The sequence below is a fragment of the Herbidospora mongoliensis genome (assembly GCF_001570545.1).
Taxonomy (GTDB): Bacteria; Actinomycetota; Actinomycetes; order Streptosporangiales; family Streptosporangiaceae; genus Herbidospora; species Herbidospora mongoliensis.
Genome location: NZ_BBXD01000011.1, coordinates 346,027 through 402,126, shown reverse-complemented (window position 1 = coordinate 402,126; position 56,100 = coordinate 346,027). Strand labels below are relative to the sequence as shown.

At 69.8% G+C, this 56,100-nt stretch carries 57 protein-coding genes (2 of these 57 cut by a window edge); 39 read left to right on the top strand and 18 right to left on the bottom strand.

The annotated features are described in order from the left end of the window. On the top strand, positions 1-346 hold the 3' portion of the coding sequence (locus tag AW272_RS13390; protein WP_066364216.1) for a GNAT family N-acetyltransferase. Its footprint begins 116 nt before the window's first position; 346 of the gene's 462 nt are visible here — the last part of the coding sequence; the start codon falls outside the window, past its left edge; it ends in the stop codon at positions 344-346. A 161-nt stretch (positions 347-507) separates the two neighbouring features. Further along, complete coding sequence (locus AW272_RS13385; protein WP_066364214.1) at positions 508-915, top strand: hypothetical protein; 408 nt, start codon at positions 508-510, stop codon at positions 913-915. Here AW272_RS13385 and AW272_RS13380 read toward each other — a convergent pair. Further along, the gene (locus AW272_RS13380; protein ID WP_066364212.1) at positions 902-1,456 is read right to left on the bottom strand and encodes a uridine kinase family protein; all 555 of its coding nucleotides are present in this window, start codon (positions 1,454-1,456) and stop codon (positions 902-904) included. The two genes, AW272_RS13385 and AW272_RS13380, sit on opposite strands and share 14 nt — an antisense overlap. A gap of 74 nt (positions 1,457-1,530) precedes the next feature. On the opposite strand from AW272_RS13380, the gene AW272_RS13375 reads away from it, so the two are divergent. Beyond that, positions 1,531-2,688, top strand: a complete 1,158-nt coding sequence (locus tag AW272_RS13375; protein ID WP_066364211.1) for a CaiB/BaiF CoA transferase family protein — start codon at positions 1,531-1,533, stop codon at positions 2,686-2,688. After that, on the top strand, positions 2,685-4,184 hold the full coding sequence (locus AW272_RS13370) for a carboxyl transferase domain-containing protein (RefSeq protein WP_066364210.1): 1,500 nt from the start codon (positions 2,685-2,687) through the stop codon (positions 4,182-4,184). Before AW272_RS13375 ends, AW272_RS13370 begins: the two co-directional genes overlap by 4 nt. 7 nt (positions 4,185-4,191) lie before the next feature. On the opposite strand, the gene AW272_RS13365 is transcribed toward AW272_RS13370, so the two are convergent. After that, positions 4,192-4,629 (bottom strand): carboxymuconolactone decarboxylase family protein, encoded by a 438-nt coding sequence (locus tag AW272_RS13365; protein ID WP_369408732.1) that lies wholly within the window; start codon positions 4,627-4,629, stop codon positions 4,192-4,194. Positions 4,630-4,726: 97 nt separating this feature from the next. On the opposite strand from AW272_RS13365, the gene AW272_RS13360 reads away from it, so the two are divergent. Further along, positions 4,727-5,578: a sigma-70 family RNA polymerase sigma factor gene (locus AW272_RS13360; RefSeq protein ID WP_066364208.1), complete on the top strand. Its 852-nt coding sequence runs from the start codon at positions 4,727-4,729 to the stop codon at positions 5,576-5,578. Here the strand turns inward: AW272_RS13360 and AW272_RS13355 are convergent. The 4 genes from AW272_RS13355 to AW272_RS13340 are packed head-to-tail and all read right to left on the bottom strand — an operon-like array spanning position 5,575 to position 8,105. Next, positions 5,575-5,991: a hypothetical protein gene (locus tag AW272_RS13355; RefSeq protein ID WP_066364715.1), complete on the bottom strand. Its 417-nt coding sequence runs from the start codon at positions 5,989-5,991 to the stop codon at positions 5,575-5,577. The two genes, AW272_RS13360 and AW272_RS13355, sit on opposite strands and share 4 nt — an antisense overlap. Beyond that, a complete protein-coding gene (locus tag AW272_RS13350) occupies positions 5,988-6,446 on the bottom strand; it encodes a hypothetical protein (RefSeq protein ID WP_066364206.1) in 459 nt (152 codons plus the stop codon). The genes AW272_RS13355 and AW272_RS13350 overlap by 4 nt, the downstream gene beginning before the upstream one ends. Before the next feature lie 50 nt (positions 6,447-6,496). Beyond that, a complete protein-coding gene (locus AW272_RS13345; protein WP_066364204.1) occupies positions 6,497-7,279 on the bottom strand; it encodes a carbon-nitrogen hydrolase family protein in 783 nt (260 codons plus the stop codon). Then, on the bottom strand, positions 7,209-8,105 hold the full coding sequence (locus AW272_RS13340) for a DUF418 domain-containing protein (protein WP_066364202.1): 897 nt from the start codon (positions 8,103-8,105) through the stop codon (positions 7,209-7,211). The genes AW272_RS13345 and AW272_RS13340 overlap by 71 nt, the downstream gene beginning before the upstream one ends. Positions 8,106-8,127: 22 nt before the next feature. Here AW272_RS13340 and AW272_RS13335 point away from each other — a divergent pair, with 22 nt between their 5' ends. After that, entirely contained in the window at positions 8,128-9,282 is a 1,155-nt protein-coding gene (locus AW272_RS13335) for a pyridoxal phosphate-dependent aminotransferase (protein ID WP_275527295.1), read from the top strand. An 81-nt stretch (positions 9,283-9,363) separates the two neighbouring features. Here the strand turns inward: AW272_RS13335 and AW272_RS13330 are convergent, their stop codons facing one another. Further along, positions 9,364-10,152 (bottom strand): SAM-dependent methyltransferase, encoded by a 789-nt coding sequence (locus AW272_RS13330; protein WP_066364198.1) that lies wholly within the window; start codon positions 10,150-10,152, stop codon positions 9,364-9,366. A 158-nt stretch (positions 10,153-10,310) separates the two neighbouring features. On the opposite strand from AW272_RS13330, the gene AW272_RS13325 reads away from it, so the two are divergent. The 15 genes from AW272_RS13325 to AW272_RS13245 all read left to right on the top strand — a co-directional run bounded on the left by AW272_RS13325 (position 10,311) and on the right by AW272_RS13245 (position 24,601). Next, a complete protein-coding gene (locus AW272_RS13325; RefSeq protein WP_066364196.1) occupies positions 10,311-11,369 on the top strand; it encodes a C45 family autoproteolytic acyltransferase/hydrolase in 1,059 nt (352 codons plus the stop codon). Between the two features lie 76 nt (positions 11,370-11,445). Continuing rightward, the gene (locus AW272_RS13320; RefSeq protein ID WP_245657504.1) at positions 11,446-12,366 is read left to right on the top strand and encodes a carbamate kinase; all 921 of its coding nucleotides are present in this window, start codon (positions 11,446-11,448) and stop codon (positions 12,364-12,366) included. Beyond that, positions 12,367-13,464, top strand: a complete 1,098-nt coding sequence (bar, locus tag AW272_RS13315; RefSeq protein WP_066364193.1) for a barbiturase — start codon at positions 12,367-12,369, stop codon at positions 13,462-13,464. 162 nt (positions 13,465-13,626) lie between these two features. Continuing rightward, a complete protein-coding gene (locus tag AW272_RS13310) occupies positions 13,627-14,172 on the top strand; it encodes an SseB family protein (protein ID WP_066364191.1) in 546 nt (181 codons plus the stop codon). 78 nt (positions 14,173-14,250) lie between these two features. Beyond that, positions 14,251-14,910: a prepilin peptidase gene (locus AW272_RS13305; RefSeq protein ID WP_066364190.1), complete on the top strand. Its 660-nt coding sequence runs from the start codon at positions 14,251-14,253 to the stop codon at positions 14,908-14,910. 25 nt (positions 14,911-14,935) lie between these two features. Beyond that, a complete protein-coding gene (aroC, locus tag AW272_RS13300) occupies positions 14,936-16,114 on the top strand; it encodes a chorismate synthase (RefSeq protein ID WP_066364187.1) in 1,179 nt (392 codons plus the stop codon). A gap of 10 nt (positions 16,115-16,124) precedes the next feature. Next, a complete protein-coding gene (locus AW272_RS13295; protein ID WP_066364186.1) occupies positions 16,125-16,664 on the top strand; it encodes a shikimate kinase in 540 nt (179 codons plus the stop codon). Between the two features lie 142 nt (positions 16,665-16,806). Next, positions 16,807-17,889 (top strand): 3-dehydroquinate synthase, encoded by a 1,083-nt coding sequence (gene aroB / locus AW272_RS13290; RefSeq protein ID WP_066364185.1) that lies wholly within the window; start codon positions 16,807-16,809, stop codon positions 17,887-17,889. After that, entirely contained in the window at positions 17,882-18,310 is a 429-nt protein-coding gene (gene aroQ, locus AW272_RS13285) for a type II 3-dehydroquinate dehydratase (RefSeq protein WP_066364183.1), read from the top strand. The genes aroB and aroQ overlap by 8 nt, the downstream gene beginning before the upstream one ends. A gap of 1 nt (position 18,311) precedes the next feature. After that, entirely contained in the window at positions 18,312-19,064 is a 753-nt protein-coding gene (locus tag AW272_RS13280; protein ID WP_066364181.1) for an SGNH/GDSL hydrolase family protein, read from the top strand. A 64-nt stretch (positions 19,065-19,128) separates the two neighbouring features. Beyond that, a complete protein-coding gene (locus AW272_RS13275; RefSeq protein WP_066364180.1) occupies positions 19,129-19,539 on the top strand; it encodes a hypothetical protein in 411 nt (136 codons plus the stop codon). Beyond that, positions 19,536-20,630 (top strand): SRPBCC family protein, encoded by a 1,095-nt coding sequence (locus tag AW272_RS42020; protein WP_066364178.1) that lies wholly within the window; start codon positions 19,536-19,538, stop codon positions 20,628-20,630. Before AW272_RS13275 ends, AW272_RS42020 begins: the two co-directional genes overlap by 4 nt. Continuing rightward, positions 20,623-23,037: a hypothetical protein gene (locus AW272_RS43775; protein WP_174551814.1), complete on the top strand. Its 2,415-nt coding sequence runs from the start codon at positions 20,623-20,625 to the stop codon at positions 23,035-23,037. The genes AW272_RS42020 and AW272_RS43775 overlap by 8 nt, the downstream gene beginning before the upstream one ends. Beyond that, on the top strand, positions 23,034-23,285 hold the full coding sequence (locus AW272_RS13250) for a hypothetical protein (RefSeq protein ID WP_066364173.1): 252 nt from the start codon (positions 23,034-23,036) through the stop codon (positions 23,283-23,285). Before AW272_RS43775 ends, AW272_RS13250 begins: the two co-directional genes overlap by 4 nt. Positions 23,286-23,773: 488 nt before the next feature. Then, positions 23,774-24,601 (top strand): MOSC domain-containing protein, encoded by an 828-nt coding sequence (locus tag AW272_RS13245; protein WP_066364172.1) that lies wholly within the window; start codon positions 23,774-23,776, stop codon positions 24,599-24,601. Here the strand turns inward: AW272_RS13245 and AW272_RS13240 are convergent. Further along, the gene (locus tag AW272_RS13240; RefSeq protein WP_066364170.1) at positions 24,591-26,555 is read right to left on the bottom strand and encodes an ATP-dependent DNA helicase; all 1,965 of its coding nucleotides are present in this window, start codon (positions 26,553-26,555) and stop codon (positions 24,591-24,593) included. The genes AW272_RS13245 and AW272_RS13240 overlap by 11 nt on opposite strands. Positions 26,556-26,967: 412 nt before the next feature. Between AW272_RS13240 and AW272_RS13235 the strand changes: the two genes are divergently transcribed. Further along, on the top strand, positions 26,968-28,086 hold the full coding sequence (locus tag AW272_RS13235; RefSeq protein ID WP_157518528.1) for a hypothetical protein: 1,119 nt from the start codon (positions 26,968-26,970) through the stop codon (positions 28,084-28,086). A 21-nt stretch (positions 28,087-28,107) separates the two neighbouring features. Beyond that, positions 28,108-29,694 (top strand): Na+/H+ antiporter, encoded by a 1,587-nt coding sequence (locus tag AW272_RS13230; RefSeq protein ID WP_066364167.1) that lies wholly within the window; start codon positions 28,108-28,110, stop codon positions 29,692-29,694. Here the strand turns inward: AW272_RS13230 and AW272_RS13225 are convergent. Then, positions 29,691-29,948, bottom strand: coding sequence for a ubiquitin carboxyl-terminal hydrolase 14 (locus AW272_RS13225; RefSeq protein WP_066364165.1), 258 nt, complete (start codon positions 29,946-29,948; stop codon positions 29,691-29,693). The genes AW272_RS13230 and AW272_RS13225 overlap by 4 nt on opposite strands. Positions 29,949-30,043: 95 nt before the next feature. Here AW272_RS13225 and AW272_RS13220 point away from each other — a divergent pair, with 95 nt between their 5' ends. Genes AW272_RS13220 through AW272_RS13205 form a run of 4 tightly spaced genes read left to right on the top strand, consistent with a single transcriptional unit; the run spans position 30,044 to position 32,160 of the window. Further along, a complete protein-coding gene (locus AW272_RS13220; protein ID WP_066364164.1) occupies positions 30,044-30,436 on the top strand; it encodes a DUF8711 family protein in 393 nt (130 codons plus the stop codon). Between the two features lie 49 nt (positions 30,437-30,485). Continuing rightward, the gene (locus AW272_RS13215) at positions 30,486-30,818 is read left to right on the top strand and encodes a YidH family protein (RefSeq protein WP_066364162.1); all 333 of its coding nucleotides are present in this window, start codon (positions 30,486-30,488) and stop codon (positions 30,816-30,818) included. Further along, the gene (locus AW272_RS13210) at positions 30,811-31,143 is read left to right on the top strand and encodes a DUF202 domain-containing protein (RefSeq protein WP_066364160.1); all 333 of its coding nucleotides are present in this window, start codon (positions 30,811-30,813) and stop codon (positions 31,141-31,143) included. The genes AW272_RS13215 and AW272_RS13210 overlap by 8 nt, the downstream gene beginning before the upstream one ends. Positions 31,144-31,188: 45 nt before the next feature. Continuing rightward, positions 31,189-32,160, top strand: a complete 972-nt coding sequence (locus AW272_RS13205) for a zinc-binding alcohol dehydrogenase family protein (RefSeq protein WP_066364158.1) — start codon at positions 31,189-31,191, stop codon at positions 32,158-32,160. Here the strand turns inward: AW272_RS13205 and AW272_RS13200 are convergent. Continuing rightward, on the bottom strand, positions 32,157-33,269 hold the full coding sequence (locus AW272_RS13200) for a ferritin-like domain-containing protein (protein WP_066364157.1): 1,113 nt from the start codon (positions 33,267-33,269) through the stop codon (positions 32,157-32,159). The two genes, AW272_RS13205 and AW272_RS13200, sit on opposite strands and share 4 nt — an antisense overlap. A gap of 73 nt (positions 33,270-33,342) precedes the next feature. Between AW272_RS13200 and AW272_RS13195 the strand changes: the two genes are divergently transcribed. Next, a complete protein-coding gene (locus AW272_RS13195) occupies positions 33,343-33,975 on the top strand; it encodes a TetR/AcrR family transcriptional regulator (protein ID WP_083958267.1) in 633 nt (210 codons plus the stop codon). A 1-nt stretch (position 33,976) separates the two neighbouring features. Here the strand turns inward: AW272_RS13195 and AW272_RS13190 are convergent, their stop codons facing one another. Next, a complete protein-coding gene (locus AW272_RS13190) occupies positions 33,977-36,298 on the bottom strand; it encodes an ABC transporter permease (RefSeq protein WP_066364154.1) in 2,322 nt (773 codons plus the stop codon). Between the two features lie 52 nt (positions 36,299-36,350). Beyond that, positions 36,351-36,785, bottom strand: coding sequence for an aggregation-promoting factor C-terminal-like domain-containing protein (locus AW272_RS44995; RefSeq protein WP_245657502.1), 435 nt, complete (start codon positions 36,783-36,785; stop codon positions 36,351-36,353). A gap of 362 nt (positions 36,786-37,147) precedes the next feature. On the opposite strand from AW272_RS44995, the gene AW272_RS13180 reads away from it, so the two are divergent. The 3 genes from AW272_RS13180 (at position 37,148) to AW272_RS13170 (ending at position 39,435) form a co-directional block, all read left to right on the top strand. Continuing rightward, positions 37,148-37,615: a glutathione peroxidase gene (locus tag AW272_RS13180; RefSeq protein ID WP_066364146.1), complete on the top strand. Its 468-nt coding sequence runs from the start codon at positions 37,148-37,150 to the stop codon at positions 37,613-37,615. Positions 37,616-37,738: 123 nt separating this feature from the next. Beyond that, positions 37,739-38,065 (top strand): hypothetical protein, encoded by a 327-nt coding sequence (locus AW272_RS43150; protein WP_066364144.1) that lies wholly within the window; start codon positions 37,739-37,741, stop codon positions 38,063-38,065. 26 nt (positions 38,066-38,091) lie between these two features. Beyond that, the gene (locus AW272_RS13170; protein ID WP_066364143.1) at positions 38,092-39,435 is read left to right on the top strand and encodes a DUF4012 domain-containing protein; all 1,344 of its coding nucleotides are present in this window, start codon (positions 38,092-38,094) and stop codon (positions 39,433-39,435) included. Here AW272_RS13170 and AW272_RS13165 read toward each other — a convergent pair. Continuing rightward, complete coding sequence (locus tag AW272_RS13165; protein WP_066364142.1) at positions 39,407-40,414, bottom strand: LacI family DNA-binding transcriptional regulator; 1,008 nt, start codon at positions 40,412-40,414, stop codon at positions 39,407-39,409. The two genes, AW272_RS13170 and AW272_RS13165, sit on opposite strands and share 29 nt — an antisense overlap. A 200-nt stretch (positions 40,415-40,614) precedes the next feature. Here AW272_RS13165 and AW272_RS13160 point away from each other — a divergent pair, with 200 nt between their 5' ends. The 3 genes from AW272_RS13160 to AW272_RS13150 all read left to right on the top strand — a co-directional run bounded on the left by AW272_RS13160 (position 40,615) and on the right by AW272_RS13150 (position 44,043). After that, complete coding sequence (locus AW272_RS13160; protein ID WP_066364140.1) at positions 40,615-41,838, top strand: ABC transporter ATP-binding protein; 1,224 nt, start codon at positions 40,615-40,617, stop codon at positions 41,836-41,838. 285 nt (positions 41,839-42,123) lie between these two features. Then, positions 42,124-43,491 carry a hypothetical protein gene (locus AW272_RS13155; RefSeq protein WP_066364139.1) on the top strand — a complete coding sequence of 456 codons (1,368 nt, stop codon included), beginning with the start codon at positions 42,124-42,126 and terminating at the stop codon, positions 43,489-43,491. A 159-nt stretch (positions 43,492-43,650) separates the two neighbouring features. Continuing rightward, complete coding sequence (locus AW272_RS13150; protein WP_066364138.1) at positions 43,651-44,043, top strand: hypothetical protein; 393 nt, start codon at positions 43,651-43,653, stop codon at positions 44,041-44,043. Between the two features lie 91 nt (positions 44,044-44,134). On the opposite strand, the gene AW272_RS42010 is transcribed toward AW272_RS13150, so the two are convergent. Beyond that, on the bottom strand, positions 44,135-44,317 hold the full coding sequence (locus AW272_RS42010; RefSeq protein ID WP_157518526.1) for a type II toxin-antitoxin system Phd/YefM family antitoxin: 183 nt from the start codon (positions 44,315-44,317) through the stop codon (positions 44,135-44,137). Between the two features lie 24 nt (positions 44,318-44,341). Here AW272_RS42010 and AW272_RS13145 point away from each other — a divergent pair, with 24 nt between their 5' ends. After that, complete coding sequence (locus AW272_RS13145) at positions 44,342-45,574, top strand: RNA-guided endonuclease InsQ/TnpB family protein (protein ID WP_245657500.1); 1,233 nt, start codon at positions 44,342-44,344, stop codon at positions 45,572-45,574. A 46-nt stretch (positions 45,575-45,620) separates the two neighbouring features. Here AW272_RS13145 and AW272_RS42005 read toward each other — a convergent pair whose 3' ends face one another. Genes AW272_RS42005 through AW272_RS42000 form a run of 3 tightly spaced genes read right to left on the bottom strand, consistent with a single transcriptional unit; the run spans position 45,621 to position 48,672 of the window. Next, on the bottom strand, positions 45,621-46,898 hold the full coding sequence (locus AW272_RS42005) for a tyrosine-protein kinase domain-containing protein (protein WP_066364137.1): 1,278 nt from the start codon (positions 46,896-46,898) through the stop codon (positions 45,621-45,623). Further along, complete coding sequence (locus AW272_RS13135; RefSeq protein WP_066364133.1) at positions 46,895-47,893, bottom strand: MraY family glycosyltransferase; 999 nt, start codon at positions 47,891-47,893, stop codon at positions 46,895-46,897. The genes AW272_RS42005 and AW272_RS13135 overlap by 4 nt, the downstream gene beginning before the upstream one ends. Beyond that, the gene (locus AW272_RS42000) at positions 47,890-48,672 is read right to left on the bottom strand and encodes an NAD-dependent epimerase/dehydratase family protein (RefSeq protein ID WP_066364132.1); all 783 of its coding nucleotides are present in this window, start codon (positions 48,670-48,672) and stop codon (positions 47,890-47,892) included. Before AW272_RS42000 ends, AW272_RS13135 begins: the two co-directional genes overlap by 4 nt. Positions 48,673-48,979: 307 nt before the next feature. Here AW272_RS42000 and AW272_RS13125 point away from each other — a divergent pair, with 307 nt between their 5' ends. Beyond that, positions 48,980-50,020, top strand: coding sequence for a glycosyltransferase (locus AW272_RS13125; protein WP_066364131.1), 1,041 nt, complete (start codon positions 48,980-48,982; stop codon positions 50,018-50,020). A gap of 42 nt (positions 50,021-50,062) precedes the next feature. Here AW272_RS13125 and AW272_RS13120 read toward each other — a convergent pair whose 3' ends face one another. Beyond that, positions 50,063-50,821: an SDR family NAD(P)-dependent oxidoreductase gene (locus AW272_RS13120; RefSeq protein WP_066364129.1), complete on the bottom strand. Its 759-nt coding sequence runs from the start codon at positions 50,819-50,821 to the stop codon at positions 50,063-50,065. 506 nt (positions 50,822-51,327) lie between these two features. Here AW272_RS13120 and AW272_RS13115 point away from each other — a divergent pair. The 3 genes from AW272_RS13115 to AW272_RS13105 form a co-directional block, all read left to right on the top strand. Next, the gene (locus tag AW272_RS13115) at positions 51,328-52,032 is read left to right on the top strand and encodes a hypothetical protein (RefSeq protein ID WP_157518523.1); all 705 of its coding nucleotides are present in this window, start codon (positions 51,328-51,330) and stop codon (positions 52,030-52,032) included. Positions 52,033-52,041: 9 nt separating this feature from the next. Continuing rightward, positions 52,042-54,969 carry an AAA family ATPase gene (locus AW272_RS13110; protein ID WP_066364123.1) on the top strand — a complete coding sequence of 976 codons (2,928 nt, stop codon included), beginning with the start codon at positions 52,042-52,044 and terminating at the stop codon, positions 54,967-54,969. Between the two features lie 114 nt (positions 54,970-55,083). Further along, positions 55,084-56,100: the 5' portion of a M14 family metallopeptidase gene (locus AW272_RS13105; RefSeq protein WP_066364121.1), read on the top strand. 798 nt of this gene lie beyond the right edge of the window; 1,017 of the gene's 1,815 nt are visible here — the first part of the coding sequence; its start codon is at positions 55,084-55,086; its stop codon lies off the right edge, out of view.

Below are 56,100 nucleotides of genomic sequence, written 5' to 3'. Positions count from 1 at the left end.
GGTACGGCAGCGTCTGCGCGATGGATTCGCGCCGGAGCACACCTGGATGATCGAGGTCGGCGGCGGCGTCGCGGGCTGCGTGGCACTGCGGCCGGAGCAGGGCGTCACCTGGCTGGAGCACTTCTACCTGGACCCGGACGTCCAGGGGATGGGCATCGGCTCGGCCGTGCTGGCCGGGCTGCTGGAGCTGTGCGACCGGGAGGGCGCCGTGGTCCGGCTCAACGTGCTGCGGGGCAGCCCGGCCCGCCGCCTGTACGAGCGCCACGGATTCACCCTCGACACCGAGGACGACGTGGACGTTTTCATGAGGCGCGCCCCCAGGGAGCGGCCGGCCTCGCGACGGTGATCGGCCTGGTGCCGGCGCTCTGGACCGCCATCGCGGCCGGTGAGCCCGCCTCGCGGGAGCCCAACGTGGAGCCGCGCGACACCCGCAAGACGGACCCCGACCAGGTGCCCTGACCAGGTGGCCCGCTGTTTCCCGCCGCGGCCCGGGGGCAGGCCGGAACCATGACCCCTGAGGCGAACGACACCTTCGGCTTCGAGTTCGACGGCCGCTACCGGCGGCTGCTGGACGTGCTGGGCATCCGTCCCGCCACCAGTGGGGTGGTGGTGAGCGGAGACGGCATCCGGGTGCGGTTCGGGCCCTGGGAGCTCATGACCGGTTTCTCCAACCTGGCGGGGGTCGAGATCACCGGGCCGTACACGGCGGCCAAGGCCATCGGTCCGCGTGTCTCGCTCGCCGACCGGGGGCTGACCTTCGGCACGAACACGCGGCGCGGGGTGTGCCTGCGGTTCCACCGGCCGGTTCCGGGTGGCGAACCGACGGGGCTGCTGCGTCATCCCGGTCTCACCGTCACCGTCGCCGATCCGCAGGCGCTGGTCGACCGGCTGCGGCCCTACGTCAAGACCAGGTGATCTCGAAGGTCGTGCCGTCCACCCTCGCGTCGGCCTCGACCGGCTCGCGGGCGAACCAGGCGTCCTCGGCCGCCGTCCACGCGAGCCAGTCGGCGGTGTGCCCGACGCCGTCGCGGGCGGCCACGCGGGCCCGCCGGATCTCCCTGGGCACCTCCACCCACATCCGGATCGCCGCCGGGCACGACGCCCGCGCCACGCTGACGCCTTCGACGATCACCACCTCGACCGGGGGCACCTCCACTCGATCGGCATAGGTGCCCCGGCGCCAGTCGTACCGGAGAAAAGAGGCTGGTGAGCCGCGCCTCAGCGGCTCCAGCACGGCACGTTCGAGATGGGTGAACCAGGATTCGGGGCCCTGGTCCCAGGGGATGGGGAAGTCGTCGCTGTGCACCACGGGCGCCCCGTTCAGCGCCTCGGAGAGCAGGCCGGCGAAGGTCGTCTTGCCCGAGCCTCCCGGTCCGTCGATCGCGACCAGGCGGCTGGGGCCGCACGACGGTTCCAGGCGGGCGATCCGGGCGGCCACGTCTGCGACAGTCGGCATGTCCTGATCGTGCCAGCCTCGGGCGATCCGGGTAGCCTGCGGGCTCCCCGTGAAAATTTTCGGAAGGACTGATCGTGCAGGGACCCCTCACCGGTGTCGTGGTGCTCGACCTGTCCCGGGCGCTGGCCGGCCCCCACGCGGCTCAGATGCTCGGCGACCTGGGCGCTCGTGTGATCAAGATCGAACATCCCCAGGGCGGGGACGAATCGCGCGGCTGGGGCCCGCCCTTCGTCGGCCCAGATGGCGATATTTCGACCTATTTCCTGGCGGCCAACCGCAACAAGCAGTCGATCACACTCGACCTCAAGGCCTCAGACGACCGCGACACGCTCACCCGGCTGATCCGGCACTCCGATGTCCTCATCGAGAACTTCCGCTCCGGTGTCCTGGCACGTCTCGGCTTCTCCACCGAGAGGATCGAGGAGCTCAACCCGCGCATGGTCCTCCTGTCGATCACCGGTTTCGGCCACGACGGCCCCGAGGGCGGCCGGCCCGGTTACGACCAGATCGCCCAGGGGGAGGCGGGCCTGATGTCGATCACCGGGCCGCCCGGACAACCCCACCGCGCCGGGCCGTCGATCGCCGACCTGCTGGCGGGCATCCACGGCGCCTACGGCGTCGCCGCCGCCCTCTACGAACGCGAGAAGACCGGTAAGGGCGGCGTCATCCGCACCTCCCTGCTGGCCTCGGTCGTCGGCGTGCACGCCTACCACGGCACCCAGTGGACGGTCGCGGGCCAGGTCCCGCAGGCCAACGGCAACCACCACGCCTCGATCGCGCCGTTCGGGGCCTTCCGCTGCGGCGACGGCATGATCCAGATCGCGGCCGGCAACGACGGCCACTGGCAGAAGGTCGCCACCCTCCTCGGCATCGACCCCGCCCGGCCCGAATACGCCACCAACCGCGACCGTTTCGCCCACCGCGACGAGCTCGTCAACGAGATGGAGAAGGTCCTCACCACGGAGACCCGCGACCACTGGCTCGGCGCGCTCGCAGAAGCCGGGGTTCCCGCCGGGTCGATCCGGACCATCGACGAGGTCTACACCTGGGACCAGACCCGCTCCCAGGGTCTCCTGGCCGAGGTCGACCACCCCGTTCTGGGCCCGATCGAACTCCCAGGACCGGTGCTCCGCTTCGACCACCACACCTCGCAGGATCACACCGCCCCGCCCGCCCTCGGCGCCGACAACGACGCCGTCCTCGACTGGCTCAAGGGGAAAGAGGCGCCGTGACCCCGGAGAGACCCGACGCGCGCACCCTGATCGAGGTCGTGCTCGACCCCGGCTCGTGGGTCTCCTGGGACCGTCCGCCCGTCGAGGCGGCCCCACCCGGTTCCGAATACGCCGGCGAACTGGTCGCGGCCCGCCTCAAGTCGGGCTACGACGAGTCGGTGATGACCGGCGAGGGCGGTCTCGGCGGACGCCGGGTCGCCGTGGTCGCAGGGGAGTTCTCCTTCCTGGCCGGGTCGATCGGCGTCGCGGCGGCCGAACGGCTGGTCAGCGCCGTCGAGCGGGCCACTCTTGAGCGGCTGCCGCTGCTGGCCGCGCCCGCCAGCGGGGGGACCCGCATGCAGGAGGGGGCGCTGGCGTTCGTCCAGATGATCAAGATCACCGCCGCGGTGACGGCGCACAAGGAGGCCGGGCTTCCCTACGTCGTCTACCTGCGCCATCCGACCACCGGAGGCGTCTTCGCGTCATGGGGTTCGCTGGGCCATGTCACCGCCGCCGAACCGGGCGCGATGATCGGCTTCCTGGGGCCGCGTGTCTTCGAGTCCCTGTACGGCTACCGCTTCCCCAAGGGCGTCCAGGATTCGGAGAACCTGTTCGCCCACGGCCTGGTCGACGCGGTGGTCCCGGCGGCCGAGGCGCGCGAGATCGCCATCAGGGCGCTGAGCGTGCTCTGCGCGTCCAAGGACCTGCCGGTGCTGCCGCCGACGACGGAACCCGAGGCCAGAACCGACGTCCCCGCCTGGGAGGCGATCATCAGCTCCCGCCGCGACGACCGCCCCGGCGTGCGGACCCTGCTGAAGCTCGCCGCCACCGACGTCACCCCGCTCAACGGCACCGGCGCGGGCGAGAGCGACCCGGGCCTCCTGCTGGCCCTGGCCCGCTTCGGCAGCGCGCCGGCCGTGGTCCTCGGCCAGGATCGGCGCGGCGCCCGAGCAGGCCTGAAGATCGGCCCGGCGGGCCTGCGGGTGGCCCGGCGCGGCATGAAGCTGGCCGAGGAACTCGGCCTCCCGCTGGTCACCATCATCGACACGGCAGGCGCGGAACTCTCGAAGGCGGCCGAAGAGGGCGGCCTGGCGGGGGAGATCGCCCGCTCGCTCGCCGACCTGGTCATGCTCGACGCCCCCACCGTCTGCCTGCTCCTCGGCCAGGGCTCCGGCGGCGCGGCTCTGGCGCTGCTCCCGGCCGACCGGGTTTTGGCCGCCCAGCACGCCTGGCTCTCGCCGCTCCCACCGGAGGGGGCGTCGGCGATCCTCTACCGCACCGTGGATTTCGCCCCGGAGATCGCCCAGGCCCAGGGGGTGAGGGCGGCGGACCTGAAACGCGACGGCATCGTCGACCGCATCATCGCCGAATGCCCCGACGCGGTCTACGAACAGCCCGCCTTCACCAAACGCGTGGCCAGGGCGTTGGAAGAGGAGATCGCCGCGCTGCTGGTCCAGCCCACTGAGGGCCGTGTCGACCGCCGGATCGCCCGCTATCGGGCCGTCGGTTCGGCGTGACCCGCGGTCACCAGGCCTTGCCCGCCTGCTCCCGGATCGTGCGGTTGATCCGGTTGAAGAAGTTGGTCAGCGCGATCTCCAGGTTGAGCGCGGACAACTGCCCGTCGTCGAAGTGAGCGGCCGCGGCGTCCCAGATCTCGTCGGTCACACCCGGAGCGCCGTCCTGGATCCGGGTGGCGGCCTCGGTCAGCGCGAGCGCCGCCCGCTCCGCCTCGGTGAAGAAAGGCGTCTCGCGCCAGGCGACCACATTGTGCAGTCGCTCGTCGGTCTCGCCGTGCCTCTTGGCCGTGGCGACCCCGGCGAAGACACACGGGCTGCAGCCGTTGATCTGGCTGGCGCGCACATGGACCAGCCCGAGCAGTCGCGGGTCGACGCCACTGGCGTGGATGGCCTTGTAGAGGTGCTGGATCGCCGTCGTCACGTCGGCGTCCGCCTTGCTCTTCATGCGTGCTTCCATCGGTCTTCCGCTCCCTGATCGGTTACCTGTGCCCGTTCGGGCACGTCATGACCTATGACGGAGCGGATCCAAGGAAGGTAACGGCATGTTCGACAGCGAGGCGTTCGAGGCCCAGCGCGACCGGCTGCACGCGGTCGCCCACCGCATGCTCGGCTCACACGCCGACGCCGAGGACGTGGTTCAGGAGGCCTGGCTGCGGCTCTCCCGTCAGGACCCGGCGACCATCCACAACCTCGCCGGCTGGCTGACCACGGTGGTCGGCCGGATCAGCCTCGACGTCCTGCGATCCCGCCGGACCCACCCCGAGGACCGGCTGCCCGACCTCGTGGTGGTGGCCGACGACGCTCCCGCGCCGGAGGACGACGTGGCGCTCGCCGACTCGGTCGGTCTCGCGCTCCTGGTCGTCCTGGAGTCGCTGGGACCCGGCGAGCGGCTCGCGTTCGTCCTGCACGACCTGTTCGCGGTGCCGTTCGACGAGATCGCCCAGATCCTCGGCAGGTCCACCGACGCCGCCAAGATGCTCGCCAGCCGCGCCCGCAAGAAGGTACGCGCGACCGAGCACCCGGCCACCGCCGGGCCGGAGCAGCGCGCGATCGTCCAGGCCTTCCTGTCGGCGGCCCGACACGGTGACTTCGAGGGGCTGCTGCGGGTGCTCGACCCGGAGGTGAAGCTGACCGTCGACGCCCCCGGCGACGTGGTCGTCGTCCTCGGCGCCACCAAGGTCGCCGCCGGCGCGACCGCGCGGGCCTCCGCCGGCACGGCCACCCGAGGGCGGGCGGTGCTGGTGAACGGCCTCCCCGGCTTCCTCGCCTGGCGCGCGGACGGGACTCCGCTCTCACTCATGGCGTTCACCGTCGTCGACGGCCGGATCGCCGCCATCACGACCGTGATCGACCCGGCCAGGCTCGCGGCGATCGACCTGCCGGATCCGGCCTAACTCGACGTCAGCGGGATGGCGATGCGCTCGACCCTGATCGAGTGCACCTCCTCCCGGGGCACGACGACCTCGTAGGCCCCGTGGTCGACGAGCCAGTAGCCGAGTGCCTCGGCCTTCAGGCCGCTGTGTCCCGTGTACGCGATGTGCAGCCCGCCGTCTTCACCGTCGTCCTCGTCGAGGACCAGGCAGGGCTCGCCGCCGAACTCGCCGACCGTCCGCAGCAGCACCAGACGGTCGAGGTCCTTGATCGTCACGGCCAGGCGGTGGTAGCCGCGCCCCCGCTCGAACCCCCGTTCGGCCGATTCGCTGAACAGCACCACGTCGTCGCCGCCGGGACCGATCGCCGCCGGGTAGTTGCGGCCCCGGTAGGTCGCCATGAACCCCAGTCCTACGGGTTCGATCTCGGCGCTCATGCCGCCGGCCGCCACGAGAGGCCGTCGAAGGCCGCGAACAGGCGTTCGCCCTGGCGGGTGAGGTTGATGATCTCGGCGCCCGCCGGGATCGGCATGGGCATGGTGTGGAACTGCGGCACGACGTGCTCCCGCGAGGCGGTGAAGCCGTTTCCGGCGAAGGGGGGCGAATCGCTCCAGTCGCCGCCCATGTGGGGGCCGTAGGGAACGACGTAGGTGTCGATCTCCCGCGCCAGCCAGCGCAGGATGTAGAGCTCCGGCACACCGTGGACCAGCTCGGACCCCTCGAAGGTGAGGTCGAGCGCGTCGACGATCGCCTGGGGGGTGGTCAGCCGCTCGCAGTCCTGCACCCGGTAGACGTAACCCGAAATAACGGTGCGCCGCCCGGCCAGGTATGGCACGAGCAGACGCGGTGGGATCACCTTCTGCATACGCGTGCTCTGCCCCGGCTCTGTCATGGGGGACAGTTTACGAGCGATTGACTTCCTCACCTCCCCTTAGGAGTGATTCACCCGCCAATGTCCGTGATTGTGAATCGGCGGTGCATCAGCGAGGGCACCGCGGCGCGGACCGCCTCCGCTCTGGCCATGTCGATCACGGCGGTGCCGACGCCAGGCGCGGGGCCCAGGTCCCTGGTCACCACGCCCATCGGGTCGACGAGCATGCTGTGGCCGACTCCGAAGCCGTCTTGGTGCGGCGGCTGGCCGACCGCGATGGTCCAGGTGGTGTTCTCGATCGCGCGGGCCCGGACCATGGTCGTCCAGTGATCCTCTTTCAACGGCCCGGACGCCCACGCCGCGATCACCGCGAACACCTCGGCCCCCTGGTCGACGAGCTTTCTGAACAGCTCGGGGAACCGCACGTCGTAACACGTGGCCAGGCCGACCCTCAGCCCGGCCAGCTCGACGACGACCGGTGCGGAGCCGGGGCTGACGAACTCCGACTCGCGAGAGCCGAACGAGTCGAAAAGATGGATCTTCCGGTACGCCCCCCTGAGCGCCCCGTCGGCGTCGACGGCCACCGCGGTGTTGACGACGCGTTCGCCGTCGGGTTCCCAGACCCCGGCGATCAGAGCGGTGCCGAATTCACTGGCGGCCTCCTGGAGACCGGTGACGAACGGCCCGTCGAGGGGTTCGGCCACGTCGCCGATGTGGCGGCCGAACCGGCTCAGCGTGGCTTCGGGGAAGACGACCAGGTCGGCTTCCGAGGAGGCCAGCGCGTCACGCACGGCCTCCAGGTTCTTCTTCGGCTCGTGGTCGATCGGGATCTGTCCCAGCGCTACGACGGTCACCCGCACCAGTCTGCCTGTTGGGCACCACCTTCATCCAGGTGAGGCACCGCCAAACCCATTCCAGGGGGCCGTAGCGGAACTTCGACAGCCACCACGTGGAGAACGCCCACTGCACGATGAGGGTCACCGCAGTGACCACGACGACGGAGAAGAACGTCTGCGCCCCGGCGGTGATGATGACGAACGAGCTGGTGACGTAGTTGGTCAACGCCATCCGCCCCAGCGGCTCGAACGCCCGGGGGCTCAGCAGCAGGAACCCCGAGGCGTAGACCGCCGCCCCGGCCAGCGCCGCCAGGAATCCGCCGACGCCCCAGAGCGTGAACGCCACCAGCACGACCACGCTGCCCAGGAAGACCGGCAGGCTCGGCTTCGGGCCGCCGTAGTCGACGCAGGCCAGGCCGAGCAGGAACAGGCCGCCGATGAGGGTCCACGGGTTCCCCTGCACCACCGACCAGACGACCACGACGGCGCCCAGCACCGGGTTCAGCCATTTGGGCAGGTAGCCGGCCGGGAGTAGGACGACCACGCCGAAGATGGCGTAGGGGAGCAGCACCTCGCCGGGCATCAGCCACCAGTGGCCGACGCCGAACAGCGCCAGCACGGCCAGCCGCCGCAGCATGATCAGCCGGTCGTCGTGGGCGCGCAGGAACAGGGCGAAGCTCACGCCGAACAGGAAGGCGAAGATCGGATAGAAGCGGCCCTCGACGTGGCTCATGAACGCGGCGCCCTCGATGGGGCGGGGGTCGACGTGCTGCCAGGTGTTGACGAGCATGATGCCGCAGACCGCGAATCCCCTGAGCGCGTCGAGCTCCCGGATCCTGGCCATGCGAACAGAGTAAGTTGTTCGGGTGCTAGTTGGACGTATGAGGGAATTCGGCCCGACGATTTTCGCCGAGATGACGCAGTTGGCCGTCAGGACGGGCGCGATCAACCTGGGCCAGGGGTTCCCCGACGAAGACGGCCCCGCCGCGATGCTCGACGTGGCGACCGAGGCCATCCTGAGCGGCCGCAACCAATACGCCCCCGGCCTGGGCGTTCCCGAGCTCCGGCAGGCGATCGCCGACCACGCCAAGGAGACCCAGGGCCTGTCCTACGATCCCGGCACCGAGATCCTGGTGACCGTCGGGGCGACCGAGGCGATCGCGGCGACGGTGCTGGCCCTGGTCGAACCGGGCGACGAGGTGATCGTCTTCGAGCCCTATTACGACTCCTATCCAGCCGCCGTCGCGCTGGCCGGAGGCACCCGCCGGGCGGTGCCGCTGCGTCCGGTCGACGGCCGCTTCACCTTCGACCCGGCCGACCTCAGGGCGACGTCCAGGACCAAGGCGATCATCGTCAATTCGCCGCACAACCCGACCGGCACCGTTTTCACGCCGGCCGAACTGGAGACGATCGCCGCGTTCTGCCGCGACAACGACGTGATCGCCATCACCGACGAGGTCTACGAACACCTGACCTTCGACGGCGTTCCGCACATCTCGCTGGCGACCTTCCCGGGTATGCGCGAGCGGACGGTGCGCATTTCCAGCGCCGGGAAATCCTTCTCGGTCACCGGCTGGAAAACGGGCTGGATCTGTTCGACGCCCGAACTCGTCACGGCCGTGACGGCGGTGAAACAGTTTCTCACCTTCACCTCGGCGGTGCCGTGGCAGCTCGCGATCGCGCATGCGCTGCGTCATGAACTCGGCTGGGTGAACGACCTTCGTGAACAGCTTCAGGCCAAGCGCGACCGATTGTCGGAAGGTCTTTCCCGGGCGGGATTCGAGGTGCTGAAAACCGCCGGGACCTATTTCGTGCAGACCGACATCCGGCCGCTCGGGCTGACCGACGGACTGGAACTGACCCGCCGGCTGCCTGAGCTGGCCGGGGTGGTGGCGATCCCGACGCAGGTCTTCTACGACCACGAGGAGACCGGCCGCCCTTACGTCAGGTTCGCGTTCTGCAAACGCGACGAGGTGATCGACGCGGCCGTCGAGCGGCTGACGTCGCGGCGCCTGGTCTGAGCGGCCGGGGAGCGACCGGCCGGCCGCCCGCCACCGGCGACGGCGGGTGGTGCCGGGGTGGGCGGAGCCGTAACGGAGAATTCAGATCTTCTTGCCCACGATCCCGTAGGCGCCCCTGACCGCGTCGGGCGGCAGCACGCCGAAGTGCTTCCAGTCGGCCGCCCACACCAGGCCGGGCTCGACCACCTGGAAGCCGTCGAAGAAGCGCATGACCTGCTCGGCGGTACGGTTGGTGACCAGCAGCGGGCCGGTGTTGTAGCTGTCGGCCAGCGCGCCCATCTTCTCCGGCTCGAAGTCGGCCGTCAGGTGGGTGAGCGCGAGGTAGGAGCCGGGGACGGTGGCGTCTGTGTACGCCTTGACGGCCGCCCACGGGTCGTCCTCGTCGCGGATGTGCATCAGCGTGCCGACGATGATCACCGCGATCGGGCGGGAGAAGTCGAGCGTCGCCCGCACCTCGGCGTGGTCCAGCACGGTCTGGGGCCGCCGCAGGTCGGCCTCGATGTAGGTGGTGCGCCCCTCGGGTGCGCTCTTCAGCAGGGTCCGCGCGTGCACCATCACGATGGGGTCGTTGTCCACGTAGGCCACCCGTGCCGCCGGGTTGAGCCCTTGGGCGACCTCATGGGTGTTGCCCGTCGCCGGGATGCCGGTGCCGATGTCGAGGAACTGGTCGATCCCCTGGTCGGAGAGCCATCGCACGGCCCGGCCGAGGAAGGCCCTGTTCTCCCTGGCGCCGGTGACCACGCCCGGAGTGGCGGCCATGACGGCCTCGGCGACGGCCCGGTCGGCGGCGTAGTTGTCCTTGCCGCCCAGCCAGTAGTCGTACACCCGCGCGGGATGCGGGACGTTCGTGTCGATGTGCGGAGCATTCATGGGTCAGGGCTCCACTTATAGGGACGAATTTGGGGCAGATACTAGCGAAGCAGCCCATGTCTTTAGTGGATTAACGGATCTTGCCCAGAGCTCCACGCGTGATGAGGATCACATTTCGGAAGCGGATGGAACGATCCCGGAATGAGATGCTCAAGAATATGACCCGCTCCTATACCTCTACCGTCAGTGATCCCTTCGACCGCGGCCATGAATTCGGGCAGGTACACGCCGCCGACATCGCCCGCACCGTCGCGATCTACACCGAGGTATTCCGGCGGAAAGCAGGGGGGCGGCAGCCAGATTTGGCCGAGCTGGGCAAGCTCGGAATGAAGGCGATCGAGGCCTGGGCGCCCGATCTCGCCGAAGAGATCAACGGAATGGCGGAAGGCGCCCGTCTTCCCGTGACCGACGTCGCCGCCATCAACGCCCGCACCGAAATCCTGTCCTATCTGGGTGGCACTCGTGAGAGTGAGTGCTCGGCCGTCGTGCTGCTCGGCGACGACGAGGACGCCCCGCCCGTGGCCGTGCAGACGTGGGACTGGATGCGCCAGATGGCGGCGAGCTGGCTCGTCTGGACCATCCCGTTCGCCGACGGACGCGTGACCACGACCCTCACCGAATACGGCGTCGTCGGCAAGATCGGCGTCAACAACGCGGGCCTCGGCCTGCTGTTCACCCGCCTCCACCACGACGACGACGGCGCCGAGGGCATCGGCCTGCCGGTCCACGTGGCCGCCCGCCGCGTCCTCGACGAGTGCGACACCGTCACCTCCGCCGCCTACACCCTGACCACGGCCCCCGTGTCGTCGTCCTCGTCGCTGAACCTGGTCTCCCACGGTCCTGAGGGGAACGCCGCCATCACCGCCGAACTCCACCCCGGAGGGCCAGGGTGGACCGTTCCCGAGGACGACGGCATGCTCGTCCACACCAACCACTTCCTCGACCCCCGCGTGATCCCCAACGACCCCTTTCCGCGCCAGCACCCCGGCACCCTCATCCGGCGCGACCAGCTCCGGCGGGGCCTGCGCAACCAGACGGCCAAGCCCGACGCGGCGGCGGTCCGCAAGGTGATGGCCCGGCACGCCGGCGGCGTCTGCCACCACACCGCGGCCGGCCACGACGACGACCACATCACCCTGGCGACGGTCGAACTCGACCTGAAGAAGGGAGAGGTCCACGCGAACGAGGGTGGACCGTGCGGTCGGCGCACTTGGTGAATGTTGCCCAGGGATATGACCCTCGACGGCGAGAGTCGCCAATGCCCGGGAAGGAGCAGGCGGATAGTTTCGCCCTGTGACGGGTGAGCGTGTGTTGATCGCCCTCGGCGGCAACGCGATGACCGCACCGGACGGCTCCGCCGCACCGGCCGACCAGAAGCGCGCGATCGAGCGCGCCATGATCCACGTAGCTCAATTGATCAACACAGGCCACCGGGTGGCGATCACCCATGGCAACGGCCCGCAGGTCGGCAACATCCTGCTGAAGAACCAGCTCACCGCCCACGTCGTCCCCCCGGTCCCCCTCGACTGGTGCGGCGCCCAGACCCAGGGCACCCTCGGCGCCCTGATCATGAACGCGCTCGACCCCATCCCGTGCGCGACCGTGGTGACCCGCACCCTCGTCGACCCCGACGACCCCGCCTTCCACGACCCCGTCAAGCCGATCGGCCAGTACTTCTCGGTCGTGGAGGCCAGGCGCTTCGAGGCGCTCGGCCAGTCGTGGCGGGAGTTCGAACGCGGCTGGCGCCGGGTGGTCGCCTCGCCGAGGCCCGTCGAGATCCTCGACGCGGCCCCGGCGGTCACGCTGATGGAGGCCGGCTACACGGTCATCGCCGCGGGTGGTGGTGGCGTGCCGGTCATCCGCGACGCCGAGGGGAAGTTGCACGGCGTGGAAGCGGTGATCGACAAGGACCACGCGGCGTGCACCCTCGCCCAGGCGGTGCGGGCGGACACCCTGGTCATCGCGACCGACGTCCCGAACGCCATCGCCGGTTACGGCACCCCCGACGCCCGTCCGATCGGCCAGGTGACCCTGGCGGAGATGCGGGTACTCCAGGCCGAAGGACATTTCGCCAGCGGCAGCATGGGCCCGAAGGTCGAGGCCGCGCTGCGCTTCGTCGAGGAGGGCGGCGCGAGGGCAGTGATCACGTCACTGGACAACATCGCCGCCGCCATTTCAGGAAATATCGGTACAACGGTTAACCGGGAGAGCTAGATGCCGGACCCCATCGAGGTACGCAAGGTCGCCATCGAGAGCGTGACCGACGCGTCAGGGCTCGCGAAGCTGATCGACGACGGCGTGATCGAGGCCGCCCGCGTGCTCGCCGTCATCGGCAAGACCGAAGGCAACGGCGGCGTCAACGACTACACCCGAATCCTGGCGGACAGAGCCTTCCGCGAGGTCCTGGCCGCCAAGGGCCACCCGTCCCCGGAGTCGGTCCCCTTGGTCTGGTCGGGCGGCACCGACGGCGTCCTGTCCCCCCACGCGACCATCTTCGCGACGGTCGACCCGGCGACGGCGGTGCAGACCGACGAACCCCGGCTGAGCGTCGGCATCGCGATGAGCGAGGTCATCCTCCCCGAGGACATCGGCCGCCCCGCGATGGTGGAGAAGGTCGCGGCGGGCGTCCGCGAGGCCATGAAGATCGCCGGCATCGACGACCCGCGCGACGTGCACTACGTGCAGACCAAGACCCCGCTCCTCACCCTGTCGACCATCAACGACGCGAAGTCCCGCGGCCACGAGGTGATCACCGAGGACACCGGCCCGTCGATGGACATCTCCAACTCCACGACCGCTCTGGGCATCGCCGTGGCGCTGGGCGAGATCGAGATGCCGACAGCGGACCAGATCCACCGCGATCTGTCCCTCTACTCGTCGGTCGCCTCGTGTTCGAGCGGCGTCGAACTCGACGTGGCCCAGATCGTCGTGGTCGGCAACGTCCGCGGCATCGGCGGCCGCTACCGCGCCGGTCACTCGGTCATGAAAGACGCCCTCGACACCGACGGCATCTGGGAGGCCATCCGCGACAGCGGCCTCGACCTCCCCGAGCGCCCCCACACCAGCGACCTGCGGGGCCGCCTGGTGAACCTGTTCATGAAGTGCGAGGCCGACCCGACGGGCAGCGTCCGCGGCCGCCGCAACATCATGCTCGACGACAGCGACGTCCACTGGCACCGCCAGATCAAGGCGACCGTGGGCGGCGTCGCGGCCGCCGTCACCGGCGACCCGGCGGTCTTCGTCAGCGTCGCGGCCGTCCACCAGGGCCCCAGCGGCGGCGGCCCCGTCATCGCCATCGCCGACCTGGGATAACTACTTTCCTCCGTTACGGCTCCGCCTACATCGGCACCGCCCGCCGCCTTGAGCGGGGGGCGGCCACCCGGCGCTCCTCACCCGCTCAGGGCGGAGCGCCGTGACGATCAGCCGGCGGGCTCGCCGGCCGGTCCCGGGACGTGCCGGGTATCCTCGGCGCTCGTGCCTTCGATTCCGCAGCCCATGGTGCCCGACGACGACGGGCGGGCCGATGCCGCGCTCGCGGGGGTGCTGGCCGCCTTCCAGACCGGTGAGGTCACCGTCGCCGAGGTGCTGACCGCGCTGGGGCCCGCCCGGTTGCTCGTGCCCGTCGTGGCGTTGCTGACCGAGGCCGAGGTCGGGCCCGACGGGCTCAAGCGGGAGAAGGAGAGCGAGATGGCGCTCCCCAAGCTCGTCGGGCAGGACGGACGCATGGCCGTGCTCGCCTTCACCAGCGTCGAGGCGCTGACCCGGTGGCGGGCCGACGCCCGGCCGATCCAGGCGTCCGCGTCGCAGGTCTGCAAGGCCGCCCTGCACGAGCGGGCGGCGGCGGTCGTCATCGACGTCGCGGGACCGGCGCCGTTCGCGGTCGAAGGGTCGATGCTGCACGCCATGGCCGCCATCGAGGACGCCGCCGCGCTCAAGAACCTCGACGTCGACGTCCCCGGGGTGACCGTGGCCCGGTTCGAGCCCCCGGCGCCGAAGAAGAAGAGCTGGTGGCGCCGATGATGGCCGTACGGGAACAGTTTCTAGGCCTGTAACACACATCAGGTCGGCGCGTGCCGACGAAGGGTTAGGGTCGGCCGCGTGCTGACTTGGGGGCTGCTCGCGCTGCTGGGCGTGATCGCGGGGCGCTACGCGCGCGAACTCGCCGGCGGGTTCGGGCCCGATCCCGCCGACACGCGAAAAGAGGCTCGCGCCGCGTTGTCTCACATGGTCAGGACGGTGCCGGTGCCCCTGCGGCCGTTCGTGGTCGAGGGGGTCACCGGGGTCGCTTTCGGGGTCCTCGCGTGGCGTCACGCCGCGACGCCGGAGCTGGTTCCGGCGCTGCTGCTCGCGGCCTGGGCGGGGGTCGTGCTCACGCTGACCGATCTGCGGTGCTGGCGGTTGCCCGACATCGTGACGCTGCCGGCCTATCCGATCCTGCTGATCGCGCTGGCGCCGACCGGGCGGCTGATGATCGCGACCGCGTGCGGGCTGGCGCTGGCCGGGATCTATCTCATCCTGTGGTTCGGACGGCCTTCGGGGATCGGGTTCGGCGACGTGAAACTGGCCGGGCTCGTCGGGCTCGTCAGCGGAGCGGTCAGCATCGACGCCGCGATCGTCGCCGGGGTCGGCGGACAGCTGCTCGGCGGGCTATGGGCATTAGGACTGCTTATCACCCGGAAAGGCACCCGGAACAGCGAGTTCCCCTTCGGGCCAGCTATGATCGCGGGCGCGCTGGTGGCACTGCTGGCGGGAGCTTAACCGCATATCTGAAAGACTTGGTCGCATGCTGCGCTGGTTGACCGCCGGGGAGTCCCACGGCCCCGAACTCATCGCGATCCTCGAGGGCCTGCCCGCCGGGGTGGGGATCACCACACCCGAACTCGAAGAGGCCCTGCGCCGCCGCCGTCTCGGCTACGGGCGCGGCGCCCGCATGAAGTTCGAGCAGGACGAACTGACCATCTCGGGCGGTGTCCGCCACGGCCGCACGCTCGGCGCGCCGATCGCGATCCGCATCGGCAACACCGAGTGGCCCAAGTGGGAACAGGTCATGGCGGCCGACCCGGTCGACCCGGCCATCCTCGAAGGCATGGCGCGCAACGCGCCCCGGTCGCGCCCCCGCCCCGGTCACGCCGACCTCGCCGGGATGCAGAAATACGGCTTCGACGACGCCCGGCCCGTCCTCGACCGGGCCAGCGCCCGCGAGACGGCCGCCCGGGTGGCGCTCGGCCAGGTCGCCAAGAACTTCCTCAAGCAGGCCCTCGGCGTCGAGATCGTCAGCCACGTCGTCTCGATCGGGTCCGCGCTGACCCCGTCGGCCGAGCTGCCGACCCCGGCCGACCTGGCCCGCATCGACGACGACCCGGTCCGCTGCTTCGATCCCGAGGGCAGCGCCGCGATGGTCGCCGAGATCGACAAGGCCCACAAAGAGGGTGACACCCTCGGCGGCGTCGTCGAGGTCGTCGCCTACGGCCTCCCGCCGGGCCTGGGCAGCTACACCCACTGGGACCGCCGCCTCGACTCCCGTCTCGCCGCCGCCCTCATGGGCATCCAGGCGATCAAGGGCGTCGGCGTCGGCGACGGCTTCGAGACCGCCCGCCGGCCCGGCTCCCGCGCCCACGACGAGATCGAGAACACCGAGGGCGGCGTCCGGCGCATGACCAACCGGGCCGGTGGCGTCGAGGGCGGCATGACCAACGGCGAGCCGCTGCGGGTCAGCGCCGCCATGAAGCCGATCTCGACCGTGCCCCGCGCGCTGGCCACGATCGACGTGATCACCGGCGAGGCCGCCAAGGCCCACCACGAGCGGTCCGACGTGTGCGCGGTCCCGGCCGCCGCGATCGTCGCCGAGGCGATGGTCGCGCTGGTGCTGGCCGACGCCGCCGCCGAGAAGTTCGGCGGCGACTCCGTCGAGGAAGTGGCCCGCAACGTCGCGGGCTACCTGTCCTCGTTGATCATCAAGTAGGGGAGCGACCATGCCTGTCGTGGTGCTGATCGGCCCGCCCGGGTCGGGCAAGTCGACCGTCGGCGAACTGCTGGCCGAACGCCTCGGCGTCGGCTTCCGCGACACCGACCTCGACGCGGAGCAGGTCGCGGGCAAGCCCATCAGCGACATCTTCGTCGAAGACGGCGAAGAGGCGTTCCGCGCCCTGGAGGCCGCGGCCGTCCGGACCGCGCTCGCCGAGCACGCGGGGGTGCTGGCCCTCGGCGGCGGCTCGATCCTCGACGCCGCGACCCGCGAACTCCTGGCCGGGCACACCGTGGTCTACCTGAAGGTCGGCCTCGACCACGCGATCAAGCGCGTCGGCCTGGCTTCGGCCCGCCCGCTGCTGGTCCTCAACCCCCGCAGCCAGATGCGCAAACTGATGGAAGAACGCCGCCCTCTGTACGAAGGGCTGGCCGTCCTCACCGTCGTCACCGACGACCTGGAGGCCCCCGAGGTCGTCGACCAGATCCAGGCCGACCTCACCGGAGGCCCTGAGGCGCACACCGACCCGAAGCGGGCGGCCGAGTGACCGGCAGGCTCTCACGGCGTCGGCGACCGCAGTCTGGCCGAGTCGCGACGCGCATTCGCGTCAGCCCGAAGCCCGGCCGCGTGGCCATCAGCTCTTACGGCGTCATCGGCCGCTGTTTCACTGAATTCACCGCGGAGGCCGAGTGACCGCGACCCGCATTCCCGTCTTCGGCGACGCTCCCTACGACGTCGTCGTCGGCACCGGGATCCTCGGTGAGCTGCCCGGCCTGGTCGGGGAGAAGGCTCGCACGGTCGCCGTGATTCATCCGGTGACGCTGCCGGAGCTGGCGGGGCCTGTTGTGGGCGTACTGGAGAAAGCCGGTTTCGACGTGCTGGCCCTGCCGGTGCCCGACGCCGAGGCGGCCAAGGACGTCCGTGTGCTGTCGTCGCTGTGGTCGGCGTTCGGCCGCCACGGCATGACCCGGACCGACGCTGTCGTCGGCGTCGGCGGCGGCGCGACCACCGATCTGGCCGGGTTCGCGGCCGCCACCTGGCTGCGCGGGGTCAGGGTCGTCCAGGTCCCGACGACGCTGCTGGCCATGGTCGACGCGGCCGTGGGCGGCAAGACCGGTCTCAACACCCCCGAGGGCAAGAACCTCGTCGGGTCGTTCCACCCGCCGGCCGGGGTGCTGTGTGACCTCGCGACGCTGGTGAACGTGCCGCGCGACGACTACGTCGCCGGGCTGGCCGAGACGATCAAGGGCGGGTTCATCGCCGACCCCGAGATCCTCCGGCTCGTCGAGGCCGACCCCGAGGCGGCCCGCCGTCCCGAGGGTGACCACACCCGCGAGCTGATCGAGCGCAAGATCCAGGTCAAGGCCGACGTCGTCGGCGCCGACCTGAAGGAGAGCGGTCTGCGCGAGATCCTCAACTACGGCCACACCCTGGCCCACGCGATCGAACGGGTCGAGAACTACACGATCCGCCACGGTGAGGCGGTGGCGATCGGCCTCGTCTACGCCGCCGAGCTGGGCCGCCTCGCGGGCCGGGCCGACCTGGTGGAGCGGACTCGTTCGATTCTGACCTCGGTCGGTCTGCCCACGGTTTACCGTGAGGACGCCTGGCCCGAGTTGCGTGACCACATGAAGCTCGACAAGAAGGCCCGCGGGGCCAAGCTCCGGTTCGTCGTGCTCGACGCGCTGGCCGAGCCGGCCCGGCTGGAAGACCCGTCCGAGGAGTTGCTGGAGGCCGCCTACCGGGCGGTGAGCGGAGGCACCCGTGCGTGACGTTCTGGTATTGAACGGGCCGAACCTGGGTCGCCTCGGCACCCGCGAGCCCGACGTCTACGGCGCCACCACGTTCAAGGACCTGGTGCTGATCTGCGAGACCGCAGGCCGTGAGCTGGGGCTGGCGGTCGAGGTCAGGCAGACCGACGACGAGTCCGAGATGCTGAAATGGGTGCACGGGGCGGCCGACACCCGCACACCCGTGATCCTGAACCCGGCGGCGTTCACCCACTACAGCTACGCGCTGCGCGACGCCCTCGCCCAGCGCACCGCGCCGCTGATCGAGGTGCACATCTCCAACCCGGCCGCCCGGGAGGAGTTCCGTCACACCTCGGTCGTGGCGGCCGTCGCCAACGGCACGATCGCCGGTTTCGGCGTCCAGTCCTATGTCCTGGCCTTGCGAGCCATCGCGGAGATGTGAGATGTACGGGTCGTTCGTCGCCCTCGGCGACAGTTTCACCGAGGGCCTCAGCGACCCGGGCGTGAACGGTGCCTATCGTGGCTGGGCCGACCGTGTGGCCGAGGTCCTGGCTGCCCAGAACCCTTCGTTCGGGTACGCCAACCTCGCGATCCGCGGCCGCATGCTCGACCAGGTGGTGGCCGAGCAGGTGCCGAGGGCGATCGAGATGCGTCCCGACCTGATCAGTTTCTGCGCCGGCGGCAACGACCTGCTGCGTCCCGGCAGCGACCCCGACGCGATGGCCAAGACCTTCGCCGCAGCGGTGAAGGCCCTGCGCGGCACCGGCGCCGACGTGATCGTCTTCACCGGCGTCGACCCCCGTGACACCCCGATCATGCGCCGGGCGCGCGGCACTTTCGCGACCTTCTACCTGCATGTCCGCTCGATCTCTGATCTGTACGGCTGCCATCTGGTCGACCAGTGGTCGATGCAGGGCCTGCGCGACTGGCGCGCCTGGAGCGCCGACCGCCTCCACATGAACGAGCACGGTCACCGTCTGGTCGCCGCCAAGGTTTTGGACGTCTTGGGCGTACCCGGACAAGACTGGCGTTTCAGCTGGCCACCTCGCGACAAGATCGATCCCCGGGTCAAACGCCGGGAAGACGCCGAGTGGCTGCGGGAACACCTGGCCCCATGGGTTCTGCGGCGTCTGCGCGGCACGTCGTCGGGAGACAACGTCGCGCCTAAACGCCCAAATTTGTCGCCTTTCGACTAATTTGGTGCGCCCTTGAGGTGCACTGTCCGCTTTCCGGGGAGGGGGATTCCGGAAGGGGGACAGCATGAAGGGAACTCAGGTCAAGGTCGCTCTGGCGATCGCCATGGGCTACTACTTCGGCCGCCACCGCAAGCTGGCGCTCGCCACCGCCGTGGCCGTCGGAGGTCTGGCAGGAGGGCTCCGGCCCAAGGGCCTGCTGGGCAAGGGTCTCAAGAGCCTCGGCTCGCCGGAACTGGAAGAACTCGCCGGCAAGCTGCAGACCGACATCATGGCGGCCGGCCGCGCCGCCGCCACCGCGGCGACCAACGGTCCGATCAACTCGCTCAGCGACCGCATCCACGACACGACGGAGCGGCTGCGCATGCCCGCCGACGCGGCGGACCCGGTGAAGGACGCCGTGAAGGACACCGCGACGGACTCCGTGAAGACGTCCACGAAGACCGCCACGAAGGCCTCCCCGAAGGGGGACTCATGACGGACACCAAGACCGCGACACCCGTGGCCAGACTCGGCAAGGAACTCGGCGGCATGATCGGCGCCGCCGGCAAGCGCGGTGTCCACAAGCTGACCGGCAAGGTGGCCGGCAAGGTCACCGGAAAACTCAAGGGCAAGGTCGGCGACCTCACCGACCGCCTGACGAACTACGCCACCGGGGAGACGGGCGGCCTGGCCGGCCTCGGCCTGGGAGGCTCGAAGGGTTCGAAGGGCTCCGACGACTCCGACTCGGGCGAGAAGGAAGGCATCTTCAAGCGCATCGGGCACGGCATCAAGGGCGTCTCCGAGATCATGAAGGCCGTCACGGGCAAGGGCGGCAAGGGCAAGGGCAACCGGAAGATCGTCAACATCGTCGAGTCGATCGACGTCGGCGCGCCCCTCCAGGTCGTCTACGACCAGTGGACCCAGTTCGAGGAGTTCCCGTCCTTCATGAAGAAGGTCGAGACCGTCCGCCAGGACGAAGACCAGAAATTGACGTGGAAGGCCCAGGTCTTCTGGTCGCACCGCACGTGGCAGGCCGACATCATCGACCAGGTCCCCGACGACCACGTGATCTGGCGCTCCCACGGCGCGAAGGGTCACGTCGACGGCGCCGTGACCTTCCACGGCCTGGCCCCCAACCTGACCCGGGTGCTGGTCGTGCTGGAGTATCACCCACAGGGCCTGTTCGAGAAGATCGGCAACATCTGGCGAGCCCAAGGCCGCCGTGCGCGGCTGGAACTCAAGCACTTCCGCCGCCAGGTCATGACCCAGACCCTCCTCCACCCCGACGACCTGCAGGGTTGGCGCGGCGAGATCCACGACGGCGAGGTGACTTCCGAGAAGCCGGACGACTCCCAGCAGCCTGAGGACTCCCAGCAGCCTGAGGACTCCGAGAAGGACCAGGACTCCCAGAAGCCGGAGGACGAGGAGCAGACGCCGGATGAGCAGGCGACCGAGTCGCCCGAGGCGCCCCCGCCCGGTTCGGGAGAGGAACCCGAGGCGCCCAAGGAGGGAGAAGAGAGCGCGGAGCCGGAGGAGACCGAGGACCGGGAGAGAGTCCCCGAAGGCCGGGTGAGCGCACGTGGCTAGCGAGGAGCCCGATGTCTACCTCGATGTACCCAACCTCAGCGTCGACGAGATCACCCTCCGCGTCGCCGACCTCAAGGCCCGGGTCAGCGTGAGCGCCGAGGTCCTGGACCTGCTGAAACTCAACGTCGGAGCGGACGTCTCCCTCGGCGAGGTCGACCTGAGCATCAAGGGAGTCCAGGCCCAGGCACTGCTGAAGGTGCGGCTCGACAACGTCGCCCGAATCGTCAGCGACGTCCTGGAGACCCTGGACCACAACCCGCAGATCCTCGAAAACCTGACCCGAGGCCTCGGCAACGCGACCGAACACATCGGCGCCGGCGCAGGTCAAGCCGTCGGCGAGATCGGCAAGGGTGCGAGCAGCGCGGTCAGCGACGTCGGCGCCGGCGCGGGCGACGCCGTCCGCGACGTGGGTTCAGGAGCCGGTCACGCCGTCGGCGAGGTCGGCGAAGGCGCCGGCCAGGCCGTCAGCGACGTCGGCGCGGGCGCGGGTCACTTGGTCGGCGAAGTCGGCGAAGGCGCAGGTCAGGCCGTCGGCGACGTCGGCAGGGGAGCGGGCCACGCGGTCGGCGAGGTCGGTGAAGCTGTCGGCGAGGCGGTTGGTGATGTCGGCCAGGGCGCCGGCCATGCCGTCAGCGGCGTGGGCGAAGGCGTCGGAAAGGCGGCCGAAGAGGTTGGCGAGGGTGCTGGTCAGGCGACCGGCCAGGTTGGCGAGGGTGCCGGTCATACGGTCGGCGAAGTCGGCGAAGGCGCAGGTCAGGCGGTCGGTGCTGTAGCCCAAGGCGCCGGACAGGCGGCCGGAGCAGTTGGCGAGGGTGCCGGTCACGCAGTCGGTCAGGTCGGTGAAGGTGCTGGGAAGGCGGCCGAAGAGGTCGGCGAGGGCGCTGGTGACGCGGCCGGTGAGGTGGGTGAAGGTGCCGGTCGGGCATCCGAGCAGGTTGGTTCAGGTGCTGGTCCGGTCGGCGAAAGCTCGGTGACCGGCCAGACCGGGGGTCCCGTTCCGGAGCAAGCCGGAAAACGTACCGATCAACCAGGCCAGGCTGACACTGGGCGAACTTCCGCCGACGGTGGCGATCGGGAACAGGTGCTCACCGGCACGGTGGTTGAAGACCACCGGCAATCGGACGGTCCCGGCGCCGACCGGAAGCAGGACATCAAGGGGGAGAGCGCTCCCCAGGCAGCTGAACCTCGCACCCCTTCTGGAGATCATGACGGTCCCGCCCGGGATGAGTCTTCTCAGACCCAGTCCGATCGGATCGACGACGTCGGCACGGCCGGCGAGGCTCCTCGAAAAGGCGACGACTCCAAGGCCGGAGACGGCAGGCAGCCCGCGGCAGACGCGAACCGCTCTCGCCCAGGCGAGGCCGAAGACGCGGCGGATCGAACGCCTGACGAAGGCGGCCGGACCGATGAGCACGAACGGCAAGACCAAGACCAGGGCCGGGCTGGTGACCTGAGGGCTGAGGAGCCGGAGGAGGAGACAGGGTTCAAGCCAAAAGACGAGGACCAGGCCAAAGAGCCGAAGGGCGAGGACCACCCCGAGCCAAAGGGCGAAGCCGAGTCCGAGAAGCCAACGGTTGAGGAATCCTCCGAGAAGGCGGCCGGCGAGGAGCAGCCCGAGGGGCCGAAGGAGGCGGATCAGCCCGAGAAGTCGAAGGACGAGAGCCGGACCAAGCGGCCGGAGGACGAGGACCAGGTCGCAAGGTCGAAGGGCGAGGGTCAACCCGAGAGGCCAGAGGGCGAAAGCGATTCTGAGAAGCCACAGGACGAGGAGAAGTCCGACAAGGCAGGGAGCGAAGATCAGTCTGACAAGTTGAAGGGTGAGGAGCAGCCCGAGGGACCGAGGGACGAGGGCCGGCCTGAGAACCAGGACGAGGAGCAGCCTGAGAGCCAGGACGAGGACCAGCCTGAGAGCCAGGGCGAGGACCGGCCCGAGAGCCAGGGCGAGGACCGGCCCGAGAGCCAGGAAGAGGAGCAGCCTGAAGAGTTCAGGAACGAGAACCAACCTGAGAAGTCGAAGGATGGGGAGCCCTCCGAGAGGGCGAAGGACGAGGACCGACCTGATAGGTCGAAGGGCGAAGAGGTTGCCGAAAGGCCGGAAGGCGAACATGAGCCTGAGGCGTCGAAAAGTGAGGAGCAGCCGAGCGATCCAAAAGGAGAGAGCCGGGCTGGTGAGAAGTCAGAAGGCGATGGGCAGGCTGCGAAGCCAGGAGGACAAGGCGAGGCTGAGAAGCCGGAAAATGAGGTCCCAACCGAGAAGGTGACGGGCGAGGGGCAGGGCGACAAGAAGGCCAGTCCTTCGCGGCCGAAGCGGCCGGACCGGGCCGGGCAGTCGCTCGGGTCCGTGTTGCTGGATCTCGGCCGGGCGGTGCACCGAGCCGGTAGGCATCGGCTGGGGAGGTCCCCATGAGCGGGCGCCCCAGAGAGGAACTGATCGCGCAGGCCGACATCGTGATGTCCGCAGAGATTGAGGCCGACGAGATGGAGGTGCGTGTCGCGCCCGATCATGCGGTCGAGTTCCGCGGTGAGGAGGAGGCAGGAGCCGGGACCGTCCGGGAGAATCTGCCCGATCACGTGACGGAGGGTAAGCGATATCGTGCGGCCCACATCCGCTACACGCTGGCGGCTCGCGCTGCTCGCTTCTTCCGGTTCCGGTGATTTCTGCAACCGTGCTGCACCAACGCCACGACCAAATGACCAACGTCCGCAACTGAGTTCTCCGACGTTGCGTCGAGTTCACAACGCCTGCACCGAGTCCACTCACGTCCGCACGCGGGTTCGCCGTCCGTACTGGAGTTCGCCGACGTGGTCTGCCACCGAGCGATCAGCGTCCGGGACCAAGCTCACCAACCGTGTGCAACCTAGTTCGCTCACGTCCGCGAGCGATCTGGCGAGCGTCCGCTTCGGGGCGCGCCAGCGTTTATGACCGAGCTCATCAGCGTCCGAGGCTGAGCCCGCCAACGTCTGCGACCGAGTTCGCCAACGACCGCGATCACGCTCCCCAGCGCCGCGCTGCACATCGGTCGGCGCGTAACAACCCCGTCCTCGGTGAGGGTCGCTGTCGTCATGCGAACCGCATCCGGCGAAATGGGAAGCATCCGGCGCAAGCCAGATGACCGAGAGAGCGCTTTCTCGTAAAATGAGGCATGGAGCTCTCCGACATCCGGATATATCCCGTCAAGTCGGTGGCGGGCATCCGCCTCGATCGGGCCCAGGTTCTCCCGTGGGGTCTCGAAGGCGACCGTCGCTGGGGCGTGGTCGATCCGCAGGGGGATATCTACTGGTCAGGCGAGCATCCCCAGTATCTCGCCGTCCACGCCACCATCACCCCGGAAGGCGGGCTCATCCTCGCCGCCCCAGGGCTGGGCGAGCTCAAGGTCCCCCCGGCCGACGGCCCGTTGGTCCCCGTCGCCTTCCACGGGCTGGACAAGGCCATGCTCGCCCACGACGACGCCCATGAATGGTTCACCCGGCTCCTCGGCAAACCGGCCAGGTTCGTGTGGCTCGACGACCCCAACCGGCGCCGCATCGTCGAGGAGCACGGCGGGCTCCCGGGCGAGGTGACCAGTCTGGCGTGGGACGCACCCTTGCACCTGGTCACCCGCGAGTCACTGCGCCGCCTCGACGACTGGATCATGGAGGGCGCGCTCCAGCGTCAGGAGGCGCCGCCCGAACCGCTCGACGTCGCCCGGTTCCGGCCCAACGTCGTCGTCGACGGGTTCGAGCCGTTCGAGGAGGACACCTGGTCGTGGGTCCGCATCGGTGACGTCGATTTCCGGGTGTCCGAACTCGTCGACCGCTGCTTCGTCACCACCTGGGCACCCGACACCCGGGAACGCGGCAAGGAGCCTCTGCGCACCCTGGCCAAACACCGTCGGTGGGACGGCAATACCTGGTTCGGCATCCGGCTGGTCCCCAAGAATCCCGGTGAACTGAAGATCGGCGACCGCGTCGTCCCGACGGTCAGGAAGTGAGCCGCTTCAGCGCCGACCGCACCACCTCGGGGTCGGTCGTCCGCCAGTAGGGCGGCAGTGAGTTCAGCAGGAATCCGCTGTAGCGGGCCGTCGCCAGGCGGGGGTCGAGCACCGCGATCACGCCACGGTCGTCCATCGAGCGCAGCAGCCGCCCGGCGCCCTGCGCCAGCAGCAGCGCGGCGTGGGTGGCCGCCACCGACATGAAACCGTTGCCGCCCTTGGCCGCCACATGGCGCTGACGCGATGAGGTCAGTGGGTCGTCGGGGCGGGGGAACGGGATGCGGTCGATGATGACGCAGGTCAGGGACGGGCCGGGCACGTCGACGCCCTGCCACAGCGACAGAGTTCCGAACAGGCAGGTCTCGGGGTCGGCGGCGAACTGCTTCACCAGCAGCGACGTCGAGTCGTCGCCCTGGCAGAGCAGCGGGACCGACAGGCTGTCGCGCAGGGCCTCGGTGGCCGCCTTTGCGGCGCGCATCGAGGAGAACAGGCCGAGTGTGCGGCCGCCGGCGGCCTCGATGAGCTCGACCATCTCCTGGATGTACGCGTCGGGCAGGCCGTCGCGGCCGGGCTGGGGCAGGTGTTTGGCGACGTAGAGGATGCCGGATCGGGCGTGGTCGAAGGGTGAGCCGACGTCGAGGCCGCTCCAGTCGTCGTCCTTGCCCAGGCCCCACTGGGCGGCCATGCCGTCGAACGTGCCGCCGAGGGCCAGGGTCGCCGAGGTCAGCACCACGGTCCGGTCGCCGAAGAGCTTGTCGCGGAGCATGCCGCCGACCGACAGCGGGGCGACCCGCAGGGTCGGGGGGATCCGGCCGTTGGCCTCGTCGAGCCAGACCACCTCGGCCCGGTCGACCTCGGATTCCGCGCCGAAGGCGTCGAGCATCCGCTGCGCGGTGTCGTGGACGTCGTCGAGGACCGTGAACGCCGCCTTCTTCGCGCCGGCGCCCTCAGGGTCGTCTTTGTCGGCGTTGCGCGATCCGAGGGCGGTGATGCAGGTGAAGGCCGCATCACGTACGAGGGCGAGGGTCAACCCCAGCGACTGGGGGAGGTCGTCGACGCGCCCGGCCGGCGCGGCGAGGAGGAGGGAACCGAGGTCTTCGGCCGCCTCCTGGAGGCGGTCGGCGAGGTGCTGTTCGATGAGGCGGCCGGCGCGGCGGGCGGCCAGGCCGACGGTGGCCTCGGAGAGTTCGTCGGTCACCACCGAGGTGACCCGGTCGACCAGCTCGTGGGCCTCGTCGACGACCACGACGTCGTGTTCGGGGAGGACCTGGAAGTCTTCCATCGCGTCGATGGCCAGCAGCGCGTGGTTGGTCACCACCACGTCGGACATCGCGGCCCGTTCGCGGGCCAGTTCGGCGAAGCACTCGGCGCCGCTGGGGCAGCGCTGGGCGCCCAGGCACTCGCGCGCCGACACGGAGAACTGGCGCCAGGCGATCTCGCTCACGCCCGGGACGAGCTCGTCGCGGTCGCCGGTCTCGGTCTCCTCGGCCCACTCCTGGATGCGCTGGACCATCCGGCCCGCCGCGCTCACTTCGCGGGGGTCGAAAAGCTGATCCTGTTCGTCTTCCGGCATGCCGACAGTTGACTTATATCTACACAGATAGTTGCGACGGCCCTTAAGAATGGCGAAATCGGGGCGATGCGGGAGTTCTTTTTCGAGGGCGTCGGCGAGTCTGGGAAGATCACGATCGACGAGCTGGCGCTGCAGCGCGATGGTGGCGGTGGAGATGACGACGGCGCTGTCGGAGATGGCGGCGTGCCGGATCGCGGGGACCAGATAGGCCAGCGACTTCCCGGTGCCGGTGCCCGCCTGAACTGCGAGATGGTCGCCCTTGTCGAGTGACTTCTGCACCGCCTTCGCCATCGTGACCTGCCCCGGTCTCTCGGCGCCGCCGAGCTCCGTGACGGCGATCGTGAGCAGCTCTTCTACAGTTGGCAGGTCGGATTTCGGCACCCCCGAAGGCTAGCGCCCGCCACCGACAGGACGCTGCCGTTATCGGACCGTGACAGGTGAACCGCAGCGGAACCACATCCGAGGGTTCGGGGGTGCGAAGGGGAGTTCCCATGGCACACTGGCCCCACGGGGCGCTAGGTCAAAGACGATCTACCTCGGGCAAACAGGGGAGACCCGACAAGCGAGACGCAGACGGCCTCCGGCCGTGGCTCTCGCCGGGGATCCGCCGCCGTTAATGCCGAGACGTGCGTTTCAGTAGGGTTTCTTGAGGTCGAGTGGACGGATAAGGGCAGGTAAAGGCACTATGTCTGTCATGTCGGAAGTCGTCCCGCTGCCATCCTTTGGCGAGGTTTTCTTTGACGCCCGAGGTCAAGACCGCGTTCTGCGGGTGACCTGGCACGAGGGAACCCTCGTGCTGAGCTTGTGGCGGGGCGAGATGTGCACCGCCAGTTTCCGCATGCCCATGGACGACGTCGGCCGCATCCTGGAGACTCTCCAGGTCGGTTACGCCGAGGCCACCGGGCAGGCGGCCAACCCCGAATCTCCCGGCACGGGCCCGTTCCAGGCGCCCGATCTGGCCGACTACCCGGGTGAATATCCCGGCACGGGGCAGTATTCGCGCCCCCCCGAGCAGCCCATGGCACCCGTGGCCCAGATGCCGCCGATGCCGCAGCAGCAATACCCGCCGTTCCCGCAGGAGCAGCCCATGCCGCCCGGCGGCTGGGACTCGAACGGCTACCCCGAATATCCCGAGGCGACCCCCGCCTACGGCCAGCCCGCCCCGGTGGCGCCGGCCGCGCTGGGCCCCAACGACGTGCTGGTCGCCCGGGGCAACCCGGCCCGCGACCGCCTGGTCGCCGTCGACCAGCAGGCCCCGCCGCGTGAGCGGCCGCGCCGTGCGGCACCGCCGCCCCCGGACTTCCCGCCCTTCGAGGGACCGGTGCCGGCCGAGCCGGTCTACCAGTTCCCGTCGCCGATCCCCGGCCGCCCGGCCTACCAGTTCGAGCCGGAGCCCGAGCTCGAGTCGCCGCAGCAGCCTTTCGCGGCCGACCCCTACCTGCCCGACGCGAACCTCTACCAGACCGGCAGCTACCAGCCGCCGATGCAGCAGCAGATGCCTCCGCAGATGCAGCAGCACGTGCCGCCGATGCCGCCCGCGCCGCAGTATCCGGAGTATCCGGTCTTCCCGCCGGAGCCGCAGCGGCCCCACCTCGTCGAGGCCCCGCAGCCCTACGCGCCGGGCGAGCCGCCCGCGTTCCCCCAGGGCTACACCCAGGGCGCGGTCTACTCGACCGACCCGTCGTTCCAGGTGCCGCCGGGACAGCAGCAGCAGTATCCGCCGCAGCAATACCAGGACCCCCGCTACGGCCAGCAGCAGATGCCGCCGCAGCAACCGGGCGTCGACCCCAACGACCCGCTGGGCCTCGGCCCGGTCTCGCGTCCCTATGTCGAGGGTCAGCAGCCGCCGATGTACAACACCGGCGAGCGGACCCGTCCCGACGGGGTCGACGAGAGGCGCGACTGGAGCTAAGGGACGTACGATGACCGCTTGATGGAAGCGATCACCGTACTCCAGTTGCTGGCCCTCCCCGCCGGGGCTCTCGCCGTATCGGCGTTGGCCCGGCGGATGGACTGGAATGTTCCGCTACTTCTCGTGTTGGCCGGGTTGATCGCGTCGATCCTCCCGTTCGTGCCCGAATACGAACTGAGCCCGGAGATCGTGCTCTTCGTATTCCTGCCGCCACTTCTCTATTCGGCCGCCCTCGACAGCTCCTACCTGCGGCTTCGCGATGTGAAGCGGCCCGTGATGCTGTTGTCGATCGGGCTCGTGCTGTTCACGACCGCCGTGGTCGGGACGGTCACCTACCTGCTGGTGCCCGAGCTGACCATCCCGGCGGCCATCGCGTTCGGGGCGATCATCGCGCCGCCCGACGCGGTCGCGGCCGTGGCCGTCGGCCGCAAGCTCGGGCTGCCGCGCCGGGTCATGACCGTGCTGATCGGCGAGAGCCTCTTCAACGACGCGACCGCGCTGACCGCCTACCGGGTCGCGATCGGGGTGATCGCGGGCGGCGGGGTGACGTTCCTCACAGCGGGCGGGCAGTTCCTGTTCGCGGCGGGCGTCGGGCTGGCGATCGGCATGGCCATCGCCTACGTCGCGGGCTACATCCTGACCCGGATCAAAGATGCCCTGGTGGCCAACTCGATCTCGCTGCTGGTGCCCTGGGGCGCCTACCTGGCGGCCGAGGTCGTGCACGCCTCGGGCGTGATCTCCGTGGTCGTGGTGGGCATCTATCTCGGCCACCAGATGAGCCGCACCTCGTACGGGACCCGGCTTCTGTCGGAGGCCGTGTGGCGGATCATGGACTTCCTGCTCGAGGGCATCGTCTTCGCCCTGATCGGCCTGCAGTTGCTGCCGCTGATCGCCGGGCTCGAAGGCTACGAGCCCACCACGGTCGGCATGTACGCCCTGGTGCTGTTCCTGGTGACGGTGCTGAGCCGGGCGGTCTGGATGATCCCCGGCATCCTGCTGCCGAGGATCCTGTCCAAGAAGATCCGCGCCAGGGAGAAGAAGGTGCCCTGGCAGAACGTCGTCACGCTGAGCTGGGCCGGGATGCGGGGCGTGGTGTCACTGGCGGCGGCCTTCGCGCTGCCGGCCGATGTGCCGCAGCGCGATCTGCTGCTGTTCCTGACCTTCGCGGTGGTGATCGGCACCCTGGTCGTCCAGGGACTGTCGTTCCCCTGGCTGATCCGCAGGCTCGGCATCTCCAACGAGCGCGAGCGGTTCGAAGACGACCTGTCGGAGGCCGCCGCGCAGCAGGCCGCCGCGGCGGCGGCGACGGCCCGGCTCGACGAACTGGTGGCCGAAGGCGTGCTCGACGTCCACGAGGAGGTCGTGCAGGGACTGCGCGACCGGTCCGAGCGGGTGGCCCGGATGGCCTGGGAGCGGCTCGGCGGCGGCACCGGGCCCGAGGGCGAGGAGACGCCCGCGACCGTCTACCGGCGACTGCGCCGGGAGATGCTCGCCGCCGAGCGGGCGGTCTTCATCCGGCTCCGTGACCAGCGCAGGATCGACGACGAGGTGCTGCGCCGGATCATGTCGGAGCTCGACTTCGAAGAGGCCACCCTGGAACGCGACTAACCCATCACGTTGTCGATGAAGCACCACTTCCATGCCTCGCCCGGTTCGAACGACTGCATCACCGGGTGATCGGTCTCCTTGTAGTGAGCGGTGGCATGCCGGCGGGGCGAGGAGTCGCAGCAGCCGATATGCCCGCAATTAAGACACTTGCGCAGGTGGACCCAGCGGGTACCCTCGCGCAGGCACTCCTCGCACCCCTGCGGGGAGGTCGGCGCGGGGTCCCCGGCAACCTGCAGATGTTCGCACATTCCCATGCTTTTGATCGTACGACGCCCCACCCGGCACATTCCGACCTGCCCCTTTCCGATGGGGCGCTTAGGTCACGTTCGCGTGCATTAGGGTTCAGGCCATGCGACTCCTCCCCCTTGCCGTACTCCCGCTGTCGCTCGTGCTGCTCACCGGATGTGGTGAGATCAACGAGATCACTGGTGCGATCGACAAGACGCAGCAGTGCATTCAGGCCGTCGGCATCGTGACCGAGACGGTGGAGAAGGTGACCGGTCTCGCGAGTGACCCGCAGGCCGTCGAGACCGCCCTCGCCGACGGTGCGAACAAGCTGGAGGCCCTGGCCAACGACGCCGCCAACACGACTCTGGCGGAGGCGGCCAACGAGGTCGCCGGGAAGCTGAACGCGTTCGAGATCCAAGACGCCAACGACGCCGTGGACGCCCTCCAGAAGCTCGCCACAGACTCCCTGGCATGGGGTGAGACCCTCACCGCCGCCTGCGCCTCCGGCGAATAGGCCTTTCCGGCAAGACATGCCGGAATTGTGGTGAAATATCCTTTTAATTATGGACGGAGACGAACCGGACCCCCGGTTCACCCTGGCAAACGAACGAACCTTTCTGACCTGGCTGAGTACCTCCCTGGCTCTGTGCGCCGGAGGTGTGGCCATGGCGGCGGTCCCGCCTCATCTCTTCGTCCCGTGGGTCCGCACCACGCTCGCCGTCGTCCTCGTGCTGCTCTCGGCCGTGGCGGCGGCGTTCGCGTACCCGCGCTGGCGCAAGGTCCAGACGGCCCTGCGCCGCGCCCAGCCCCTCCCGCCGCCGAGGCTCGCGCCCCTGTTCGGATACGGGGTCGCGGGGGTCGCGGTGCTGGCCCTGGTGCTGATCCTCGTTGGATAGAGGATCGGGCCAGAGCTGGGACCCGGGCCTGCAGAGTGAGCGGACCCGGCTGGCGTGGGTCCGCACGGCCACCGCGCTGGCGACCTTCGGGCTCGGCGGGGCGGGTGTGGTGGCCCGCGCCTCCGGGCACGCCGTGTCGATCGCGTGCTTCGGGGTCGCGGCGCTGGTGGGGGCGATGATGCTCGCCCGTACGGGGATCCGGTTCCGGCGGGTGCAGGAGGCGTTGCACGGGGAACGCCCGATCGAGGCCGGCGGCGACGCCCTGATCCTCTGGATCGGGGTGCTGGCGGCGGTGGCCGGGGCCGTGGTCTACGTGATCCTCTAAGCTGCTTTGCCCTGGTCTGACCGTCGAGAACCTAGCGTGCTGTGTATGACGCGAATGGCTGCGATCGCCACCAGCGGTGCCGGGCTCGTCGACGTGGACGTGCCCCTGCCGTCCCTCCGCCCACACGACATCCTCGTCCAGGTCGAGGCCGTCTCGGTCAATCCGGTTGACGTGAAGGTCGCCGCGAGCGCCGGTGACGCCCAGCGGATCCTCGGGTACGACGCCGCCGGGACCGTCGTCGGGACCGGGCCCGAGGTGCGCAGGTTCGCGGCCGGCGACAAGGTCTACTACGCCGGTGACATCACCCGGCAGGGCGCGAACGCCGATTTCCATGCCGTCGACTCGCGGATCGCCGGGCACAAGCCCGAGAACCTGACGATGGCCGAGGCCGCCGCGGCGCCGCTGACCACGATCACGGCCTGGGAGTCGCTCTTCACCCATCTCGGCGCACACGCCGGCACGACGGACACGCTCCTCGTCGTCGGCGCGCCCGGTGGGGTCGGCTCGATGCTGGTCCAGCTGGCCAGTCGGCTCACGTCGATGCGGGTGATCGGTACGGCCTCCCAGCAGGCCAGCCGTGAGCGGGTGCTGGCCCTGGGCGCCGACGAGACCGTCGACCACCACACGCTCGTCGAGTCGGTGAAGGCCGTGGCGCCCGACGGGGTCGAGGCCGTGTTCTCCTCGTTCTCCGAGGGCAACATCGAGGCCTACGCCGAGATCGTCAAGCCGTTCGGGCACGTCGTGGCCATCGACGACCACCACCCCGACCTGTTCCCGCTCAAGTCGAAGAGCATCGCCTGGCACTGGGAGCTCATGTTCACCCACGCGATCTACCAGACCCCGGACATGGCCTCTCAGGGGCGGCTGCTCGACGAGGCCGCCGCCCTGTTCGACGCGGGCCGCCTGCGCACCACGCTCGGCGTCGAGATCGGCGACTTCACCGCCGCCGGGCTCCGCCGGGCCCACGAACTCGTCGCCGCCGGATCGTCGGTCGGCAAGGTCGTCGTGCGGCGTTAGTCGGCCGACGCGGCGATCGTCTCGGCGACCTCCACGGCGCGCTCGGCCTCTTCCTTGATGAAGCGCTCCTCGTCGATCTTCTCGGCGATCTCCTCGTCCTGGCGCATCAGGTCGTCGAGGTTCTGCCCGGCCATGTCGAGGACGCCCATGTCCATGTAGGCCTGCTGGAGCCGTGGGCTCCACAGGCCGATGTCCTTCACGCAGGGGACGATGCGGCTGAACAGCAGCGACCGGAACAGCCGCAGGTAGCGCGACTCGTCGACGAGCGTGTTCGCCTCGTCCCTGTCGGCCTTCGACAGGCCCAGGGCCTCCCACTGCTCCGAGCCGCGCAGGCGGTCGCGCATCAGCCAGCAGCCCTCGATCACGAAGTCCTCGCGCTCGCGGCGTTCGGCGTCGGACAGGCCGGCGTAGAAGTCGCGCAGCGCCATGCGGCCGAAGGCGACGTGGCGGGCCTCGTCCTGCATGACGTACGCGAGGATCTGTTTGGGGAGGGGCTTGGTGGTGATGTCGCGCATGACGCCGAAGGCGGCCAGGGCCAGGCCCTCGATGAGGACCTGCATGCCCAGATAGGGCATGTCCCAGCGGGAGTCGCTCAGGGTCGAGTCGAGCAGCGACTTCAGGTAGGGGTTGATCGGGTAGGCCAGACCGACCTTCTCCTGGAGGAACCGGGCGTAGGTCTCGGCGTGGCGGGCCTCGTCCATGGTCTGGGTGGCCGCGTAGAACTTCGAATCCAGGTCCGGTACGGACTCCACGATGCGCGCCGAGCAGATCATCGCGCCCTGTTCGCCGTGGAGGAACTGGGAGAACTGCCAGGCGGCGCCGTGGCGGCGGACCTCCTGGCGGGTCGGCTCGTCCATGCGGTGCCACAGCGGCGAGTCGTAGATCGCGATGGTCTGGTCGGGGGTGCCCAGGACGTTGTAGGGGTCGACCTCCAGGTCCCACTCGATGCGCTTCACCGAGTCCCACTGCTTGTCCTTGCCCTTTTGGTAGAGGGACAGCATGCGGTCGCGGTTGTCGTCGTATTCCCAGGTGAACCGGGCCGAGCCGGCCATCTGGACGTCCCAGGTGCGCAGTTCCGCGGGGATGGTGTAGAGCTCGTGCGTCGACACGTGTTGGCCTCCCGTACGTACGCTGTACGTCTCGACAGTGACACGCAGCTTACCGCCGGTCAATACTGGTCACGTGCCACCGTTGAACCGCCCCCGGATCGTCGCCGCCGCCATCGACCTGATCGAGCGCGAGGGGGCCGACGCCGTCTCCATGCGCCGGATCGCCGCCGACCTCGGGGTCGGCGTGATGTCGCTCTACAACCACGTGCCGAACAAGTCGGCCCTGCTCGACGGCGTGTCCGAGAGCATCCTGTCCGAGATCGAGTTCACCGACGACCCGGCCGCGCCCTGGACCGAACGGGTCCGCATGCAGGCCCGCGCGTTCCGGCAGATCGCCCACTCCCATCCCCGCTCGACCATGGTCGTGGTGAGCCGCCAGCTCAAGTCGGCCGCCGGGATGCTGCCGGTCGAACGCGCCCTGTCCACCCTGCGCGGGGCGGGGTTCGGCGAGCAAGAGGCGGTGCAGATCTTCCGGGTCTTCATCGCCTACGTCATCGGGTCACTCCTGCGCGAGGTCGGGGTGACCCCGACGTTCGCCCCCGTCCACGGGACGATCCGGGCGGGCGACGTCGATCCGGAGCTGTTCCCCGAGATCGGGGCCCTCGCGCCGCACCTGTCCACCTGCGATCACGAGGCCGAGTTCGACTTCGGGCTCGATCTGCTGATCGCGGCCATCGCGGGGCGGCTCGCCGGACGTACCGGCTGATTCACTCGGCCCGCAGCGCCGCCCCGAGAGGGAGCCGGGCGGCGCGGCGGCCGGGGAGGAGCGCGAGCCCGAGCGCCGCGAGCAGGGCGACCGGGGCGAGCCAGATCAGCGCGGCCGACGGCGGGACGTACTGCAGCGGCATGATCCCGGCGGCGATCCGCCACAGCGCCCGGCCCAGCGCCAGCCCGAGCGGCAGCCCGACGACCAGGCCGATCGTCACGGTGACCACACCCTGGACCACCACGACGACGCGCGTCTGGCCCGGCGTCATGCCCAGCGCCCGCAGCACCGCCAGGTCCCTGGCCCGGCGGCGGACGGCGGTGAACAGGGCGTGCGCGGTCGCGCCCAGCGCCAGGACGGTGAGGAACACGCCGAGCGCGACCGGCAGCACCGCGACGTCGCGGATCTCGGCGCGCTGCGGCGGCTCGAACGGCGGCAGCACCAGCAACCGGCCGCCGGACCTGCCGGTGATCAGCGCGGCCATCTTCAGCGGGTCCTGACCTGGATCGAGGAAGACCAGGCCGCCGTGTTCCTTGAATCCGGTGAAGATCGCGTCATACGCCCCCGGGGTGATCCACGCGCCGGTGTCGTAGTCGCTCGTGCTGCTCTCGACCGCGAAACCCAGACCGGTGACGCGCATCGTGCGCGTCGCGGCGTCGCCGGTCAGCGGGATGCGGTCGCCGAGGTGGACGCCCAGGTCGCGGGCGGTCGTGACGCCCAGCACGATGTCGCCGTCCAGCCTCGGAGGACCGCCTTCCGTCAGGATGAGCGGCACCGGCGCCCCCACCGGGTCATAGGTGTGGGCCACCACGCTGACCTGGCCGGACCGGCCCGACGCCACCCTGAGGTCGAGCGCCCCGGCCACTCCCGGCACGGCCGCGATCGACGTCAGCGCCGGCCGGGCCGGCGTGAAATCGCGGCCGCCGTGGCCGAACACCACCATGAGGGCGTAGTGCCGGCCGAACCGTTCCGGCCGGGCCACCGCGTCGGCCACCCCGGCCGCGAAGACGGCCGCCGCGACCACGCCGAGCACTCCGGTCACCGCGCCCAGGAGGGCGACCCCGTTTCCCGGTTCGAGCGCGAATCGAAGGCCGGTCGTCACCGGCACGGGCAGGGCGAGCCGGGTCAGCCCCGACCGGCGGGCCGCCGCCGGGGCGGGGAGCAGGGTGACGACCGCCGCGCCCGCCGTGACCAGCGCGGTCGCGGCCAGCCAGCCCAGGCCCAGAACCGGCCAGTCGGCGTCGGCGCCGGGGGAGGGCTCGTAGAGGGCGGCGGTCCCGTAGGGCAGCCATCGGGACGCGATGATCGCCATGGCGGTCCCGGCTCCGGCGCCCAGGAACGCGGCCGGGCAGACGACCGTGGCCGTCGTCGTGGCCGCCTGACGCCGGGTCATCCCGACCGAGGCCAGCACGCGGAGGTCGGCGGCGGACGTGGTGGCGTACCGGAAGACGGCCTGTCCGACCAGGACCACAGCGGTGAGGAAGGCCGCGACGGCGAAGACCAGCAGGCTGCCGCTCTCGAACCCGATCACCCGGCGCACGTGGGCCAGCGTCTCGGCGCGCTCGATGACCTCGACGTCGCCCTGCCCGGCCAGCCATGCCCGCAGCGCGGGCAACCCGCCGTCGGCCACCCGGACCAGCCCGTTCAGGGGCGCCTGGCGCTCGGGCCCCAGGATCTCGTCCGGGTAGGCCGCCACCAGGCCGGGAGAGAGGATGAGATGGCCACGACCGGCGGGTTCGTCGACGTACCAGGTCGATCTGATCACCCCGACGATCGTGACCGGCACGCGCGGACCCGCCGGTGGACCGGTGCGGGCGCCCGCGATCGCGCCCGCCGCGTCCTGAGGCCTCGGCAGCAGCACGGTGACCTGACGGCCCACCCCGAAGCCCCGGACCGCGAAGGCCGGGGTCACCACCGCCTCGTGCGCGCTCGACGGATCGGGCAGCCGCCCGGCCAGCACGACCGGGCGCTCTATCGCGCTCATCGCCTCGGCGTCGGCCGCGACGAACGGCGAGGGCGGGTCGTCGCCCGGGTCCTCGGCCAAGGGCGCCGAGCTGTAACCGGGAAACGTCGTCACGGCCTCGACCTGCGGTAACGCCCGCAGCCCCGCCCAGTCGAAACCGGCCCGGTTGGGCACCACGACGGCGGTCGCCGGAGTGGTGACCGCCAGCAGGCGGTCGACCGCGCCGTCACCCCGCCGGGCGCCGGCCACCGCGGTCAGCACGGTGGCCGTCCCGAAGGCCACGAGGAGAGCCAGGACGAGCAGCGACCGGCCGCGCCGCCGCACTTCGAGGGGCAGCCAGACCGTGATGATCCCGTCCATGCCGGGCAGTCTGCGCGTTCGTCCCGCGCCCCGGCCAGGGGGCTGGCCCTCCTCAGTACCAGTTGTGGCTGCGGAAGTGGCCCCACGCGCCGCACGGCGAGCCGTAGCGGCCCTTGATGTAGCCGATGCCCCAGCGGATCTGGGTCCTCGGGTTGACCCGCCAGTCCCAGCCCGCCCGGCCCATCTTGTCGCCGGGGAGCGCCTGTGGGATGCCGTACGCGCCCGACCAGCGGTTGCGTGCCTTGTGGTTCCAGTTGCTCTCGCGCGTCCACAGGCTGTCGAGGCAGCGGAACTCGCGGCGGGCCCAGTCGCGGCGGGTGATGAGCCGGTGGGCGTACATCTTGCTGGTCACCTTGGTCGACGTCCGCTTCTTCCAGGTGTGACCGTCCTGCTCACCCACACAGGCGGAGGCGGGGGTGGCCCCGGCGAGCGCGGCGAAGGCGAGCATGGCCGCGACGGTGCCGCGACGTGCGCTGATGCTGTCCAAATCGGTCCTTGTCGTCGGGTCGCGTGCGGTCTTCAGGGGAGAACCCCTGTTCCGGTACGCCCATGGCGTGCGCGCACCGGTCCGCGCGGCCGAACCGGATAACAGCCCAACCCCCGGCAGGCACCGCGACGTGTCCTAGCGCGGATTGAAGTACGCCGGAGGACCGCGCCGCCGCCTCTTCGACCCCCCGAGGACGGTTGTTTGCCGACCCCGTGCCAAGCCCGGGTGATCAGACGGCCCGGCGCAGGCCTGGTGGGGCGGGTGGCAGAGGTCCCGATGGTGGGGAAATACCCCCGGCCTGGGGTTTCAGGTCGGGGTCGCGGGGTGAGCGGGACGAAAGTGACGCTGGGTAGAGTCGGGCCATGACGAATCTCGACATCCCCGTGACCACCCTCGACGGCCGGGCGACGACACTCGGCGACCTCCTCCAGGGGCGTTCGGCACTGGTCGTGAACGTGGCGTCCAAGTGCGGCCTGACCCCGCAGTACACCGGCCTGGTCCGTCTCCAGGACACCTTCGCGCCGCGTGGCTTCACCGTCGTCGGCGTGCCGTGCAACCAGTTCATGGGCCAGGAGCCGGGCACCGCCGACGAGATCCAGGAGTTCTGCTCCGTCACCTACGGCGTCGACTTCCCGCTGCTCGACAAGGTCGACGTGAACGGCGACGACCGTCACGCCCTCTACCGCGCGCTGATCGGCGACGGAGAGGACATCAAGTGGAACTTCGAGAAGTTCACGATCAACGCCGACGGCGAGGTGACTGCCCGGTTCGCCCCCCAGATCGAGCCCGAGTCGGCCGAGGTCGTGGCGGCGATCGAGAAGAACCTGTAGCGCGATCGGCAAGTTTCGGTCATGCGGGCGCGCCACTCGGCGGGCCCGCGCGGCCGTCCTCGTAGGAAGAGAGCACCGGCCCGATTCCGGCCGGAATCCGCCTGCTCTTTCCGGGGGAGGGCCATGGTCGCACCGCGCGCCCTCGCCTGCGTGGGGCTGATGTGGACGTGTCTGGCGGCCGCCGTGCCCGCCTCACACGATGTGGCGGACACTGTGGCGGACACGTTCGTCACCGGAGAGCAGGCCACCGTCGAGTTCCTCCAAGGGTGGCGGATCGGCGGCGATTCGCCCATCGTCGACCCGCACCGCCCGGTCGCCGAGGACCTGCCGTTCACCGGCGCCCCCCTGGAAGCCGTGGGCGTCGCCGCGTCCGGGCTGGCGCTGACCGCCGTGCTGCTGGCCGTCGGGGCGCGCCGCCGCAGGCGAGCCGCAGTCAGGCGGCTGCCGTGAGGTGGCCGGGAGTGAGGTGGGCGCGCGTGGGTTGGGCCCGCATCGGCTGGAAGCGCAAGGGCTGGCTGCGGACCGCCGTCGCGGCGACCGCGTTGACCGCCACCACGATCTGCCTGGCCTGGCCCGTCTACCTGGGCGTTTCGGCCGGACACCATCTTTCCGACGCCAGGGCGGCGTTTCGGCAGCTCGCCGACTCGACCCGGCTGATCCCGCCCGGCCCCGAGGTCGCGGCCCGGGTTCGCGAGGCCAGGAGCAGCGCCGAGGCGGCGACCCGATACACCTCCGGCCGTGACTGGGCGCTGCTGGCCCATCTTCCGTTCGCCGGCGGACCGGCCAGGCTGGCCCGTGACTACGCGCGGGCCGCGCTCGACCTGGCCAAGGGCCTCGAACTGCTGTTGCAGCAGGACCAGACCCGGATCCCGCAGGCCGTCACCCACCTCCAGGCCGCCCGCGCCACGCTGCCCAAGGTCGCCGCGCTGCAGCGGGTCGACACGCTGGCCGCGCTGGCGGGTCTGCGCGGGCGCTTCCTGGTCGCCGTGCAGAGCCCGGACCGGGCCCGCGCGACCGGGGGAGTGGTGCGCGGGTTCGGGGTGGTCACGATCGCGCCGACCGGGTGGACCGTCGAACCGGTCCGCGAGGTCCCGGACGCGCCCGGCACGGTTTTCGACCTCGGCGCCGGTTACGCGGCCCGCTACGGCCGCGACGCCACGCGGGAACTGGCCGCGTCGAACCGGTCACCGCATTTCCCGTACGCCGCCCGCATCTGGGTCGCCCACCACGGTCAGCCGGTCGACGGCGTGATCGGCGCCGACGCGGCGACGCTCGCGCGGCTGTCGGGCCTGGCCGGGCTGCCCGACCTGATGAAGGTCATCGACCAGGGGCACATCCGGATCTGGTCGGCCGACCCCGAGCAGCAGCGGCTGCTGGAGCGCACCCCGCTCGCCGGGACGCTGACCCCCGCCCCGGGGCCGTTCGCCTATGTGGTCGTCAACGACGCCGGCGGCGATGGGATCGGGCGCAACCTTGACCGTACCGTCGAATATCGGGTGTCCCCAGAGTGCGGCAGCACGATTTCCGCGACGCTGCGTAACGGCGACCGTGACGGGAAGGTCTGGGTGTCGGTGTTCACCTCGACGGGGTCGCGGCTGGAGAAGGCCTACCTCGACGGGAAGGTGACGGAGCCGGAAGTGGAGATGGAGCACGGCCACCCGGTGTTCTCCACCACGCTCGACCTGGTGGCGGGGGCGACCAGGACCCTTGAGCTCCAGTTCGTGGAGCCCGTGTCGGCGGTGGCTCCGGTCGTGCCGGAGCAGCCGATGGCCAAGCCCCAGCGGACCGTCATCACCGCCGGGGACCGCAACTGCTCCTGACGATCAGCTCGGTCGGCAGCGACACCGTCCGCGGGCGCCGTCCGTGCCGCAGGACCAGTTCGGCGGCGCGGTAGCCCACGTCGGACGCCGGTTGCGCGATCACCGTCAGCGGGGGCGAGCAGAGCTCCGCCCAGGGGACGTCGTCGAACATGATGAGCGACAGGTCGCGCGGAATGCGTACATAGAGCTCGCGGGCCGCCAGCACGGCCGCCTCGCCGAGCATGTTCCCCCCGGCGATCACCGCCGTCAGGTCGGCCCGCCGCTGGAACAGCCCGGCCGCGGCGGCGTAGGCCGAGTCGCGGCTCGCCCGCGCGAACACCACCAGGTCTTCGTCGAGCAGGTCGCCCATCACCTCGCGGAAGGCGGCGACCCGCTGGTTCATGCCCTGGCGGGCCAGGAAACCGATTTTGCGGTGGCCGAGCCCGGTCAGGTATTCGATCGCGGTACGCAGTCCGGACCGGTCGTCGGACAGCACCGCCGGCACCTCGTCGAGCGTGCGCGCGTGCTGGCCGGCCGACCACACGCGGCGGTCGGCGAACACGACGTTCAGCCCGGCGCGCACCACGCTGGCCCACATCTCCCCGTCGCCGCTCGGCACCGCGATGATCCGGTCCATGCTCTGCTCCAGCAGCCCGCCGACCAGGTCGGCCTCCTGCTCGGCGTCGTCACCGGTGACCCCGATCGTGACCGGCTCCCGATAGGACCGCGCGCACGACAGCACCCCGTCGCACAGCCGCGCGTAGAACCCGTCGGTGATGTCGGGCACGAGCAGCGCGACCCCGCCGCTCCGCTGCTGACGTAGGTTGCGGCCCAGGGCGCTGGGGCGGTAGTCGAGCTTGGTCGCCGCGTCGAGCACCCGCTCCCGGGTCTCCGCGCTCGCCGACCCGCCCGACAACACACGTGACACGGTCGCCACCCCGACTCCCGCCAGTTCGGCGACGTCTTTGATGGTGATCCGGCGCGGTCCAGGAGTGCTCATGGAAACGATTCCATCATCATTCCATCGTTACGGCCAGTCTCGGAACGATAACGCAACACACGATGACAAGGCGAAACCGGGCGAGTCGCTTGACACAGATGTCCGGTTCGGGTGAGATGCATGAAAACGTATCCACTTTTCCCTCACTGGGAAGGCGGCGCCGGGGTCCGCGCGTGCCTTCCGGAGCACGAAGGACGGGCATGGCATCTATCGTTCTGAAAGACGTCGACAAGATCTACGCGGGTGGGGTCAAGGCCGTGAACGGCCTCAACCTGGAGATCAAAGACGGCGAGTTCATGGTCCTCGTCGGCCCCTCGGGATGTGGCAAGTCAACCGCCCTCCGTATGATCGCCGGGCTTGAGGACATCAGCGGCGGCGAGATCGTCATCGGTGACCGGGTGGTGAACCACCTCCCGCCGAAGGACCGCGACATCGCGATGGTGTTCCAGAACTACGCCCTCTACCCGCACATGACGGTCGAGGAGAACCTCGCGTTCGGCCTCAAGCTCCGCAAGATGAGCAAGCCCGAGATCGCCAAGCGCGTGGGCGAGGCCGCCAAGATGCTGGGCCTGGAGCAGTACCTCAAGCGCAAGCCGGCCGCCCTCTCCGGCGGTCAGCGCCAGCGTGTCGCGATGGGCCGCGCCATCGTGCGTGAGCCGCAGGCCTTCCTCATGGACGAGCCGCTGTCCAACCTCGACGCCAAGCTCCGCGTGTCGATGCGCGCCTCGCTCAACCAGCTCCACGAGCGCCTCGGCGTCACCACCGTCTACGTCACCCACGACCAGGTCGAGGCGATGACCCTCGGAGACCGCGTCTGCGTGCTCCGCGACGGCATCCTCCAGCAGGTCGACACCCCGCAGAACCTGTTCGACAAGCCGGTCAACCTGTTCGTCGCCGGCTTCATGGGTTCCCCGTCGATGAACTTCGCCTACGCCGAGCTCGTCCGCGACGGCGCCGGTGCGGCCGTCTCCTTCGCCGGCTACAAGCTCCCCGTGCCCGAGTCGGCGTTCTCCGAGAAGGTCGGCCTCGAGCGCTACATCGGCAAGACCATCATTCTCGGCATCCGCCCCTCCGACTTCGACGACTCGGTCGCCGCCAACGGCAGCACCACCGGCTGGGTGCGCATCCCGGTCAAGGCCAACGTGACCGAGGAGCTCGGCTCCGAGATCAACGTCCTGTTCACCATCGACGCCCCGCCGGTGGAGCACAAGGACACCGTCGCCGCCGCCAACGACGGTGACGAGGAAGAGGCCGCCGCGCTTCCGCTGTCCGGCGACAAGTCGCTGTGGACCGCGCGGGTGAACGCCCGTAGCCACGTGCGCCCCGGCCAGAACATCGAACTGGTCGTGGACACCCACAACCTGCACTTCTTCGACGTCGAAAGCGGCCTCTCGATCGGCCACCCCGCCAACGTGGGCCGCTGACGACATACCCTTCAACGGCAGAGCCCGCCCCGCCAACTTCCCCCTCCGTTTGGCCGGGCGGGCTCTGTCTTTTTCTCTCGGCCGCCGGGGCGACACGCCCCGGCGGCCTCGCCATTTCGCGGGCCGCAAGTTTCGTTATTTCTCCTTAACGAATTCGGCTGAGGCGGGAATTCGACGAATGTAACAAGCGGGATGATCGTCGCGACATGTGGCCGAAATCGAGTCTGCTATGTTTGCCGGGCCTGATGATTTCGAGGCGCTTCGATTCCCGTTTGGAGAAATCCCTTGCCGACACGGTTCAAACGATTAACGTCCGCGCTGGTCGCGGCGGTGTTCGTTGTTCTGATGGCGAATCCGGCGCACGCAGATTTCAACCCGATCGGTTCCGAGCCCGATGTCCCTCACGCCCAGCCGGCCGACCCGGACGTTCCCGAGCGAGGCTGTGCCACGACGCTCTCCGATCCCACGAACGCGGGCGGCGGCATCCCGGCGGCCCAGATCGTCTACGCCTGGAGCGAAGAGAACGGAAACCGCTACGAGCAGTTCGTCGAGCGGATCGCCAAGATCGTCGACCGGCTCGACTGGTCGCTGGACGAGTCCAGCGACTACGACCAGCACGTCAAGCTGAGCTGCCGGACCGGCCCCGCCGGTTACGCCCGCGCCCTCGTGGTCCCCGAGAAGATCGAGGACGCCGAGATCGGCGGCGAGACCGCCGCCCACGTCATCGAGGACGACCTCGTGGCGGCGGGCTACGACCCCGTCAACCGCGTCTACATGGTGTTCGACGACTTCGACGGGACGGCGCAGGCCTTCTGCGAGCTGCTCTGCGTGGCGACGACCGACGAGTGGGACAGCGGCACCATGCTGCACGAGTTCATCCACCTGTTCGACGTCGACCACGCCAAGGTCACCGAGACGGTCCTCCATGAGGACGCCGACGTCATGTCGACCCAATGGCACACCTGGCAGGTGGACCAGGAGTTCAACAACTACTACGACCCGAGCGAGCTCACGGCGACGTTCTACACGAGCGCCTATCCCCACCCTCGTAAGGCCAACCTCGCGACCTGGTCGATGCTGACCGCGCCGGTGTGCTGCGACGTGGGCTACAGCAACGACCTGCTGACCGCGCAGGAACGCACGATCGAGGCCGACGCGCCCTACGGCTATCCCACGGGCTTCACCGTCGCCGGTGGGGGATGGATGCAGGTGACCCCGCCCGGACCTGAGAGCCTGGTGTCCTCCCGCTACTACGACGGCCGCCGGTCGCTGACCATGAACGTCCAGTCATGGGCCGAGGGCAGCCTGTCGGTGACCCGAAAGCCCGCGGTGACGCCGGGGCGGCGGTACAAGTTCTTCGCCCGCCTGACGACCGGCACCTCCGGGACCGTCAAGTTGCGCCTGACCTGGTACAACGCGTCGAACGTGCCGATCTCGACAAGCGACGGCCCGCTCGGTGGCCTGACTTCCGACTGGGCCGAGTACAACTCCACGGGGGTCGCGCCGACCGGGGCGGCGACCGTGCAGCTCTCGGTGGTCAGTCCGGCGGGCCAGACCTTCGTGTACGTGCTGGACAGCCTCCAGCTCAACCGCTGCGACAACACGCGGACCACTGACGGCTGCAGGCTGAACAGCGGCCTCCCCACCTCCTGACGACCGCGCCCGCCCCGGAAACTCACGTTCCCGGGGCGGGCTTTTTTCGGCCGGAATTATTCGGTGAAATCGATGTGAATTACCTCACGCGTAATTGCGGCGCCTGTTCGCCGGCTGACATCTTTCAGGTGTCGATATAAAGCCATCGGAGGAGCCGAAATGACCGCTGTGATCGCCGGCCGGGTGAAATTCCTGCGCCTCACGCTCATCGCCGACGCCGTCGTCACCGGGGGCAACGGGATTGTTTATCTCGTTTTCGCCGATCCCGTCAGCACGCTGCTCGGCCCCGATGCCGGCCTGCTGCGCGGCATCGGCGCCTTCCTGCTCGTGTACGGCGTCGCGGTCGGCCTGCTGGCCCGCCGCCCCGCGATCAGCCCGGCCGCCACCACGGCCGTGATCGCCCTGAACGTCGTCTGGCCCCTGGCCAGTGTCGTGGCCGTCGTCGCGGGCGCCCTCGGCCTCACCACGGCCGGCGCGATCTGGGCCGTCGCCCAGGCTCTGGTGGTCGCCGGGTTCGCCGGGGCGCAGATCGCCGGCCTGCGCAGGCTCTGACCTCCTGTCCGCACCGGGCCCGTGGCTACCGGAATGCGGGCCAGTGCTCCGGCCTTCAGGCCGGGGGTGAAGGCCCGCGCGGGAGTGCCCGCTAGGGCGCGAGCGTGCCTTGACCCGCTTGGTTTTGCTGCTCGGCCCACCAGGCGTAGGGCACCAGGACGGCGAACGGCGTGCCGTTGCGTTCAATGACGGTGTGCTCGCCGAGGTAGTGCGCGGCATTTACGCGGTCGCCCAGCTTCTCGCGTGCTTCTCGTACACCCATGCGAATCTTCACAGATTGGATGGTACACTGTGTACCGTGCGGCTTCGTTATAACTTCCGCCTCTCCCCGACCGCCGGTCAGCGTCAAGCGCTGGCTCAGGCGTTCGGGTGCGCGCGGGTGGTGTTCAACGATGGGCTGCGCTTACGGCAGGACGCCCACGCGGCCGGGCTGCCGTACATCTCGGACGGGGACCTGCCCAAGCGGGTCATCACCGAGGCGAAGAAGACACCCGAACGCTCCTGGCTGGACGAGGTGTCGGCCGTGGTGTTGCAGCAGGCGCTCGCCGACCTGAACACCGCCTACCGCAATTTCTTCGCCTCGGTGTCGGGGAAGCGGAAGGGGCCGAAGCTCGCCGCGCCCCGGTTCCGGTCGAAGAAGGACAACCGGCAGGCGATCCGCTTCACCAAGAACGCCCGGTTCTCCATCACAGCGGGCGGGAAGCTGCGCCTGCCGAAGATCGGGGACGTGCCGGTCCGCTGGTCGCGCGACCTACCCTCTGAGCCGTCATCGGTCACGGTGGTCAAGGACGCGGCCGGGCGGTACTTCGCCTCGTTCGTGGTCGAAGTCGTCAAACAATCCCTTCCCCCGGTCGAAGCCGAGACCGGCATCGACCTCGGCTTGGGCCACTTCGCTGTCCTGTCGAACGGCTGGAAGATCGACTCGCCGCGTGTCCTGCGGCGGGCCGAGAAGAAGCTCAAGCGGCTCCAGCGGGCGTTGTCCCGTAAGGCGAAGGGATCGAACAACCGGGCCAAGGCCCGTAAGGCTGTGGCCCGCCAGCACGCGAAGGTCGCCGACGCGCGCCGCGAGTTCCACCACCAGGAATCCACAAAGATCATCCGTGACAGCCAAACGGTGATCATGGAAGACCTGGCGGTCAACGGGCTCGCGCGTACCCGGCTGGCCAAGAGCGTGCATGACGCGGGCTGGTCGGCATTCGTTGACATGCTGGAGTACAAGGCCGCCCTGTACGGGCGGACCTTCCACCGCATCGACCGGTGGTTCCCCTCCTCGAAGCTGTGCTCCGCATGCGGGGCACGCGCCGAGTCCATGCCGCTCAATGTCCGGGAGTGGACCTGCCCTTGCGGGGCGGTCCACGACCGGGACATCAACGCGGCGATCAACATCCTCGCCGCCGGATGGGCGGAGAGACTAAACACCTCCCACACCAGTGGGCGGGACGGCACACGCCGTCCCGGTGGAGGGCCGGTAAGACCACCGCTCGCTGTGGCACAGCCCCGTGAAGCAGGAAGCCGCAGATGTGCCGCGTGAACGCGCGGCACGGGCTGAATCCCCGGCCTTCAGGCCGGGGAGCGCGTCAATGGAAGGTCATGCGGCTCTCGGGGTAGGGCGAGCGTGGCCGTACCGGGGCGAAGTTCAGCACTCCGCCCACCACCCGGGCCCTGATCCGCTCCAGCTGTCCCGCCGCCTGGGCGAGCGCGTCCCGTCGCGTCCGCCCGGCGCGGGCCACCAGCAGGACCCCGTCGCAGGCCAGGGCCAGCACCGACGCGTCGGTGACGGGCAGCAGCGGGGGCGCGTCCACGATCACCAGGTCGTGGTCGGCCGTCAGGTCCGACATCACGCGGTGCATCCCCGGCGAGCCCGCCAGTTCGCTCGGGTTCGAGGGGACGCGCCCGCTCGGCAGGACGTCGATGTCTCGCCACCGCTGCAACGCTTCGGGCAGCCGGGCGGAGCCGATCAGCACGTCGGTGAGCCCCATCGAGCCGTCCACGCCCAGGTAGCCCGCGATCGACGGACGCCGCAGGTCGGCGTCCACCAGCGCGACCCGCCACCCCGTCTGCGCCACGGCCAGCGCCAGGTTGATCGCCAGGGTCGACTTGCCCTCGCCGGTGCCGCAACTGGTCACCAGCAGCGAGCGCGGACGGCCGTCCACCCCCACGAACTGCAGGTTCGTCCGCAGCGCGCGGATCGCCTCGGCCCGCGGCGACGAGCCGGAGACGATCAGGGGAGGGCGGCGGTCCCGGCCGATGATCCCCAATGTGGGCGCGCCGATCGCCGCGGCGAGGTCGTCGCTGTCGGCGACCGTGGTGTCCAGCCGGGAGCGCAGCATCAGGAAGCCGTACGCGAACACCAGGCCCAGCAGGATCCCGGCCGCCGCGTTGAGCCGTGGACGCGGGGACACCGGCAGCATCGGGGGCGTCGCCGGGTCGATCACCGTCACCCTGATCGCCGACCGCTTCTCCAGGGTGTGGATCAGCCCGCTGAGCTCGCCGCCGATCCGGTTCGCCACCCGTGCGGCCCGCACCGGATCGGAGTCGGTCACGATCGCCCGCAGCAGCACCGTCCCGGGCACGGCCTCCGCCCGGACGTTCCCCGCCAGCGCCCCCGGGTCGAGGTACTCGGCCACGGCGACGTCGAGGAGCACGCGGCGGCTGGTGACCAGGCGCGCGTAGGACTTCACCCGCTGCTGGGACAGCGGGTCGGCGGAGCCCTTCTGGTCGATCATCATCGAGACCGTCGCGGCGTACCGGACCGGCATGGAGGCGGTCACCAGCAGCGCGCAGCCCGCGCCGCCGACGGCGGCCAGGACGAGGATCCACCAGCCCCGGCGCACCAGCCGGAGATATTCGGTCACGCGACCACCGCCACCCGATAGACGTCGACCTGCTGGAACGCGAGCACCCCGACGACCGCAGCACCGGCCGCGCCGGACAGGGCGACCAGGGGCGACACCATGCCCAACGTCATGGCGACACCCATGACGCCACTCACTCCCGCGCTCGCGGAGAGCACCGAGACGATCACCGGGACGGGCAGCCCGATCCGGCGCAGCCGGTGCGCCACGTGATCGGTTCCGCCGCAGGTCAGCGGCCTGTGGTGCAGAGCGCGGGCCAGCAGCACGACGCCCGTGTCGACGGTCGCGGTGAACGTCGCCAGCAGCGCCCCCGCCGGCGCCTGGGCGGGTCCTTCGAAGATCAGCAATGAGGTGCCGGCGACGGTGAAGCCGATGAACAGCGAGCCGCAGTCGCCCATGAAGATGCGGGCCGGTGTCCAGTTGTGGACGAGGAACCCGGTCGCCGCCCCGGCCAGCGCGAACGCCACCAGAGCGGCCCGCCCGGTCCCGGCGGCCAGCGCGGCGGCGCCCAGGGTCAGACCGGTCACCATCGTCACCGTGCCGAGGGCGCCGTCCATGTTGTCGAGGAGGTTGAACGCGTTCGCCGCGACCACCAGCCACGCCGCTGTCAGCGCCACGTCGAGCCAGAGCACGCCCGTCAGGTCGGCCCGCACGCCGTTGACGGCGACCAGGAGAGCGGTGGGGGTCTCCACGGCCAGCCGGGGCAGCCGCCCCAGTGGGCGGGCGTCGTCGATCAGGCCGACCAGGGCGAACACCAGCCCGCCGAAGAGCAGGGCGCGGATGCGGGGGTCGTCGGCGACGCCGAGGACGGGCAGGGCCGTGCCGAGGATGATGGCCGGGCCGCCCAGGCACGGGGTCGGGGCGAGGTGCGCCTTGTGGCCGCCGGGGTGGTCGACCAGCCGGAGCCGCAGGGCCAGCCGCCGCAGCGGCACGACGGCCAGCGCGCCCACGGCGGTCGCCGAGACGGCCGTGCCGAGCATGATCGCGGGGTTCACCGGACGCGGGCCTCGCTGATCGTGTCGAGCAGGATCTCGTCGAGGTTGCGGCGGGGCCGCCAGCCGGTCAGGGCCCGCAGCCTTGAGGAGTCGGCCACCCGGGCGGCCGGTTCGGCGACGCTTCCGTGGAAGGTGATGCCGGATGCGCTCCCGGCCAGCTCGACCACGGCCTTGGCCAGTTCCAGCACGGTGACCTCGTCGTCCGCGCCGACGTCGAAGATGCCGCCGAGGGCGAACGGCTCGTCGAGCAGCAGGGTCAGCGCCTCGACCACGTCACGCACGTGGGTGAAACATCGCACCTGCGACCCGTCGCCCAGCACGACCAGGTCCATCCCGGACAGCGCCTGCCGGATCAGCCTCGGCACGATGTGCTCGTCGCCCTGCCGGGGCCCGGCCACGTCGAACAGCCGCGCGACCACGACGAGCAGGTCCTTCTCCGTCCGCGACGTCGCCCCCGCCGGGGTGTCGCGAGGGGTGTGGTCCGCGGTGCCCACCAGCACTTTGCGGCTGTGGTGGCGGGCCGCGTCCAGCACCGCCCCGCCTTCGGCCAGATGGACGACGGCGTCGCACCCGCTGACCAGCTCGTCGAGCAGCGGCCCGTCATGAACGGACCCCTGGACGAGGCGCAGCGACGGATGCCCGCGCAGATGCCGGAGGTTGGCGGGGGAACCGGTGGACGGATCGTCCAGCACGGTGACCGTGTCACCCCGGGCGAGCAGCGCCCCGGTCAGGTGTGAGCCGACGAAACCGCTGCCCCCGGTGATCAGATGGTGCGCCACGGTGCTCCTCGGTGCTCCTCGCTGTCGGGTGGGCGAGAGAGACGGTAAGGACGCCGCAATCGCCACCCGGAGGTGACACGCACGGGCTTGCGCCACCTTTTGCGGAAATATTGGCGACCCGCGACCGGGCCGTCGCGGCAGCGCGGGGTGGGCAAAAAATACATTCCCGCTCACCACGGCAAACGGGCCGCTAATCCTTCGCAAGCGGATGCCATTACCGCTGGTCACAGCCCCACAATCGGCCCGCGCTGGACAAGACTGCCCGCCGGGCAGACATGCCGCAACGGGGCGAAACGGGGGCCGGGCCATGGGTGAGCGCATCAGGGTCATGCGGGTGATCATGGGGCTGGACGCCGGGGGACCCGCGCTCCAGGCCGTCACACTGCTCGACCATCTCGACCCCGGCCGCTTCGAGCAGCGCCTCTACACCGCCACGCCGCACGACCGCGCGCACCTCCTCCCCGAAGACGGACCCCGCGCGCTGACCCGGCTGGTCAGCGAGATGCGGCGGTTCCGGCCGGACATCGTGCACACCCACACGCCCAAGGCGGGCGCGCTCGGCCGGATGGCCGCGACGATGGCCCGCGTGCCTGCGTGCGTGCACACCTTCGACGTCCACCCCCGCAGGCCCGCGATCGAGCGGCGGCTGGCCAAGGTCAGCGAGCGGCTGATCGCCGACGGCGCGCAGGTCCGCGACGACCTGCTCGCCGCCGGGGTGGGCACCCCGCGTCAGTACGTCGTGGTCAAGCCCGGCGTGCGCATGGGCCCCGGCCCGACCAGGCAGGTCGCGCGGGCCCGGCTCGGGCTGCCGGCCGACGTGCCGGTGGTGGCGTTCGTCGGGCGCCTCACCCGGGACAAGCGGCCCGACCGGTTCCTCGACACGATCGCGCTCGTGCTGCGCGGGCTCCCGATGACGAAGGTCATCGTCGTCGGCGCGGGTGACCTGGCCGCCGACACGCGGGCCAAGTCGGGCCGGTTCGGGGACGCCATCGGGTTCTTCGGCCGCCGCGCCGACCTGGAGATCATCCACGCCGCGACCGACGTCATGCTGCTCACCAGCGACTACGAGGGGATCCCGCTGGAGCTGGTCAGGGCGGCCGCCTCAGGAGTGCCGGCCGTCGCCACGCGGGTCGGCGGGGTGCCCGAGGTGGTCGAGGACCGGGTGACCGGACTGCTCACCGAACCCGACCCGGGGCTACTGGCCGCCTCGGTCGTGCGGGTGCTGCGCGACCCCGGCTACGCGGGCCGCCTCGGCTCGGCCGCCGTCGAGAAGGCCAGGCTCTACTTCGGGCTGCCGAGGTTCGTGGACGAGGTGTCGGCGATCTACGAACACCTGGTCAAATCCTAGGCAGCTCGGCGCGGCCGAGATCAAGGACGGTGGCGGCGCCCGCTATCTGAACCGGCGGCCGATGTGCGTGGAGATACGGGCGGTGAGGTTCTGCGGCAGCAGCCGCCCGACGCCGACGACCAGCTTGTAGCGCAGGTCGGGCACGCTGACGACCTTGCCGACGGCCAGGTCGCGCATCGCGGCCTTCACCACCGGGTCGGCCTCCAGCCAGAGGAACTTCGGGATGCTGGTGGTGTCCATCCCGGCCCGCTGGTGGAACTCGGTGTGTACGAAACCAGGGCAGAGCGCCATCACCCGGACGCCGTCGGCGTTGGTCTCGGCGGCGACGGCGCCGCTGAAGTTGACCACCCAGGCCTTCGACGCGCCATAGGTGCCCCGGGTGAAGAACGCCGCGACCGAGGCCACGTTGATCACGCCGCCCCTGCCCTTCTCCCGCATGTAGGGGAGGGCGGCGTAGGTGAGCCGGAGCACCGCCTCGCAGTGCACCTTCATCATGGTGAGCTCGTCTTCGACCGGCGCGTTGAGGAACATCGCCCGATTGCCGAACCCGGCGTTGTTGACCAGCAGGTCGACGCCCTCGCGCAGCCGCTCCTCGACGACCTTGAGGCCGTCGTCCGTCGACAGGTCGGCGGGCAGCACCTCGGCCTCGACGCCGTAGCGGCGCGTGAGGAGCGCGGCCTGCTCGGCCAGCCGGTCGCGGTCGCGGGCGACCAGCACGAGAGAGAAACCGTCGGCGGCCAGGCGGCGGGTGAACGCCGCGCCGATCCCGGCGGTCGCGCCGGTGACGAGTGCGGTGGGCATGGCCCGCAGCCTAGCCTCCTGCTGATCACCCCGCTCTGCCGACCGGACGCGCGTCCGTTACGCCGCGATTCATGCATTTCGATATGACCGAATTAGCTTTCAGAAGCAGGTATCGGCCGCATGGCCGGATCTCAGGCAAGTGGGCGCCAATAGTCGGCGGGGATTTCGGTCCTCCCTGACCTGTGCACCAGGCGCCGCAGCACCCCTGACCTGCTCCGATTCGTCGGCTCGTCCGTGTTCACATATCCTCTGCCGGTTCGCGTATGACCAGTAGATTTGAGGGAAGTGCCGCTTACGCCCGTCTTATCCCTAGCGGCCTACGCTGCCGCGCACTGTGGCCTGTTGGCATAAGCGGCTACCGCCGCCTGTGATCACGTCACAACTGGAGCTAAGATCCGGGCAAGATTTGGTCAAGTTTTCCAAGATGTAACACCAGTCCCGGTAGCGGGATACTTGGAAAACGGGCACTACTACCTCGTAGACCCGCAAAGCGGAGGTATGGCCCTGTGAATAAATGGCGGGCGGGGTCCGGCACGGCGGCGGCCTTCGTGGTCGCTGCGATGATCGCCGGTCTGTCCGGGTGCGGCGGCTCCCAATACACATTCGTCCGTGACTCGGGCGGCGGCACCTACTTCAAAGTCCCTGCGGCCTGGCAGAAGGTCGACCAGAAACAGGTCGACGCGGCGGTTCTCGGCGATCCGTCGTCGGCCACCAGCCAGGTGCTGAAACAACTGACCTGGACCGTCGCCTACGACGGCCACATGCAACCGTCGATCAATCACGTGATGAGTTCGGTGCCGGGGGGCCCCGACGAGCCGTTCGCGCTCGCGATCGTGCGGACGCTCACCAAGGATCAGGCCAGCGACGTCTCGCTGAACTACCTGCGCAACATCATGAACTTCCCGGTCGCGGCCACCAAGGAAGAACGCACCAAGATGGAGGAGAACCCCGAATACCCGTACAAGAGCTTCGAGCTCACGGCCGACGAGGTGCTCGAGGGCGAAAACGGGGTCAAGGGTGTGCGGGTGCAGTTCAACCTGCGCTACATGGGCGGACCGGTGCAGACGTTCATGCAGACGAGCTACGTCTCGGCCGACGGCGGCAAGACGTCGACGTTCCTGATCCGCTGTTCCGCGACCTGTTTCCAGCAGCGCGAGGCCGAGCTCGGCGCCATCGCGCAATCGTTCAAGGTGAAGTCCAACATCGGGTAAGGAGCCCATATGAAGACGGCCCCCCCGCCGCAGTACGAGGGACTCCGGCCACCCGGTTCGGGCCCCGACGACAGGGATCCGCGGACCCGCAAGAAGATGGCCTTCTGGGATCGCGCCAAGATCATTATCGTTCTCACCGCGGTGTTCCTCCTGCTCGCCGTCAAGACGATGGGCGAGTTCGAAGGCCTCATGTCCTTCTGGGACGCGCTCGTCTACCAGGCGGAAGCCACGCCGTGGCTGCTCTGGCTGATCGGGATCGACCTGCTCCGGCAGGTGCACTTCCTGGTGAGTGAGCGTTCGGCCGCCTATCACCAGTTCTGGACCAAGAAGGTGTTCGGCGGCTTCACCCGCTGGAACCAGCGCACGTTCTCCGACTGGAACCGGTTCCGGATCAGCCGCGCCATCAAGTGGATCTTCTGGGTCACACTGCTCGCCTATGTCCTGGCGCAGCTGTTGCCAGGAGATTTGTCACCTGTCATGGCGCTGTTCCAGTTCCCGGCGCTGGTCTGGTCCTGGCTGCCGATGATCATCCAGTACAGCATGATCCTGGTGTTCGTCGTGCTCCAGTTCGTGGCGATCTTCTGGTTCCTGTCCAGAGGCGGCGTCGAGACCTACTTCCCCGACGACATCAAGACCCGGTTCGCCGATGTCTGGGGCCAGGACCACGTGGTCGACCGCGTCAAGGAGAGCATCGTCTTCCTCGAGCGGCCCGACGAGATCGAGCAGCGTGGCGGATACGTGCCCAGCGGCCTTCTGCTGTGGGGCCCGCCCGGCACCGGCAAGACCCTGATGGCCGAGGCCGTCGCGGGCGAGACCGGCAAGCCCTACGTGTTCGTCGACCCGGGCGCCTTCACCAACATGTTCATGGGTGTCGGCATCCTCAAGGTCAAGTCGCTGTTCCGCAAGCTGCGCAAGCTGTCTCTTCGGTACGGCGGCGTCATCGTCTTCTTCGACGAGGCCGACTCGCTCGGGCGTCGCGGTTCGCTGGCCCAGCAGGGCCCGCGTGGCGGCCCCGGCTTCAGCCCCGCCTTCGGCGACGCCTGTCACGGTTTCTCCTATCTCTCGGAGGGCTCGCAGCAGACGCTCTTCCGGCAGTCGGCCGCCTCCCACGCGACCGAGGCGCCCGACACGGGCCGCCGCAGCCGCTTCATGATGGGCGGCAACATGATGGGCGGGGGCGGCGGTGACATGGGCACCCTGCAGGCCCTGCTCACCGAGCTGTCCGGCCTGAAGAAGCCGCGCGGCATCATCAACCGCCACGTCCGGCGACTGCTCGGCATGCGGCCCAAGCCGCCGCCCAAGTACCGCATCCTCGTCATGATGGCGACGAACATGCCCGACGCCCTCGACGAGGCGCTGCTGCGACCGGGCCGCATCGACCGGATCTACAAGGTGGGCTATCCGGCCAAGCCCGGCCGCATCCGCACCTACCAGGGCTACTTCGAGAAGGTGCGGCACGAGCTGACCGACGAGCAGATCGACAAGCTCGCCACGATCACCCCCTACGCCACCGGCGCCACGATCAAGGACCTGGTCAACGAGTCCCTGATCACCGCGATCCGCGACGGCCGCGACGTGATCACCTGGGCCGACGTCACCAAGGCCAAGCGGCTCAAGCAGCTCGGCCCGCCGGAGGACGTCGAGTACATCGAGCGCGAGCGCCACGCAGTCGCGGTGCACGAGGCCTGCCACGCCGTGGTCGCCTACCGCACGCGGCAGCACCTCGAGATCGACATCGCCACCATCGAGAAGGGCGCCGGCTACCTCGGCATGGTCTCCAGCATCAAGCCGGAAGACCAGTTCACCCGCTGGAAGTCGGAATACGAGTCGGACATCATGGTGTCCCTGGCCTCGCTGGCCGGAGAGCGCATGTTCTTCGGCGACGACAACTCCTCGGGCGTCTCGGGCGACCTGGAGTCGGCGACCTACTTCACCGCGCTGATGGAGACTCACTTCGGCATGGGCCTGGGCATCTCCGCGCTGCCCGCGCTGCAGGAACTGGGCCTCCAGTCGGTCGGTCAGCCGGCCCCCCGGAAGGGGTCGGGCGGCCACATCGGCTTCCTGGCCGACAACCTGAAGGACCAGCGCACCGATGGTCCGAGCGGGGTGACCGACCGCATCGAGGTCAACCTGATCCGGCTGTACGAGGAGACCGAGGAACTGCTCCGGGTCAACCGGGCCGAGGTCCTGGCCGTCGCCCACGCCCTGGAGACGCAGAAGACCCTCAACGGCGAAGACGTCATCGCGATCATCGACCGCACCGTGGGTCCGCTGATCGACGGCACCGTTTACGCCGACGAGGACTTCCAAGCCGACCTGGAGGAATACCACGCGGCGGCGGTCGAGGCGCACCAAGGGCACACCAAGGTCACCGGCACGATGCCGCAGCCCCGGGTGCGTCAGCTGGCACTGCAGCCGGTAGGGGTGGGCGCAGGCAACGGCGCAGTGCCGGCCTTCGCCCCCGCCGGAACCATCACGGGCGAGATCGTTCCCGCCAACGGCTCGGTCGACTTCGTGCCGTGGGCCAACGGCAATGGCAACGGCAACGGCACACCGTTGCCGCCGCCGCCCGAGGCGTCGGGGTCCAAGCCCGAGAGCACCCGTTCGCGCGGGCTGCTCTGGGGCCTGTTCGGGGCCGCGCTCGCGCTGGCCGCGCTGGTGCTCGTGGTGATCGCCGCCTCCGGTGGCGCCATGGGAACCGCGACCGAGATCATCCCCGGTCTGCCGACCGGCACGGTCGTCGTGTTCTTCCTGATCCTGCTGGGGGTCGTCGCGATCGCGGCGATCCTGGTCGGGGTCGTCCGCGCGCAGCAGGCCAACCGGCGGCGCGCGGAGGAGGCCAGGGACCGGGCGAACGAACGGGCCCAGCTCCTCGCCGCCGCGATGGATCCGGAAGTGGCCATGCGGCTGCTCGGGTACGACGGCCGGGAGAAGTAGAAAACACAGATTAGAACCAAGGAACCGCAGTCCTGACACCACCGGACGACGGACTTACCGGAAGATCGTGAGTCGGCCTTGCCTCAACGGCGGGGCCGATTCACGTTTGTCCTCATGAAGCAGCGCCTGACAGTTGTTTTCACACTGATCGTCCTGGTCCTCACCACAGGACTGACGAGCGCCGGAGCCGGGGCAGAACCCCCGCCCAACCGCCAGTACACCGTCGACGGGGTCAGCACCCAGGAGCAGCGCACCGCCGTCTCCCGGACCGGCGCCGCCATCGACGAGGTCGCCGCCGACCGGATCGTGGTCACCGCCACGACCGAGGAGGTCGCGGCCATCCGGGCCCTGGGCCACGACGTCAAGGCCGCGCCGAACCGGCTCACCCCCGTCGTGCCGCAGCCCCTGGACTTCCCGCCCGCCGACAGCGCCTATCACAACGTCGCCGAGCTCAACGCCGAGGTGAACGCGGCCCTGTCGGCCCATCCGGCGATCATCCGCAAGGTCGCGGTCGGCACGTCGTACCAGGGCAGGGAGATCTACGCCGTCAAGATCAGCGACAACGTCGCGACCGACGAGGCCGAGCCCGAGGTGCTGTTCACCCACGGCCAGCACGCCCGTGAGCACCTGACCGTCGAGATGGCGGTCTACCTGCTGAACCTGCTCACCGACTCGTACGGCTCCGACTCCCGGATCACCGACATCGTGAACTCGCGGGAGATCTGGATCATCCCGAACGTCAACCCCGACGGCAGCGAGTACGACATCGCCACCGGCTCCTACCGGAGCTGGCGCAAGAACCGCCAGCCCAACTCCGGGTCGAGCGCGATCGGCACCGACCTGAACCGCAACTGGGCCTACAACTGGGGCTGCTGCGGCGGCTCCTCCGGCACGACGTCCTCGGAGACCTACCGGGGCCCGTCGGCCGAGTCGTCGCCCGAGATCAAGGCCGTGGCCGACTTCGTCCGGGGCCGCGTCGTCAGCGGGACGCAGCAGATCAAGGCGCACATCGACTGGCACTCCTACGGCGAGCTGATCCTGTGGCCCTACGGCTACACGACGGCCAACACCGCCGCAGGACTGACCCAGGACGACCGCGACGCGCACGCCACGCTCGGCTCGCAGATGGCC

What these genes read in the sequence shown, in the direction of transcription:
- AW272_RS13385 (WP_066364214.1), top strand. Translation starts at nt 508, where the DNA reads ATGACCCCTGAGGCGAACGACACCTTCGGCTTCGAGTTCGACGGCCGC.
- AW272_RS13380 (WP_066364212.1), bottom strand. Translation starts at nt 1,456, where the DNA reads ATGCCGACTGTCGCAGACGTGGCCGCCCGGATCGCCCGCCTGGAACCG.
- AW272_RS13365 (WP_369408732.1), bottom strand. Translation starts at nt 4,629, where the DNA reads ATGAAGAGCAAGGCGGACGCCGACGTGACGACGGCGATCCAGCACCTC.
- AW272_RS13360 (WP_066364208.1), top strand. Translation starts at nt 4,727, where the DNA reads ATGTTCGACAGCGAGGCGTTCGAGGCCCAGCGCGACCGGCTGCACGCG.
- AW272_RS13355 (WP_066364715.1), bottom strand. Translation starts at nt 5,991, where the DNA reads ATGAGCGCCGAGATCGAACCCGTAGGACTGGGGTTCATGGCGACCTAC.
- AW272_RS13350 (WP_066364206.1), bottom strand. Translation starts at nt 6,446, where the DNA reads ATGACAGAGCCGGGGCAGAGCACGCGTATGCAGAAGGTGATCCCACCG.
- AW272_RS13340 (WP_066364202.1), bottom strand. Translation starts at nt 8,105, where the DNA reads ATGGCCAGGATCCGGGAGCTCGACGCGCTCAGGGGATTCGCGGTCTGC.
- AW272_RS13330 (WP_066364198.1), bottom strand. Translation starts at nt 10,152, where the DNA reads ATGAATGCTCCGCACATCGACACGAACGTCCCGCATCCCGCGCGGGTG.
- AW272_RS13325 (WP_066364196.1), top strand. Translation starts at nt 10,311, where the DNA reads ATGACCCGCTCCTATACCTCTACCGTCAGTGATCCCTTCGACCGCGGC.
- bar (WP_066364193.1), top strand. Translation starts at nt 12,367, where the DNA reads ATGCCGGACCCCATCGAGGTACGCAAGGTCGCCATCGAGAGCGTGACC.
- aroC (WP_066364187.1), top strand. Translation starts at nt 14,936, where the DNA reads ATGCTGCGCTGGTTGACCGCCGGGGAGTCCCACGGCCCCGAACTCATC.
- AW272_RS13295 (WP_066364186.1), top strand. Translation starts at nt 16,125, where the DNA reads ATGCCTGTCGTGGTGCTGATCGGCCCGCCCGGGTCGGGCAAGTCGACC.
- AW272_RS13280 (WP_066364181.1), top strand. Translation starts at nt 18,312, where the DNA reads ATGTACGGGTCGTTCGTCGCCCTCGGCGACAGTTTCACCGAGGGCCTC.
- AW272_RS13275 (WP_066364180.1), top strand. Translation starts at nt 19,129, where the DNA reads ATGAAGGGAACTCAGGTCAAGGTCGCTCTGGCGATCGCCATGGGCTAC.
- AW272_RS42020 (WP_066364178.1), top strand. Translation starts at nt 19,536, where the DNA reads ATGACGGACACCAAGACCGCGACACCCGTGGCCAGACTCGGCAAGGAA.
- AW272_RS13250 (WP_066364173.1), top strand. Translation starts at nt 23,034, where the DNA reads ATGAGCGGGCGCCCCAGAGAGGAACTGATCGCGCAGGCCGACATCGTG.
- AW272_RS13245 (WP_066364172.1), top strand. Translation starts at nt 23,774, where the DNA reads ATGGAGCTCTCCGACATCCGGATATATCCCGTCAAGTCGGTGGCGGGC.
- AW272_RS13230 (WP_066364167.1), top strand. Translation starts at nt 28,108, where the DNA reads ATGGAAGCGATCACCGTACTCCAGTTGCTGGCCCTCCCCGCCGGGGCT.
- AW272_RS13225 (WP_066364165.1), bottom strand. Translation starts at nt 29,948, where the DNA reads ATGGGAATGTGCGAACATCTGCAGGTTGCCGGGGACCCCGCGCCGACC.
- AW272_RS13220 (WP_066364164.1), top strand. Translation starts at nt 30,044, where the DNA reads ATGCGACTCCTCCCCCTTGCCGTACTCCCGCTGTCGCTCGTGCTGCTC.
- AW272_RS13215 (WP_066364162.1), top strand. Translation starts at nt 30,486, where the DNA reads ATGGACGGAGACGAACCGGACCCCCGGTTCACCCTGGCAAACGAACGA.
- AW272_RS13205 (WP_066364158.1), top strand. Translation starts at nt 31,189, where the DNA reads ATGACGCGAATGGCTGCGATCGCCACCAGCGGTGCCGGGCTCGTCGAC.
- AW272_RS13190 (WP_066364154.1), bottom strand. Translation starts at nt 36,298, where the DNA reads ATGGACGGGATCATCACGGTCTGGCTGCCCCTCGAAGTGCGGCGGCGC.
- AW272_RS13180 (WP_066364146.1), top strand. Translation starts at nt 37,148, where the DNA reads ATGACGAATCTCGACATCCCCGTGACCACCCTCGACGGCCGGGCGACG.
- AW272_RS43150 (WP_066364144.1), top strand. Translation starts at nt 37,739, where the DNA reads ATGGTCGCACCGCGCGCCCTCGCCTGCGTGGGGCTGATGTGGACGTGT.
- AW272_RS13165 (WP_066364142.1), bottom strand. Translation starts at nt 40,414, where the DNA reads ATGAGCACTCCTGGACCGCGCCGGATCACCATCAAAGACGTCGCCGAA.
- AW272_RS13160 (WP_066364140.1), top strand. Translation starts at nt 40,615, where the DNA reads ATGGCATCTATCGTTCTGAAAGACGTCGACAAGATCTACGCGGGTGGG.
- AW272_RS13150 (WP_066364138.1), top strand. Translation starts at nt 43,651, where the DNA reads ATGACCGCTGTGATCGCCGGCCGGGTGAAATTCCTGCGCCTCACGCTC.
- AW272_RS13125 (WP_066364131.1), top strand. Translation starts at nt 48,980, where the DNA reads ATGGGTGAGCGCATCAGGGTCATGCGGGTGATCATGGGGCTGGACGCC.
- AW272_RS13120 (WP_066364129.1), bottom strand. Translation starts at nt 50,821, where the DNA reads ATGCCCACCGCACTCGTCACCGGCGCGACCGCCGGGATCGGCGCGGCG.
- AW272_RS13110 (WP_066364123.1), top strand. Translation starts at nt 52,042, where the DNA reads ATGAAGACGGCCCCCCCGCCGCAGTACGAGGGACTCCGGCCACCCGGT.